Raw genomic sequence first — 43,211 nt, forward strand, 5'->3', positions numbered from 1 at the left:
AATTTCACCCACTTAAAAAGAAACCGACTATTTACTTCAAAAAAACAATATTACTATCACGTTAAGGCAAGTTTTTAATGGCTTCACATTGCCAAATGTAAAAATAAGGTTATGTTTAAACATAAATATCTATAGATGTATTAAGAAGTTAGTGTCGTAAATGTATTATCCGGTCCAACAAGTCAAAGAGGGTTCCAATGAAACTGAAGCTTATTGTCAAAAGTCTGGCGCTTGCCGGGCTGATGTCAACGGTCATTCTGCCGGCTTATGCTGATATCACCCCCAAAGAGGCAACCGACACCACCAAAAAAGCCAACGACGCGCTGTATAACCAATTACCATTCTCTGACAATACCGATTTTACTAATGCGCATAAGGGATTTATTGCCGCTCTGCCTGCTGACGTTATCAAGGGCGAACAGGGTAACGTCATCTGGGATCCCCAGCAGTATGCGTTTATCAAAGAAGGTGAAAAGGCCCCCGATACCGTCAACCCAAGTCTGTGGCGCCAGTCTCAGCTGATCAACATCAGCGGCCTGTTTGAAGTCACCGACGGCGTCTACCAGATCCGTAACCTCGACCTCTCCAATATGACCATCATTGAAGGTAAAGAAGGCGTTACGGTCGTTGACCCGCTGGTTTCTGCCGAAACCGCCAAAGTCGGGATGGACCTGTACTACAAAAATCGCGGTAAAAAACCGGTTGTCGCGATTATTTATACCCACAGCCACGTTGACCACTATGGTGGCGTACGCGGCGTGGTGGATGAAGCCGATGTGAAATCCGGTAAAGTGAAGGTGTATGCGCCGGCAGGCTTTATGGAAGCCGCGGTGGCGGAAAATATCATGGCCGGTAACGTTATGAGTCGTCGTGCCAGCTACATGTACGGCAACCTGCTGAAGCCTGATGCGAAGGGCCAGGTTGGCGCGGGTCTTGGTACCACGACCTCAGCGGGTACGGTTACCCTGATTGCCCCCACCAATATCATCGACAAAGACGGCCAGAAAGAAGTGATTGATGGCCTGACATACGACTTCATGCTGGCGCCGGGTTCTGAAGCTCCGTCTGAAATGTTGTGGTATATCGAAGAGAAAAAACTCATCGAGTCTGCGGAAGACGTAACTCACACCCTGCACAACACTTACTCTCTGCGCGGCGCGAAAATTCGTGAGCCGTTGCCGTGGTCTAAGTACATCAACGAAGCGATTGTTCGCTGGGGCGACAAAGCTGAAATCATTATGGCCCAACACCACTGGCCGACCTGGGGCAACGAAAATGTGGTTAACCTGCTGAAGAGCCAGCGAGACCTCTATCGTTATATCAACGACCAGACGTTACGCATGGCTAACCAGGGCCTGACCCGTGATGAAATTGCCGCCAACTTCAAGCTGCCGGATAGCCTGGCACACACCTGGGCAAACCGTGGTTACTATGGCTCCGTGAGTCATGACGTGAAGGCGACCTATGTGCTGTACCTTGGCTGGTTCGATGGCAACCCGGCCACCCTCGATGAACTGCCACCTGAAGAAGCGGCGAAGAAGTTCGTTGATTATATGGGCGGTGCAGACGCCATCATGAAGAAGGCCAAAGAGGACTACGATCAGGGCAACTACCGTTGGGTGGCTCAGGTTGTCAGCAAAATTGTGTTTGCCGACCCGAATAACCAAGACGCGCGTAATCTTGAAGCGGATGCGCTGGAACAGCTGGGTTATCAGGCAGAATCTGGCCCGTGGCGTAACTTCTATCTGACCGGCGCGCAGGAATTGCGTAACGGCGTGGTGAAAGGACCTACGCCAAATACGGCCAGTCCGGACACCGTGCGCGCGATGACACCAGAGATGTTCTTCGACTATCTGGCGGTCCATATTAACGGCGAGAAAGCCGGCACAGCGAAGTCGGTGTTTAACATTGACCTTGGCAGCGATGGCGGTAAATACAAGCTGGAGCTGGAAAACGGCGTGCTGAACCACACGGCGAACGCAGAAGCGAAAGATGCCGATGCGACCATCGCGCTCGACCGCGCGACGCTAAATAAGATCATCCTGAAAGAAGAAACGCTCAAGCAGGCTGAAGAGAAAGGTGAAGTTAAGGTCACCGGCAACGGTGCTAAGCTTGATGAGATGCTGGGCTACATGGACAAATTTGAATTCTGGTTCAATATCGTCACGCCGTAATCCCCGCTGTGTAAAAAGCTGCCTACAGGCAGCTTTTTATTAGCTCATTTAAAACGCAATCCGTATTAACCTCGCCCCCAATGTTCTGTTTCCATTCAGGAAGGCACTTATGAGTGTATGCTCGTACGGTGAGATCAGCCCGACATCGAACAAAAAGGGGTAAAATAGATACACGCCGGAAGCCATTTCCGGTGCATTGTTTTCTCGAAGGATTTTCTCAGTGGGATTTCAGTCACTGAAATGAAACGACGTAAGTGCTTGAATAGTGGCGGAGAGAGGGGGATTTGAACCCCCGGTAGAGTTGCCCCTACTCCGGTTTTCGAGACCGGTCCGTTCAGCCGCTCCGGCATCTCTCCGTTTTGATGGTTGCCATCATGCCAGGAATTTTGGCATTTTAACAGACCCAGTCTCTTCAATTACGTTCAAGTGACGAGTTTACGAGCAGAATGATGATTAAATGGCCCTGGAAAGCGAGTGACACTGCCGATAAAGCTGATTTGCCGTGGGCGCAGGCCCTGGCGATCCCGCTGTTAGCCAATCTGTCTACGGACGAGCAGGTGAAGCTGGTCCAGCTTGCCGATCGATTCCTCCAGCAAAAGCGGATGGTGTTTTTACAGGGGCTAACCGTTGACCCGATCACCGAAGCGCGTATTGCGCTGCTGTTCTGCCTGCCGGTCATGGAGCTTGGCTTAGAGTGGCTCGACGGTTTCCATGAAATTCTTATTTACCCCGCCCCGTTTATTGTCGACGACGAATGGGAGGATGATATTGGGCTGGTGCACAACCAGCGGATAGTTCAGTCCGGGCAAAGCTGGCAACAGGGGCCGATCGTACTCAACTGGCTCGATATTCAGGATTCCTTCGATGCCTCCGGTTTTAACCTGATTATTCATGAAGTCGCGCATAAGCTCGATACGCGCAACGGTGACCGCGCCAGCGGCGTGCCGTTTATTCCGCTGCGTGAAGTGGCGGGTTGGGAACACGACCTGCATGCCGCCATGAATAATATCCAGGATGAGATTGATTTAGTTGGCGAAAACGCCGCCAGCATCGATGCCTACGCAGCGACCGACCCGGCAGAATGTTTTGCGGTGCTTTCGGAGTACTTTTTCAGCGCGCCTGAACTTTTCGCTCCACGCTTCCCGGCGCTGTGGCAACGTTTTTGCGGTTTCTATGGACAGGACCCATTACAGCGGTTGCGAGATAATAGCCAGCAGGATGAAAATCCCCCGGCAGTACACTAAAACAACACCTTGTGCTAAATTCAGCCAATTGAATCAGCAAGTTAAATTTAGTGTTGACACAAATATTCGTGCCCAGTACTATGCGCCTCGTTCACACGATTCCTCTGTAGTTCAGTCGGTAGAACGGCGGACTGTTAATCCGTATGTCACTGGTTCGAGTCCAGTCAGAGGAGCCAAATTTAGAAAAGCCTGCTCAGGAAACTCAGCAGGCTTTTTGCTTTTTGATTCAACGGGTTTGTCTGGAAAACGACTTCCTGGCGTGTGGATTTGAGAGGGAAAGTGTATAGAAGCCCCCCTCTATCGCCGTTACCGACATCCGAATCCGAAGTACAACGCCTCTCCATCCCCTCTCTAAGCTTACTGATACTCCCGACAACAACCGCATTATAGCCCTAAGCGAAAAACTCAACGGCAACCTACTACTCTCTTTATACGATGGTTTTATATATTCATGGACATATTTTGCCAATCATTCCTGTTTCCCATTTCATCAAGTAGTCGCATTAACTCGTAATCGCTGCGCAAATTAAATTTCCGCATAGCGCGATATTTATGCGTGAATACTGTTTTATCGCTAATCACTAACTCGCCTGCAATTTGCATAACCGACATCCCCTTGTATAAACCGATCATGATACGAAGTTGCTGAGCGGTTAGGGTTTGCTGCCGACAGTCAAAACATGAGACCGATGACTGGCGATAGCCTTCATGCTGTACTCTCCGCCAGGCCGTATTGAATGCTGTGCGTACCTGCGTCACGGGCGCCCGGCGAGGAATAAAGATAATATCCTGAAAACAGGAACGCTGAGCTGAAACTCGTGTTTCATCATCAATAAAGCCAATCACAATCCCCTTTTTGCGTAGCTGTAATTCAGGTAGACAAATAAAACACTCTCCGGGACACAAGGAAAGGACAATGATGTCAGCCACTTTAACACTTTCGGACGTGAGGCTATAATTGAATTCAATTTTCATCTGCTCATTGGAAAAGAAATCACTGAAAAACCAGGTCAGCCCACGCTGAAATAACACATCTGAATCTTTGATAACAATATTAATCATTACTTATGCCAAAACTTAATTAAACCCATCCTCAGCAGAGTTGACTCAACCCGCGAGCGTCTTTTTTATATCGCCGGGTCGAATGAATATTCGACGACAATAGAGTATTCAATCTTCATCAGGACATGATTACTCTGTATCCAATCAGAGTGGCCACAGTCGATTCTTTAACAACGCGTAAAAAACCTGGAGATATGCGATACAACAAAAGCATCTCTCATAGGGAGTCATTCCTCTCTACACGATTCCCATCATCATTTATCAGTAGAAAATGGATTCTTTTTGGCAAGGCGATCAGATTCCCATTGAGCAGCAGCGTTTTACTGGCAAAGGGCGCCAACATACCAATATTTACCTGCTGTGATTTGGTGTCATCTGTCACCTCGGCGCGGTCAAAAGTGGCGTAATACGGCGTAGGATTTATCACTTTCAGCGCCAGCGAGCCGGGTTGTCGGATAATGCTGAACTGCTGTTTCGCCGCCACATCATCGACGGACAATTCGAGATGAGCGGGACGGCAGAACAGTTTCAACTGTAAGCGTACCGCAACTTTTACCAACATCGCCTCTTTCGGCAGGTGGGCGTCCGCTGGCGGAATTTCATAGATATTAAGCCAGTACAACACCTCACGGTCGGTAGGTAACGGCATCTGTGTCGCCAGTAATCGTAGACTTTTCCTCTCTCCAGGCTCGAGACGAAAAATACCGGGCAGCGGCATAACCGGTGAGTTGACCGCTTTTTCTGGCGTACCGTCTGGTGAGCCATCATCAACCCAGCTCTGGACGATAACCGGGTATGCATTACTATTGAATAGCATCAGCGAACGCTCAGGGTCAGCGGCGGAAAAGACCACCCGAGACGATTCCACCATCACGCCGGCTAACGCCAGCTGACTCAGTAATAGCAGCAACACCCCCGCAACCGTTATACTTATTTTGTTCATTACTGCACCTGAATAATTACTTGCGCGGTTGCGCTCACTTTACCTGCGGTAACCGTCTTTCCAGGTAACGCTTTTAGGGTCGCATTTAACGTTTTGGAATAGGTCGTCACTCCGCTCACCACACTCCCGCCTACGGCATCATCCAGAAGCGGATACCAGCCCGCCGCGTTTCCACCCAATACCGAACCACTTAACGAACTGAGTAAATTAAGCGGCGTTCCGTTGGTTCTGCTTATCTGAATCCCTACCCCGGTAGCGACCGAAGGATCCGTACCGTAGTTATCTGAAACCAAATAAGTGACGCCAGAGCCTGTTGTCAGGCCTAATGACGTTGCCGTCGCGGCATTACCCGGATTAACCAGAATACCCATTGCGGTCTGATTTACCGCGACACCACTCGTGAATGATGTCACCCCGCTGTTAGCCGGGCTCCCTGTCTGGCAATTAAATGAAATATTAATGGGCTGTCGTACTGTTGCCCCCGCCTGCAGTTGGGAAACAGAAATCGTCGGGAAGAGGACTAATGGCGTCACATTATTGACAACACAGGTCGCAGAGCGGCGGATATACAGACGGTTATAGAGGTTAACGCCCCCCGGCCAGTAGCCATACCAGCCATCATATTGCGAGTTAGAATCAGCGCCTACGCTCAAACCGTTAGAAAATCCCGGCCCCTTAAAAGCGATATAAGTAGCCGGTTGCGATTGGGGATAAATGCCGGTACTGGTGGCTCCCCACCCGCCAGCGCTGGTGCTGAGGCGAAACAGCTCCACTTTGGTATTACTGAAATTTTTCGCTTTCACTAAAAGCCAGCCCTGCGAATCTGTGTCAAGATTGGTAAGCTGCCGAGCCTTCCAGTAACGGCTGTAATACTCCCCCGTCAGCATATTGGTTGCGCGCAGCGCCATTCCGGGGACATAAGTCTGGTAGCTTTGCGGTAAACCCGCAGCCGTCCCTACCTCCACGTGACCCGCATAAGTTGAATCACCGTTGGTCGCGTAATATTCATAAAGATTATTAATATCAGCAGCCTGGCAGCGAAACAGGATCTGCTCCGGGTTATAAACCTGATTCCCGACCATCGGAACAATCCCCGTGGCTAACAGCGTGCCGTCTGGCTGAAAAGCGCTGTTATTGATATTCACCACGGTAGGCAGCGTCCCTATAGAGCCAGCGCCATCCGGCATCCCATCCCAGGAGGCCGCCGTCCCTTTCCCCGGCTCGGTATAATAGTTTGAGGCCGAGTTTGTATTCGTCCCGGTAATACGGTAGCACATTGCCCAGGAGAGCTGCGGCAAGCCAATCCCAACGACCAGCAGTATTGGTATAGAGAGATACTTTTTCATTCGCTGTTACTCACATTAATTCCGGCGACACGGCAGCGTCAGGTGATACATTGACTTATTCATTTCCTGGCCACGAAGGTCGTAGTTCAAAAGGCACTGCCCGCCAGCGGCATCTCCCAATTTGATCTTTAACGTGCCTTGTCGGCTGGATGCTCGCGCATAAATTTGATTACCCTGCCCCACAAGGCCAATAACCCGATTTTTGCTATCGTAAACCTCTGCACCAAGCGGTAACGGCTCCCCTCCTCCCGGCGCAAGTTTGATTAAAAGGGCATAGCCTTCAAGCGTTCTGAAGTGCACTTTCACCATTGCTCCAGAATAAGGCGCTACACGTTGCTGGTTGTCGACCAGTTCGGCGTTGGGATTACTGATCCCTTTGGCATCCAGGGTAATATCGTTAAAGGTGTAGGGAATCACCGAAGGAACAAGCGCATAACCGGAATCGTTAATCGTCGCTCCCATTCCTCCACCCACCAGGGCACCGCTGGCCCCCTTCGCTTCAACTAATGCAAAGGTATCGGATAAATATGGCCCCGGCGTTACGCCGCCCGCGTGAGCCACCACCGCGCCACGCGCGCTCGCGCCATACTGGGTGTAATCTTTGCCGTGCGAGAGACTCCCTCCGATGGTTGCAAAAGGCAGTTGCTGAGTGAGACTGGCGCCCGCGCTGCTACCGCTACCGCCGTTATCGTAAGCGGCATTAAGGCTATAAGCGGTGTTTTGCGACTCCCCAAGGGTACCCGTCAGCGACGATTGATAGCTATCGTGGCCGCCATTGTCTGACTGATGGCTATATCCTGACGTCAGAATCGGTGAACGCGATCCCGCCCCCAACGGGAGAGAGACAGAAAACATGTAGACATTCTCAGTGCGACTGTTACTGACACCACCGCCATCATTAACGTCTGTACTTTGTACACCATACCGCGTACGTCCTGTCTGCTGCCGACTCAACGAAAGGTTGTAACTGAGCGAGTTATAATGATTGGAATAACCCACCTGATACTGCGTATCGCGACCACGCCCGCCATGGTAGGTAGTGGTTGAACCTGAAATATAGGTCTGCCCTAGCTGACCAAGCCCCTGACTTAATGTCACAACGAACTGGTTTCTCTGTTCGTAGGTGCTTGACGTCCAGGTACTGTCGCTATTCGCCGCACTACGAACCCCCAATACGTCGGTTAAGTCGCGATATCCTTCAGTTGAATATCGATAACCCGCCAGGGCCAGCGTTGTGGATGTCGGTACAAACGTACGGCTATAGTTGGCACCAAATCGCCAACCTGTCAGGTAGTTGCCAAACATATTGGCCCGGGAATAAACGGCGTTGACACCAAACGCCCCGAGTTCACTCGCAAAGACAGCGCCGCCCAGTAAAGCCTGATAGCCATCGGAAATACGCACCCCCGAGTTAGCGGTGATGGCGTTAGTCAGGCCGGTCTGCCAGGTGGCATCGGCGAACATATCGTCGCTATCGCCAATATCTCGCACCTGGCCTGCCGACAGACTGATGTGCGAACGACCAGGCCGCATTGAGCCGGGTACGGCCGCAAAGGGAACGGTAAATGACGACACGCGGCCATCCGCTTCCTGAACTTCGACCACCAAATCACCTTCGTAGCTGGTCGGATAAAGATCGTCGATGACAAAGGCACCAGGTGCGACAGTTGTCTGATAGATTTGCGTGCCCGACTGGCTAACCGTGACCTTAGCCGTTGTCGAGGCAATACCACGAATTGTCGGCGCATAGCCACGTTGAGATTCCGGAATCATGCGATCGTCGGTTTCCAGTTGGATACCAAGAAAGCCAAGACTGCTGAAAAAGTTGCCGGAGGTGTAGCTGTCACCCAACGTCAATTCACTATTGATTGCCGGGATGGGATGCTGAACATAGGTTCTGACCGATTTCCAATGACTGCTGTCCGGGCCGTTGTTCGTGGAATAGCGAGTATAATTTGATAGCTGGCGAAGTTGCCATAACCCCATATTTATCCCGGAATTAAGCCCAAGATAAGTCGAATCACTGTTGTAATTACCGCTTGCCTGGGTGCGATAAAAGTTGGTGTCATAGTTGGTAAAAAATACGCTATCACCGGCAGTAAGACTCTCCAGAGGCACCGCCCCGCGCGCCGTATGCATCATCTGCGCCTGCGGAATAAGTATATTCAGGCGCAGTTGGGAAAAATCAAATTGAGCGCTGGTCCCCTGAACCTGTTCAGTCACCCGCAAGCAGGTATCATGATCATCTTTGGCCTGAATGCTCCCTGGCATAATGCCAATAGCAATAAGCTGCTCGCGTGAAAAACAGGGAGAAACCTTGTTTTGTTTATCTGCAGAAAACAATACCGCCTGACGATTATAAAAATTTCCGTTGATGAAAATATCTACCTGATACTCTCCAGGCGCAACCGAATCCGCTTTATCAAAACGAGCAAGAATATTCTGGTTTTTAGCCGCACCGATCAACATACTGTTATCAAACTCAAATGGTTCTGTTTCCGCAGGAGCAGGCATATTCGACGCTGAAACCATAAGTGGTGTCATCATCCACAACAGCAATACCAAAGGTTTAAGCCGGGTCTTACACTCTAAAGGCAGTCCAAAATTAACGATATTTTTGTTTTCAATAAAAAATTTCTGAGGGGGTATTTTATTAATCATATTCATCCCTATCCCCTGCATATAAAAATCCTAAGCAATATTTTTATCAGGGTAAATCTTATCTGCCGAGTTCCGCCTGCGCGTGAGTCTGGCCGCCATAATCATTTATTAATATAAACTTCACTTTGCTAGCCGCTGATATTGACTGTCCTTTCTTGTTCATTGGCCAGGTTACCGTTGTCTTTGGCGGGATCATGCTGGTCTGAAACGGTATGATTTGCGTGCCGGATACGAGAGAAGCGCTAATGACAGAGGCATAATATCCAGATGTATTTTCTGCAACCAGTCCCCAATGCCCATTATTTTCTTTTAAAGAGAAATGGATCTGTTGGGCAACACCATCCGGGTTACCAACAATATCTTTAGGTCGATAAAATATTTTTAAGCGATTACGCAGAATGACAGACATTTGATTCTGATTTCCCTTAATCGCATTTTTTGGAGGGATCTGCACTGAGTTAAGATAAAATAAGGACTCCCGATCCTTTGGTAAATCTTTACCCGTAAAGATCAGTCTGACAGACTGTCCGGTATGTGGCTCAATACGGAACAGTGCCGGAACCGACATAAAGGGCGCATCGGTAGTATCTGGCGTTGAAGCGGGATTGTTCACATCTGACCATACCTGCATTACATATGGAATATTGTCATTATTAGAAAACTGAAGTGTTTGAGATTGAGTATCTGCCGGATAAATAACCCTGGTATTCAGCATCACCACGCTAGCCATCACCGGTGAACAGAGCATCAGGATGCAAACCGGGATAAAAATAATAAGTCGGCAAAATGCTCTTGTAGTCATTTTAAATTACTCTTCGTAAAACCCCCTTCCGAGAGTTCGGAAGGGGTGACAGCATTACTGGTAAGAAATAGCGTACTGAACACTACCCAGTACAGAACCCGCCGTTGCAGTGCCTTCTGAGTAGTACTGCACGGCAAAATCGTGAGAGGCAGACGTGGCGTTTGCGACCAGATTTAAACCCGGTGCACCGGTCTGCCCTGTCAAATCAAGCGGAGTCGATGGCGTCGCCGGGTCGACCAGTTGTAAAGAGACATTTGTCGCGGACCCCGTATTTCCCATACGACCATTGCTGGTCAGGTTATTACCGACAAAAATAGTTTTAATCGCCGTATCGGAAGTTGAAGCCGTACATCCTGAAATATCAATTGTGAAATTAGTCGTGCCTGCCGTTGTTCCCGCTGTGGCTAAAGATGAGGCAGGAACCGTTGGCAATAAGACCAGAGGAGAAGACGCATTACCATTAACATTTACAGTACAGGTTTGATCGGCAACTTCACCCTGAAACTTAATAGTATTATCCGCATTTACGGTAGTAGACACAGTACCTAATACGGCGGCGGTGGTAAAAGCGACAGCTATCAATTTATTATTCATACTATTTATTCCTTAATAAAAAACTCAACGCTTATTTTAGCGAGTGACATCCGGGATGACTCATGTCATAAAACATTGGCCGTACGCTGCTCTTATACAAATATCACTAACCTGTAGAAGCATTACTATGAGTATACTTTTATCGCGTTTTCCTGAGTCTTACTGTTTCCCTGGTAAAATAACACACTTGCTAAACGGCAATTTATAGAAACAATTTTAATGTGGCAATTCTTATATTTGTTTTTCCTGGATTCTGTTATTAACACTAAATTAACACAATAAGATCGCCTTTCCGTCAATCATCATATCTTCTCGTAGAACTTCATCAAAAGAAATGATTCTCAATTAAATTTATTAAAAATATGTTACTCATTGAGTCCAAATAGAACATCTTTTTATATTCTAAATATATAAAAGCAATCTCATACTAAGTTTTACTAAGATTTTTCCAATTACTCTTAGCAGAGATAAGAAATTGACTTCAAATGATATTAAAGGCCTGCCTTTGGACTATTTAAATTCTACGCTGGCTAAAAAACCACTGGAACACATTAAAACCCTAATGGATTCAATTGCTCCATATGGTGAAAAAATCACGCCAGTAAAAGGCGAGGTTTTACGCTACCAGGTCAATGGAAAGCGCTACTGTTATCTATTGGAGAGCGGCAGCATTAGCTTAAACAGAAGGGGCGACGGTATGGTTTTGAACAGTGAAAAGTCCCCTTTTATCATGGGCGTCAGCAACCAGTCTGCTTACGGCGATCGACTTTACGTTCGGGCCCTGGAGAAATCAGAATTAACCCGCTTACCGCTGGAAAGATTTAATCTGTTAGTGCAAAAATATGCTCTTTGGGAAAGTACCTGTGCTTTACTTATTTACACATCATCACGCATTTTTGAACATTGCACAATGATTGCGAAAATGTCTTCTTATGACATCGTGAAATTTCAGCTAAACCAATTAATGAATGAATCACCCAGCTTTCGTACCAACATTACTGCGGCTACTTATATAAAAGAGCGAACTTATCTTTCCAGAAGCAGTATCATGCGTATCATCAGTGACCTTAAAAGTGCAGGATTACTTTCTATGGAAAAAGGTGTACTGATTGAACTTAAGCAATTACCGCCAAGATATTGATTCATAACAATTTATTGTCAATAACCCATTGTAGGTTAGACTATTTATTCATACGCTATAATATAAGGACAAATCAACACAATTCTGGACAGGAACATGAGCGATAGTTTTTGGGCCACAAAATTAATGACACCGTCTCCTTTTACTGAGTGTATTATCGAAAAATTAGAACCATACTGTGAAATAAAAAATATATCCCCCCGTAAACGTCTTTATCCAAAGTCAGGGGGTAAATATTACTGTTATCTTCTGTTGAAAGGATATGTGACATACCACCGTGATAAAAATGACATTGCGGTTTTGACCGCCACCGCGCCTACCCTTTTTGGTCTAAACTATATCGCCAGCGAAAATATTATCACCTATATCAAGACGTTAACCCCTGCCACCATTGGCATCATGTCCCTGGACAAAGCCATTGAAATCATTGAAGAACATCACCTATGGAAAGCTGTAGCGCAGCATATGATGGTGTTGTCCAGTAAATTGTATATTATCAATGAGCAAATGAGCGCGCCCACCTCGTATGAATTAATTAAGTTCATCCTGTTGCAGCTGATGTCTGAAAATGAGAGCTACAGGAAATCCATCACAGTGGTAAATTATATTCAGGGAAAAACACACCTCTCACGGAGTGGCATCATGCGCATTCTCACCTATCTCAAAGCGGGAGGCTATATTGAAATCCATCGCGGATTCCTCATCAGTTTGAATAAACTCCCCGCTAAATTCTGATTGGATGCATACGACCCCCTGCAAATGGTGCTCCTGGTAATAATGTGAATCAGCGATCTTTCACAGTATGACTGCTGATTGTCGTGGTTAATCTGGCGAAGATGATACCCTGGAGTTCTTAATTGCGATTGCCTGTCAAACAGCTAATGGCTGAGCCACGCCAGGCAGAAAGCCTGCTGAAAAGCAGGCTTTCTGCGACACTCCATCATCGCAAAATCGACAAATGACACACCATCAAATCTGGTAATCCAGCACCGTCTCTTCCAGATCCATCGCCTGGCGTTTGATCTCTTCCAGCGACAATCCGGCATTGCACAGTTCGATAAAGCGCCACACGTAGTTCCGCTGTAGCTGACCACGTTTAAGCCCCAGCCAGACGGTATTGGCATCAAACAAATGATGGGTATCCAACCGCACCAGGCTACCGGACTCCTGCGCATCGCCCGACTGCTCGGCCACCAGCCCAATTCCCAGCCCCAGCTCGACGTAAGTTTTGATGACATCCGAATCCTGCGCGCTGAGTACGATATCCGGCGTCAGCCCCTTACGGTTAAACGCTTCATCAATGCGCGAGCGCCCGGTAATTCCCTGACGATAGGTAATCAGCGGCCAGCGGGCAATCGCTTCCAGCGTCAGCGGCGTGGTCTGAGTGAGCGGGTGATCGGTGGGGACAAGCAGGCTGTGATGCCAGCGGAACCATGGGAAAGCCACCAGCGTGGCATCGTTGCTCAGCCGTTCGCTGGCGATACCGATATCGGCGCCGCCGCTGTGCAACAACGCGTCGATTTCCTGCGGCGTGCCCTGAATCAACTCCAGGCGCACATCTTTGAAGATCTCACGAAAGGCTTTGATCACCGGCGGCAGGCTATAGCGCGCCTGAGTGTGTGTGGTGGCGATGGTCAGTACGCCGGAGGCATCGTTGGTAAAGAGGTCGGCCAGACGGCGAACGTTGCTGGCCTCATTCAGAATACGTTCGGCAATCACCAACAGGGCTTTGCCCGGCTCGGTCATACCTAATAAGCGCTTCCCGCGACGAATGAAGATCTCAATCCCTAACTCTTCCTCAAGCTCGCGAATATGTCGACTTACGCCAGACTGCGATGTGTAGAGCATATTGGCGACTTCGGTCAGGTTGTAATCCTGCCGTGCCGCTTCGCGAATAATTTTAAGTTGCTGGAAGTTCACGCGTCACCCCGATTCAGTCAGATATGACGCTATTGTTAAAGTTTGTCGACCTGACAAACAAATAATAAAAACCAGCAACATATTCCTGAATGGAATATAAGCTTAGCTCACAAGCAGCAATTCACGGTTATCCAGCATTGGCCGACTCACCAGCGACATCAAAATCTCTTTCACCGCCTGCGCCTGCGGCGATAACTGGCCTCGCGCCGAAACGTTAAGGGATAAAGGCAGGCTCATCGATGGCGTCGTAATGCGCGCCATCCAACCGTTCGCCGCGGCGCATAGCGATCGAGCCGCCGACTCCGGCAGAACAGTCACCCCCATACCGCTGGCGATGGCGGCGGTCAGCGTTGAGATTGACTCAATTTCACCGATAATCTTTGCCGTTAAGCGGCGCAGCGAAAAAGCTTCGTCAACGCGGGCGCGGACGGCGCTATAGTCGCGGGGTAAAAACAGGTTCATTTCAGCAACGGCGGTCAGATCCACGCTCTGCCCCGGGCAATCGCGGGTGCCCACCAGATAAAGATCTTCTTTCAGTAACGGCTGGCTCATAATCCCCGCCAGCGGCGCGCGATCGTACAGCACCGCCATATCCAGTTGGCCGTTGAGTAGCTTGTCATTCAGCACGGTGCCGCTGTTTTCATGCAGATACACCAGCACGTCCGGCAGTTCGTTACGCACCGCCTGCAGCAGCGGCATGGTAATTGACGAGGCCGCCGTTCCCGGCGCAAGCCCGATTGAAACGGTGCCACTGAGCGTTTGACCGACATTGTTCACCGCCAGTTGCGCCTGTTCACACTGACGCAGAATCGTGCGGGCATGCGTATACAGAACCTTTCCAGCCTCGGTTGGCGTCACGCCGCGCTTGGTGCGAATAAGCAGCTGTTGGTCAAGTTCACCTTCCAGCGTTGCGACCTGCTGGCTCAGTGCAGGCTGCGCGATATGCAACACTTCAGCCGCCTGAGTCAGGCTGCCGATATCGACGATTTTCACGAAGTATTTCAGCCGTCTTAAGTTCATTTTTGCCTCCGGTACGAGATCCACTGCCACGCTGGCGTTAAGTAATCGGAGGAGTTGCAAGATGCTTGCCAGTTTTAAAAATCGTGCTGAAACCGGGTAATCCTATCGCTGGCGCCCTTTTTTGCCCCGGTCAGAAGATTGCCCTATGCCCCATAAGGGGTAAATATGCACTTTCACGGTGCAATCTGCGGAGAAAATGAGCAATAAAACCCAAATTGCTGAAATTGTCAGCAAACGAACTTATTCGCGCTTTTCACCCTTTGACAAGCCGTAGGGACATCGATAATATGCGCCCCGTTCACACGATTCCTCTGTAGTTCAGTCGGTAGAACGGCGGACTGTTAATCCGTATGTCACTGGTTCGAGTCCAGTCAGAGGAGCCAAATTTAGAAAAGCCTGCTTTCGAGCAGGCTTTTTGCTTTTCTACTTTCCGCTACCGGCTCTGCTCATATTCAATCGCTGCGCGTACTGCCGCCAGCGCAACGCTAAGCTGCTCCATCGAAACCGAACCCAGCGCCACACGAATGGCCTGCGGAATATTAGGTGTCACGCAAAAGGGTTCGGCGGTTGAGACAGAAATATGTCGATCCATCAGTAATTTCGCCACCCGATCGGCCCGGCTCTCCTCAGCCAGAGGCAGCCAGAGAAACCACGAGTCCGGGTGGCTGATGCAGGGCAGCGGCCCCAGCATATCGCGGGCGAGACGCTGGCGCTGACGAGCATCACGCCTTTTTTGCGTCGCCAGCTTTGAGACGGTTCCGTCCACAATCCACTGGCAAACCAGCGCGCTCATCACCGAAGGGGTATTCCACGTAGTTGCCCGTATGGCACGTTCAAGCGCAGGACGCCAGGCATCGGGGCAGACCACCATCCCCACGCGGATTCCGGTGGCGACATCTTTTGAAAAACCGCTCACATAAACCGTTCTTTCCGGCGCATAACTGGCTACCGGTGACGGCGCACGTGCAGCCAGATAAGCGTAGGCTGCGTCTTCAATCACCAGCAGGTCGTACTGGCGGGCGATAGAAGCCAACCGCCGGCGCTGACGGCTACTCAGCACCCAGCCGAGAGGGTTGTGTAACGTTGGCATGGTATAGACAGCGCGCACGTGACGTATCTGACATAGACGGGCAAGTACGTCGAGATCGGGGCCTTCATCGCCAACCGGAATGGCGAGCAGTTCCAGTTGATACAGTGCGGCTAGCGCTTTGAAGCCCGGATAAGTTAAGGCATCGACGGCCACCACATCACCGGGACGCAGCAACCCCATGACCGAAACGGCCAGCCCATGCTGAGCACCGTTAACAATCAACACGTTCTCTGCCCGCGTGGCCAGCCCCTGAGCGCTGAGGTGATGGGCAATAATGTCCCTGTCTCCCAGCCTGCCGGCGTGGGGCTGATAACGGAGATGCGATTCAATATCGCCAACGTTAGCCAGTTGCCGCAACCCTTCACGTAACCGATCGCCCTGCCCCGGCAACGAAGGATAGTTGAAGTTAAGATCGAGCACATCTGCGGCGATCGCCTGTTGATCGATACCGTGCCCCACGGCGAGCGCGATTTCTCGCACAAAGGTGCCGCGCCCGGTCTCCCCACTCACTAACCCCATCGCCTCCAGCTCGGCATACACCCGGGTCGCCGTCGCCAGCGAAATATGATGCTCGGCGGCCAGCTGCCGATGCGTGGGTAAACGGCTACCCGCCATCAGTTTCCCGCTGCGAATAGCCTGAGCATAGGCGTCAACCAGCGTTTTGTATCGCGCCTTCATGCAATGTATCCATGACAATAATTTGATTGTACCGAATAGAAGAAACTACCATCGCCGCGACAATGACTCAACGACAAGGAGCAAGGGATGAATATCGTAGACGCAAAACAGCAGGCGCATTCCGGGTGGCTCAACGGTTTGCTGGGGGTCATTATTTTCAGCGGCTCGCTACCGGCAACGCGAATAGCGGTGCTGGAAATGGATCCGTTCTTTCTGACTTTTTTACGCGCCTCTATCGCAGGGTTGGTCGCCGTCACGCTGCTGAAGGTATTTCGTCAGCCCAGGCCACATCGCGGGCAAATCCTGCCGTTGCTCATTGTGTCTCTGGGGGTGATTATTGGCTTTCCGCTCCTGACCGCGCTTGCTCTGCGCTACGTCACCGCCGCCCATTCCATTGTATTTATCGGGCTACTTCCGCTGGCGACAGCGATTTTCGGCGTCCTGCGTGGCGGCGAACGGCCACGTATCGCCTTCTGGATCTTCTCACTGCTCGGCAGCCTGCTGGTGGCCGGGTTTGCGCTCTGGCAAAGCGCAACGCTATCTCTGACCGGTGATGTGCTGATGCTTGCCGCCGTTCTGGCCTGCGGCCTGGGTTATGCGGAAGGCGCAACGCTAACGCGTGAACTGGGCGGCTGGCAGGTCATCGGCTGGGCGCTGGTGATATCATTGCCAGCCATGTTGCTCGCCGCCTTTATCACCCGACCACCCGTGCTGGATGCATTTTCCCTTTCGACCTGGACAGCAGTGGGCTACGTCTCGTTATTCAGCATGCTGATTGGTTTTATTTTCTGGTACAAGGGGCTGGCGGCGGGCGGGATCGCCGCCGTGGGGCAGCTACAGCTATTACAGCCATTTTTAGGTTTGCTGCTCTCGGCCATCCTGCTTCACGAGGCGATAAGCCCGCAGATGATGATGGTGACACTCGGCGTGATTTTGTGTGTGATCGGGTCGCGGCGGTTCGCGCGATAACGCGACGCCGGGAACGCCCAGCGCCGCGAGAACGGGATTACAGCGCGGCGTGAATCATATCCAGCACTTGCATATTGCGGACGGTCTCATCCAGCGGAATCAGCCGCGAAGGCTGGTTGAGCACCGCGCTGGAGAAATGGCGAATTTCGGCCTGATAGCGGTCAGACTCGCTAACCGGCAGTTCACGCACGCCTTCAGCGGTATGCAGGTGCAGCGCGCCGGCATCGTCGAGAAACGGTTTATCAACAATCAGCATGCCTTTCGTGCCGATAATTTCCGCGTAATTGCGGCCATAAGCGTTAAAACCGCAGTGAATATTCGCAATCAGCCCATCTTCATACTGAAGCAATGCCGAGAGATTGGTATCAACGCCCTGGTCCGTTTCGCACAGCGCTTTGCAGCGTACCGGCAAGCGTCCGGTCACCATGCCGATAAAGTTCACCGGATAACAGCCCACGTCGTACAGCGCCCCGCCGCCCAGCGCAGGTTGCATTTTGATGGTATTTGGACGATCCAGCAAGAAACGGAACGAGACGTTAATATGTCGAAGTTCACCCAGCGCGCCGCTTTCCAGTACCTGTTTGATCACCCGTACGCGGTCGGTGTACTGATACATAAACGCCTCCATCAGCAGGCGGTTATGCTGTACCGCGGCCTGCTGCATCTCCTGCGCTTCGGCGGCCGTCAGGCCAATCGGTTTTTCACACAGCACGTGCTTACCCGCTTCGAGCGCGCGAAGTACCCACTCCTTATGCAGCGAGTTTGGCAACGGGATATAAACGGCCTGAATGGCCGGATCGGCAAGCAGCGCGGCATAATCGCCGTAGCTCTGTTCCCATTCACCGGTTGGCAGGTCGGCCTGGTTGCGTGATGCTACGCCGTACAGCCGCGCATTATCCGCGCGGGCAATGGCCGGAATAATCGAATTTTTGGCGATTCGGGCATAGCCCAGTACGCCCCAATTCACGACGGTGCTCATCTCATTCTCCCTGGAAATATCCAGCAAAAAGCCCGCACGAAGCGGGCCTGACGATATGTATTGATCGCTTAAAGGGTGTTATGTGAGACGCTAATATTCACTGGCATACCCGAGCGCCGCTCGAGTACCGATTTTGCGCGATTCACATCAACTCCCTGCCCTTCAGTAAAACTACGCAGGGCGGGCGTCATTGGCAACGGAACTTTGTTATCCGATTCATATTCTGTGCGGTTGCGCGACAGCGGCTCATGCACCTCTACCCAGCGACTACCGTCCGGCTCGGTGGTGTACTTCACCGGCTGGTCGATAATCTGTACCCGCGTGCCCACAGGCACGTTATCAAACAGGTACTTGATATCGTCGTTGCGCAAACGGATACAGCCCTGGCTGACGCGCAGGCCAATGCCGAAATTCGCATTGGTGCCATGAATGGCATAAAGCCGCCCAATATAGATGGCATACAGCCCCATCGGGTTATCCGGCCCGGCAGGCACAAAAGCGGGCAGACTTTCTCCGCGCTTTGCATACTCGCGACGGGTGTTCGCCGTCGGCGTCCAGGTTGGCCCCTCCTGTTTGCGTTCCACCGCCGTCACCCAGTTACGCGGCGTTTCGCGTCCGGCCTGACCTATGCCTATCGGCAGCACTTCAACGGTATTGCTGTCCGGCGGATAATAATAAAGGCGCATTTCTGCCACATTCACCACAATCCCCTGACGCACGGTGTCGGGCAAAATCAGCTGCTGCGGGATCACCAGCGAGGATCCCGATTTCGGCAAAAACACGTCAACGCCCGGATTCGCTTCCAGCATATTGCTCAGCCCTTGCCCGTACTGGGCCGCAAATGCCTCCAGCGGCAGCCGGTTATCCTGCGGCACCGTGATATTCAGCGTGCTGCCCACTAAACGGCTTCCCTCCGGGGGAAGCGGATAAGTTACGGCAAGGGCGCTATGGCTAGCCGTCGCCAGAATTAACGCACACCAGAGTTTTACACGAGGTCCCATTTCCCTTTCCTCATTCACGGCAGATATCGGTTAATTATAGCTTTTTTCACTCACCGCGCTGCTATTCCCGTTGCGTACGAAGAATATGGTTAAAGGTTAATCAGTTGTTATATGGGAACCGGCTAGCGCTTTTGTTTCATCATCCGCTGACATACTATCGGGAAAAGCTGCAGACCTGACACAAGGAGCGAACGATGAGTAATACGGGCGTGAGTCTGACCCCTGAGCAGGCGCTGGATCAACTCCAGGCGCTGTACGATCAATCGGTAAATGCATTACGTGACGCCATCCGTCTGTTTATTGACGATCGCTCACTGCCCAGCGCCGAAGCGCGGGCCAACGGATTATTTGTCTACCCACAGCTCTCGGTCTCCTGGAGCGGCTGCGCGCACAAGGCGCAGAAAACCCGCGCGTTTGGCCGCTTTACCCACTCCGGCTGCTACACCACCACCATCACCCACCCAACGCTATTTCGCAGCTATCTGCTGGAACAACTGTCGCTGCTGCATGAGGATTACGATGCGCATATTGAAGTTAGCCTGTCGCAGCACGAGATCCCTTATCCTTACGTGATAGACGGTCTCAATCTCGATCGCTCAATGAGCGCCGATCTCACCCGTTTTTTCCCGACAACCGAGCTGTCGCAGATTGGTGATGAAACGGCGGATGGCTTAACCCATGCCACCGAGTTCTATCCGTTGTCGCATTTTGATGCCCGCCGCGTCGACTTTTCGCTGGCCCGTCTGCGTCACTACACCGGTACGCCGGTCGAACACTTCCAGCCGTTTGTGCTGTTCACCAACTACACCCGCTACGTCGATGAGTTCGTGCGCTGGGGTTGCAGCCAGATCCTCGATCCTGACAGCCCGTACGTATCGCTTTCCTGCGCGGGCGGGATCTGGATCACCGCCGATACTGAAGCCCCGGAAGAAGCGATTTCCGATCTGGCATGGAAGAAGCACCAAATGCCCGCCTGGCATTTGCTCACTAAAGATGGTCAGGGAATTACGTTGATTAATATCGGCGTCGGCCCATCCAATGCCAAAAATATCTGCGATCACCTGGCGGTATTACGCCCGGATGTGTGGCTGATGATTGGTCACTGCGGCGGCCTGCGTGAAAGTCAGTCGATTGGCGACTATGTGCTGGCGCACGCCTATCTGCGCGATGACCACGTGCTCAACGCGGTGCTGCCGCCGGATATTCCAATTCCGAGCATCGCCGAGGTGCAGCGTGCACTGTACGACGCCACCAAGCAGGTTAGCGGTATGCCGGGAGAAGAAGTCAAACAGCGGTTGCGTACCGGCACGGTAGTCACCACCGACGACCGTAACTGGGAGCTGCGTTATTCGGCTTCCGCACTGCGCTTTAACCTGAGCCGCGCGGTAGCCATTGATATGGAAAGTGCGACCATTGCCGCGCAGGGGTATCGCTTCCGCGTCCCCTACGGCACGTTGCTGTGCGTGTCGGACAAGCCGCTGCACGGAGAGATAAAACTGCCCGGTCAGGCCAACCGCTTCTATGAAGGCGCGATTTCCGAGCACCTGCAGATTGGCATTCGGGCCATCGACCTTCTGCGTGCTGAAGGCGACCGCCTGCACTCACGTAAGTTACGCACCTTCAACGAACCGCCGTTCCGTTAACCCCTTTCCTCGGCTCGCCACGGCGATGTCGAGGAAGTGGCTGAACGCAGAAAAGCAAAAAGCCTGCTCGAAAGCAGGCTTTTCTAAATTTGGCTCCTCTGACTGGACTCGAACCAGTGACATACGGATTAACAGTCCGCCGTTCTACCGACTGAACTACAGAGGAATCGTGTGAACGAGGCGCATATTATCGGGGTACCCCGTGGTTGTCAAAGCCTGATTTGCAGAAAATAAATCGTTTGCTGATTTAATCTGCAATCAGGCTGAAAACTGACGATTTTTGCCGATTTTACCCGCAACTCGCCGTTATGCGGCATCTTCTTTTTTGGCTGGCGCATATTTCCACGCCCAGCGCCCGGTCACCAGACGGCGATAGAAAAGCGCGGCACGCGCTGCCCAGTCGAGGAACATCCCCATCCAGACGCCAACCACTCCCCAGCCGAGCAGGATACCCAGCACGTAACCGACCACCACGCGGCAGCCCCACATGCTCAGCATGGAAACCCACATGGCGAAGCGCACATCGCGCGCCCCTTTAAAGCCCGCCGGCAGCACCCAGGAAGCCGCCCAGATGGGCATAAAGGCAGCGTTCATCCACAGCAGGATTTTCACCACCTCTTTGACATCCTCTTCATGGGTATAAAACGACGCAAACAGCCCGGCAAACGGCGCCGTCCCCCACGCAATCACGGTAAGTACAATGGTCGACATCCAGAAGACGTGACGCAGTTGCCGTTCGGCCTGCGCGAGCTGACCGGTGCCAAGCCGTTTACCGGTAATAATGGTCGATGCCGATCCCAGCGCGTTACCAGGCAGGTTTATCAGCGCCGCCACCGAGAAGGCAATAAAATTACCGGCAATGACATCAGTCCCCATCCCGGCGACAAACATCTGGGTCAACAGTTTGCCGCCGTTAAACAGCACCGATTCGACGCTGGCCGGGATCCCAATCCCCATCACTTCCCAGATAATCGCGAAATTCAGTGGTTTAAAGTAGCTTTTAAGCGGAATGCGCAGGGCCGGATTGAAACCCACCATCAGCACAATGATGATCATCACCGCGCCGATGTAGCGCGAAATGGTCAACCCGAGCCCCGCCCCGGCAAAGCCAAGGCCGTCCCAGCCAAATGCGCCGTAAATCAGCACGCTACTAATCATAATATTGAGGATATTCATCCCGCCGTTAATCATCAGCGGAATCTTCGTATTCCCGGCGCCACGCAGCGCACCGCTGCCAATCAGCGCAATCGCGGCGGCGGGATAGCTCAGAACGGTCAACTCGAGATAGGTCAACGCCAGCGCCTTCACTTCTGGCGTCGCGTCGCCGGCAACGATATTAATAATCCCGGCGCCAAAATAGTGAATGACCGCCGCCAGAATCGCCGCAAACAGGGTCATGATCACCAGCGACTGTCGCGCCGCCGCACGTGCCTTGCGGCGATCCCGCTTGCCGAGACTAAACGCCACCACCACCGTTGTCCCAAGGTCAATGGCGGCGAAGAACGCCATAATCACCATATTGAAGCTATCGGCGAGACCGACACCTGCCATAGCCTCTTTTCCCAGCCAACTGACGAGGAAGGTACTCAGCACGCCCATCAGCAGAACGCAGGTATTTTCCAGAAAAATGGGTACAGCAAGGGGGGTGATTTCACGCCAGAAGAGAACTCGATAACTTTTGCGTTTTTTATACCAGGGCGTGCGCGAGACGGCCTGGCGAAGCACGGCGGTGACGTTCAAAATGGACCTTAGTTCTGAAAGTTGAAACTCCATTTCAAATGATGAGGGAGAATCACCGATCCTGCAAAACATTTTTCCTTAATTTTTGTCTGGAATGACGACAAATTGTTGATGGAATAGGCAACTGCACCACAAAGCGATAATTGGCGTTTGACAAAAGTTTTTTCGCCGCTAAGATACGACTCCACAACGATTCCTCTGTAGTTCAGTCGGTAGAACGGCGGACTGTTAATCCGTATGTCACTGGTTCGAGTCCAGTCAGAGGAGCCACATTTTAAAATCCCGCTTAAGGAAACTTAAGCGGGATTTTTGCTTTTAACGCCTTTCCTGTTCCGCAATTCGAACCAGCAATGCGCCAAGCAAGGCGAGATCGACAGGCAACGCAAGCGCAAAGACGTACCCCATCAAGCCTGGTGCTGCGCAAGCCTGAATCAGTAAGGCTGCCGCCAGCGCCACGGCGCAACTCATCATCGTGCCCATCCGTTTCTCGACAGCGTGCTGACCGTGGGCCAGCCCCAGCCCTACGCCAGCGATGAGAATGCCGGGCAACAGTGCCATCCCCGGATGCGCATTCAACGTGGTCAGCAATACCAACAGCCAGCCCATCGCGGCCAGTAGAAAGCCGTGACGCGCGATCCCCCGCTGACGCGCCAGCACAACGCCCAGAGCAGCACTTGCCACCAAAGCGGTCAACAGGATCACGCTGATGCCCACACCAACAATCGTCGCCATTTTCAGCAACAAGCCACCCGCAGCGATCCCGGAACCTAGCGCAATGGCGCGTAGCGCACCCGCTTCGCCCGGCAACGTAGCGTTATGTATCTCTGTACTCATTTTCGACTCCCGACATCATCATGAGAATAATTCATTTCTCGCTTTACATGCCGGGTAGCCTACGCCCTGTATAATGGCTTAAACAAACGCATAGTTTTCAGCTATAGATGAGAAAAACTCAGGTATGAAAAAAATACGCCTCCCGCCGCTTGGCGCGCTGCGGGCGTTTCACGCAGTCGCCGAAAGCCAGAGTTTTAAACGGGCTGCCGACACGCTGGGTGTGAGCGCTACGGCAGTCAGCCATCAAATCAAACTTCTGGAGTCAGTGCTTGGGTGCCGGGTCTGCGAGCGCAGCGCGCAGGGCATGAGTCTGACGGAAAGTGGCCGAGTGCTTTATGCAGGCACTCAGCGCGCCTTTGCCGCACTCGAAGAGGCCACAACACAGGTACTTCGCGCTCAGCAGCCGCCCTCGCTGACGGTCACCACCACGTCCAATTTTTTAACCCACTGGCTGGTGCCCAGGCTGGCCGACTTTAAAGCGGAATTCCCGGCCATAGACCTGCGTCTGCACACCAGCGTCGAGCGCGTCGATCTCAGCCAGCGAACCGTAGACGTGGCAATTCGCTACCGCGAGACGCCGGAAGCGGCGCTGCACTGCACGCTGCTGTATACCGATCGCTTTATCGTCGTCGCCAGCCCGACGCTGAAGATATGCAAACCCGAGGATTTGCAGGCGGTGACCTTATTCCATGTAGAGAATCGCCGCGTTCCAGCCGCGGAACCGAGTTGGGAAAACTGGCAAAAGCGCTATGGACCTGAAGGATTAAACATTCAGACTGGATTAACCTTTAGCGATGAAACGCATGCGCTACAGGCCGCGGTCGCGGGCCAGGGCGTGGTGATTGCCAGCGAACTGCTGGCGCGGGATCTGCTGGAACGCGGAGTGCTCACCGCACCGTTCAACATGACGTTGCCCGGCGCGAACTACTATCTGGTCGCAACCGAAGAAACCGCGCAGCGCCAGGATATTTTGGCGCTGCGAGAATGGCTGCTGCGACAGATGATAACCAAATAACCCGTTATACCGGCAGGACGATGTTGCTACCCGCCAGCGTCCCCATACGGTTATACATGGCGCAGGCCGACTCGACGATATGCATCGCCATCGCCGCGCCGCTGCCCTCGCCCAGGCGCATCTCCATGTGCAGATACGGCTCAAGCTCGAGATGCGCGAGCGCGATACGCGCCCCCTTCTCTGCGGAGAAATGGGAAGGAATCAGATACGGTTTCACCCCCGGCGCTATCCGGCAGGCGGCCAGCGCCGACGCATAGGACAAGAAACCATCCAGCACCACCGGCAGGCCACAGGACGCGGCGCCGAGCATCACGCCGGTCATCCCGAGCAGATCATAACCGCCCACTTTCGTCAGCACATCAAGACCATCTTCGGCGTTAGGCTGGTTCACAGCGATAGCGCGGCGAACAACCTCAACTTTATGCCCCAGCTGCGTCTGCGGCAGGTTTGCCCCTACGCCAACCACCGCTTCCGGCTCGCTGTCGGTGAGCACGCTCACCATCGCCGCCGCTGGGGTGGTATTTGCCATGCCCAACTCGCCCACGCCAAACAGCGTCACGCCCTGCTCCGCCAGTTGACGCGTATAGCGAATAGTTGCCATCAGAACCGACTGCGCTTGCTCTGCGCTCATCGCCGGCCCCTGCGCAATATTGCCGCTGCTGCGCGCGACCTTCATATCAATCAGGCCGGGAATCGGATCGGCATCAATACCGACATCTATCACGTGCACGTCGGCACCGGCCTGGGCGGCCATCACACAGACGCCGGTGTTATGGCGAGTCATATTTGCCGCCTGGATTGCCGTGACAATCTGCGGCGAAACCGCGACCCCTTCATGCCAGACCCCGTGGTCGGCGCACATTACGAGGATGGCTTTCTTCGCCACCTGCGGCGTACCGTGCAGCCCCGGCATACCGGCCAACTGCACCGCCAGCGTCTCCAGCCGCCCGAGGCTACCGGTGGGTTTCAGCAGCCCATCAATATGTTGCTGTGCTTGTGCCATCGCGGCGTTATCGACGTCAGGAATCGCCGCTAATAATGAAGCCAGTGTTTGCATATTTTATTATTTACCCCGTTAAACGCTGGCTTACAGTAGCGCCAGCAAGAAAATCACTTCGCCTAGCTCGATGGCCGCGCCCAGCGTATCGCCGGTTTGTCCACCGAGCGTGCGTTTCAGCAACAGGCCTAAAATAAAGACGCCAATAAACGCCACCAGCAACGCACGCAGGCCATGCATACCCAGCATGGCGGTAACCAGCGCGCCGCCGATAACCAGCGTAACCCAGGTCTGGCGGAAGCTGATTTTGCCGATAAACAGATTGCCCAGCCCCTCTTCCCGCGCATAGCGGTGGCGGTACATCATCAGCACCGACCCCGCGCGCCCGGCAATACAGGCGCCGGCAATGGCGGCGAGCATCGGCGTATCGCGTAGTGCCAGTTCGCTGACGGCCAGCACTTTCGCCAGCAGGACGAAGATCAGCGCCAGGCCGCCGTGCGTGCCCAGACGGCTGTCGCGCATAATTTCCAGCATCTTTTCACGGCGGCGAGCAGAGAAAATACCGTCGCAGGTATCCGCCAGCCCATCCAGATGGAAGCCCCCGGTCAGCAACGCCAGCGCCAGTACCGCAAAGAACGCCGCCAGCGGGATCCCGCACCAGGCCTGAACGATGATAAATACCAGGCCGCTCAGCGCCCCGAGCAGCAAGCCAATAAACGGAAAGGTGATCACGCCGCTGACGTAGCGGTCTAAATCCAGCCCCTGCGACCAGCGCTGCGGCACCGGCAGACGGCTCATAAACGAAAGGGTGGCGAAAAACAGTCGGCTCATTTTATTTTGACTCCAATCCCTGATACCACCAGCCAGACGTCATCCGCCGCCTGCGCCAGCTTTTGGTTCACACGCCCGGCAATATCGCGAAAATGCCGGGCCAGACGATTCTCGGGCACGATGCCCATCCCCACTTCGTTGGTCACCAGCACCACCGGTGACGGGCAGGCTTGACAAGACGCTATCAGCGCATCGATTTCAGCGTTAACTTCGCGTTCCAGCGCGTCGAAGTCCCATCGCTCAATCTCGTCCGGGTTGCCCGAGGCAAAGAGAATATTGGTCACCAGCGTCGTGATGCATTCCAGTAAGATGGCTTCGCTGGGATCGTTGTGGGGGGTAATGATGTCGGCAAGATGTTGCCAGCGTTCTTCGGTGCGCCAGTGCGCGGGGCGGCTGTCCCGATGATGTTGAATGCGCTCGGCCATCTCGGCGTCGAAAACTTGCGAGGTCGCGATATAGCAAACCCGGGAGTACTGGCTGAGTAACGATTCAGCGTGGCGGCTCTTGCCGCTGCGCGCGCCGCCGGTCACCAGCATCATGATTGCGCTTCCTGATGTTGCTGCATTGTTAGCGAGTTCCTTTGATATCAATATGTTCCCACATAACTGTGGCTAATATATCAAACACAGAGCTTTATACTCCGCATTGCTCGCGATGTCACTGAGGTTGTGGCGGTGGGATTAGGGGGAAGGAAAAACAATGGCCAGGTGACGGCAGCACCGTCACCCGCGAAGGACGGTTACTCGCCTTTCTGCTCGCCCATCACTTTCAGTTTCTTAGAGATGTCGCGGCGTTCTTTGGACAGTTCAGCATTTTTGATGATGTAGTCATCAACGCGATCTTCGTAGTCGCCTTTCATGCTGGCAATAATGCCCTGAATAGCTTCAACGCTCATGCCCGGTTTGATGTAGTCGCTGAGGTTGTCCAGCAGCAGGACACGCTTCTGGTTGTCACGGATCTTTTTCTCAACGTCCTGGATTTCGCGCTGCAGTTTGTTCTTACGACGGAACAAACGTACAAACTCCAGTACGTCCTGAAACGAAGGTTTCGTGGTTTCCATTTTTATACCCCTGATAGTTGAGAGTCGGATTCGTTAAAACAACGGCTACACGATAAGGTACACATTACTGATATCCCCTTCAACCAGTATGACTTCGCGTATCACCGTTGCGGCAAACAATCATTTTTGCTTTGAGTTCATCATAACCCTAAATCCAGCTGAATCGAAACAACCAGACGAAAAACCCTGCGCATCTGCCTTTTATTTACGCAATGCGCGGCACATCAGACTGGAGAGGAGCTCCAGTTGCCGCGCCAGTTCCATACTCAGCCAGACGTAACCATGAATCGGCGTTTCCGAAAGGTTATCGCCCTTGTAGTCATTCACCAGTTGGCGCAGTTCGGCGACAATATCGTTGAGCTTCTCGCTGTTGGCCTTAATAGGCCGCGGATTACCTTCGTACAGCGCGTGGGCGATGGAGAGCAGCGTTTGCTGCGTCATGGTCTGAGTTTCACGCAGCGTCTGGGCGTTGAGCATCAGCAGATGGCTCGGGCGGGTCGCCCAGTGGGCGTTAATTTGCAGCTCCAGCATACACACCAGATTGCGGCTCACGGTCTGAATGGCCTCAAAGATGCCTTTGTGAATATGCGTCTCTTTGCTGGCCGGGGTGATCAGACCGCGCATTTTCACCACGTCGTTAAGCACCGTTTGCAGGTGTTTTTCCAGCCTCGGCCGCTCAATCAGGTTAGGCGACAGGCCTGCCTGGTAGATGCGGTTAAACTGGGTGACGAAAGTCGCCATCTGGATACGCCAGTGGATAAACGCCCGCTGCGGCCAGATACCGGTAAACAGCATCGCCAGCAGACAGCCGAAAATCACGTCGCCGCTTCGCCACAGCGCGGTGGTCATATCCCCCGGCGGCGCGCCGACCACCACCCCCAACGTGATGCCAATCAACAGCGCCTGATACGGTTTCTTACCCAACGCCAGCCAGCCGCAGAGGAACATCGCCGCCGCGCACCAGATGATCATCAGCGGCAGTGAGATAAGCTCCAGCTTGAGGGCGACCAGGCCCAGCGCGGAGCCAAGCACCGTACCGCCAATCCGCTGGAAGGCGCGTGGAACCACGTTGCCCCAGAACGAAATCGGCCCCATAACCACCACCAGCGTGATCAACGGCCAGGAGCCGTCAGGAATGCCAAGCAGGCGGACGATAAGAAACGTCAGGACAAAAGCCAGCGCAATGCGTGCGCCGTGCACGGTACGATAGTGTCGATATAAGCGTATTTCAAACGGGCTGAGTGACTTATCCGGACGCACACCCACTCTCCACAAAAAACGAAAGGGCAAATTGTACCTGCTCCGTCAGGCAACGACCACCGGGAGCGCAAAAACGCCCCTGAAAAGGGGCGCTAATCGATTAAATAGAGTTTACATCAGGCTTTGTGATGCAGGTAATCGCTTAAGCGCGAGAACAGCCCACCTTTGCCAACGCTCTCCAGCGTCACCAGCGGCCACTGCGCCACCACTTTATCGCGGTCGAGCAGTTGGATTTCCCCCACCCGCTGATGAGCAGCCAGCGGCGCTTCCAGCTCTTTTTTATCCAGCACGTATTTGGCTTTAATATTCGGCACTTCGGCTTTCGGCAGCGCTAACCAGAAATCCTGATCGGTACCGAGAGCAATCTTCTCTTTATCGCCATACCAGATACGCTCGGTCCCGACCTTTTTACCGTTTTGCAGAACCTGCACGGTATCAAAGTTTTGCTGGCCCCAGCGCAGCAGCGTGCGTGCCTGGTCTTCACGACCTTTCGGGCTGTCGGCGCCCATCACGACGGCAATCAGACGACGCTGACCATCCACCGATGACGCGATCAGGTTAAACCCGGCACCGGAAGTATGCCCGGTTTTCAGGCCGTCGATGTGCATGGTTTTTTCCCACAGCAGGCCGTTACGGTTCTGTTGGGTGATACCGTTCCACGTCAGGCTCTTCTCGCTGTACATATGATAGAACTCTGGTTCGCCGTGAATAATCGCGCGCGAAAGCACTGCCAGATCGTAAGCCGAGCTGTGCTGGCCCGGTGCATCAAGGCCATGGACGGTTTCAAAATGCGTGTCGCGTAGATTCAGCTTCTGCACGTAGTCATTCATCATTTTGACAAACTGCGGTTGGCCGCCGGCCACGTAGTCCGCCAGCGCCACACAGGCGTCATTGCCGGAATCCACTATCAGGCCACGGCTCAGATCGCGAACCGAAACGCGGTCGCCCGCTTTCAGGAACATGAGCGACGAACCATTAAACACCGGGTTAGCCGCCGCCCAGGCATCGCGCCCGACGGTGACGATGTCGTCCGGCGTGATGCGATGGCTATCAATAGCCCGATCCACCACGTAGCCGGTCATGAGCTTAGTCAGACTGGCTGGATTACGCTGCTGATGTTCATTACCTGCGGTTAAAATCTGCCCGGTTGTATAATCCATAAGTACCCACGAACCTGCTTTAATCGCGGGCGGGGTGACAGCAGGCATTGCGATATTGTCGGCAAATGCACACGAAACGCTCGAAGCGAGCAAAGAAACGGCAACAAGAAAACGGGCTTTCAACGGAACATCCTCAACTTTTACAAATTCGCCGTCCTTTTTACGGAAGTTTGTGCCTCATGACAGGGCTAAATTGCAAGAAAATATGACATATCTCTATTTTCACACAAAAAAATCCCCTGCGTGACGGATTCCAGAAACGGTTCTGGCGCTTCTGATGCCAGGCTAAATCGTTTACCATGGACATTCAATGCCATACACGGACACAGTTAACGCCATGCAAGAGACCTCCAGCGCGCCGGGATTCCTGTTTCACGACTATGAAACGTTCGGAACCAGCCCTTCCCTCGACAGACCCGCGCAGTTCGCCGCAATTCGCACCGATAAAGACTTCAATATTATCGGCGAGCCAGAGGTCTTTTACTGCAAACCGGCGGACGACTACCTGCCGCAACCGGAAGCGGTGTTAATTACCGGCATCACCCCGCAGGAAGCGCGCGCTAAGGGCGAAAACGAAGCCGCATTTGCCAAACGTATTCACGATATTTTCACGGTGCCGGAAACCTGCGTGGTGGGCTACAACAACGTCCGCTTCGATGATGAAGTGACGCGCAATATTTTCTACCGTAACTTTTATGATCCTTACGCCTGGAGCTGGCAAAACCGCAATTCGCGCTGGGACCTGCTTGACGTGATGCGCGCCTGCTATGCCCTGCGCCCGGACGGCATCAACTGGCCGGAAAACGACGACGGCCTGCCGAGCTTTCGCCTCGAACATTTAACCAAAGCCAACGGAATTGAACACAGTAACGCCCATGATGCGATGGCCGACGTTTACGCGACCATCGCCATGGCGAAGCTGGTGAAGGCCCAGCAGCCGAAGCTTTTTGATTATCTGTATGCCTACCGGGGCAAAAACAAGCTGATGACGCTGATTGACGTCCCGCAGATGAAGCCACTGGTGCATGTCTCGGGAATGTTTGGCGCCTGGCGCGGAAACACCAGCTGGATTGCGCCGCTAGCCTGGCATCCGGATAACCGCAATGCGGTGATCATGGTCGACCTGGCGGGCGACATTGCCCCGCTGCTCGAGCTGGACGCCGATACGCTGCGCGAGCGTCTGTATACGCCGAAGGCCGAGCTCGGCGACACCTCGCCGGTGCCGATTAAGCTGGTGCATCTGAATAAGTGCCCGGTGCTGGCACAGGCCAATACCCTACGGCCAGAAGACGCCGACCGTCTGGGCATCAACCGTCAGCACTGTCTGGATAACCTGAAGCAGTTGCGCGATAACCCGCAGGTGCGCGAGAAGGTGGTGGCGATATTTGCTGAAGCCGAGCCGTTTGTCGCATCGGACAACGTCGACGCCCAGCTTTATAACGGTTTCTTTAGCGACGCCGACCGCGCGGCGATGAAAATCGTGCTGGAGACCGAGCCGCGCAATCTGCCGGCGCTGGACATTACCTTCGCCGACCCGCGTATTGAGAAGCTGCTGTTTAACTTCCGCGCGCGCAATTTCCCCGGCACGCTGGATGAAAACGAGCAACAGCGCTGGCTGGAACACCGTCGGCAGATCTTCACCCCGGAATTTTTACAGGCCTACGCCCAGCAACTGGAGATGTTGTACGGTCAGTATGAGGGGAATAACGAGAAGCTATCGCTTCTGAAGGCGCTGTATCAGTACGTGCAGGAGATTGTTTAACTCAACGCAGCGACGCCGGAAAATCTTCCCGGCGTCGCTTGATGCCTGGGGCATTATTTCTGTACGGTGATGGTCCACGCCGCATCGCCAGACTGCTGATAGTCCGTGACCGTAAAGCCCTCTTCCGCCGCCCACTGCGGGATGGCTTCCGTCGCCTGAGTACAGTCGAACTCAATCACCAGCTGGTCGCCGCTGGCCAGTTCCGCCATCGCCGCCTTCGCTTCAATTAACGGGAACGGGCAAACCTGCGTGACTACGTCCAGTTTCTTCACAACCATTTTTTCTACTCCTTAAGCCGTTGCGGTTTTCAGTTTTGCTTTCCGCTGCGGGCGAACATACAACATCCACGACGCGCACCACACGCCGAGAATCATAAATACCAGGCCAATCCAGCCCTGCCAGGTCATCATCGCCGTCATCACCAAACCGTTGCCGATCGAGCAGCCGCCGGCAATGCTGGCACCGAAGCCCATCAGCACGCCGCCACCCGCGCTACGCAGCGTGGTGCTGGCATCGGCAGCGCGGACGCGGAATTCACGGCTGGCTTTCGCGGCGATAAACGAGCCAATAAAGATCCCCAGCACCAGGAAGACGCCCCAGTTGAGGTACTTGCTGTCACCCCCCACCAGGAACTGCAGGATATTGGCGGTCGGCGAGGTAATACCAAGGCCAAACATACGTCCGGTGGCCTCACTCAGCGGCCAGGCCAGCAGGGCGATAAGGCCAATCAGCACCGCGGTTACAAACGGGTGCCAGCGCTTTTCAAACAGCAGATGGGCCAGGCCAGTGCGGCGCGGCGGCAAAGAGGCAATCTTGAGCTTTGGTTTGCGCAGCTCTTTGCGCACAAACCACAGCGTCACCACCACCAGCAGCGCAATAATCGGCCAGACGGAGATATTCAGGGTTTCGGCAATGCCGTTGTGGGCTGTCGTGTGTTGACCGAGGAATTGGTTGAGCCCAGCCGCGTGCGGTGAACGCATGATCGCGCTCATCACCATATAGGTGACCAGTGCAATCCAACTGCCAATCAGCCCTTCCCCGGCACGATACCAGGTGCCGGTGGCGCAGCCTCCCGCATAAACGATACCGATACCAAAAACAAATCCGCCCACCACGGTGCCTAGCCACGGGAACGCGCCTGCATCGTACTGCACCAGGCCAAGCTGGATCAGCGCGAACACGCCGATACTCTGGATACAGATAGCAATCAGCAGTGCGTAAAACATGCGGTTATTTTTGGTGATATACATATCGCGAAAGCCGCCCGTCAGGCAGAAACGGCCGCGCTGCATAACGAATCCCAGTAAAGCCCCGCAAATCATGCCACTTATTATCATGTGCAACATAAGAATCAATTAACTCAATATTATCAGTCTTAAAATTATTCCTGACCCCGCCGGACGGCTCCAATAACCAAAAGCTCTATATTATTCCCGACGGTTATTAATATTGATTTTTTAATCACCCCACAAACTTAAGACAAAAAAAACCGGAGGCCCAGACCTCCGGTTTTGCAACCATCGTTTTTAAATTCAGTTATGCAACATCTTCGTACTGCGGAACCGGGTTGCGGAAGCTTTTGGTCACACAGGCCAGGTAGATCAGACCGATACCGGCCCAGATCAGGCCCAGAACCATAGAGCTCTCTTCCAGGTTCACCCACAGTGCGCCAACGGTCAGCGCGCCGCAGATTGGCAGGAACAGGTACTGGAAGTGATCTTTCAGCGTCTTATTACGCTTCTCACGGATCCAGAACTGAGAGATAACGGACAGGTTCACGAAGGTGAACGCCACCAGCGCACCAAAGTTAATCAGCGCCGTTGCCATCACCAGGTCGAAGTTAATCGCCAGCAGCGCAATCGCGCCAACCAGGATGATGTTCATCGCCGGGGTACGCCAGGTTGGATGCACATAGCCGAAGAAGCTTTTCGGGAACACGCCATCACGACCCATCACGTACATCAGACGCGCCACACCCGCATGCGCCGCCATACCGGAAGCCAGCACGGTAATGGTGGAGAAGATCAGCGCGCCAACCTGGAAGGCTTTACCCGCCACGTACAGCATGATTTCAGGCTGTGAGGCGTCCGGATCTTTGAAGCGAGAGATATCCGGGAAGTAGAGCTGCAGGAAATAGGTGGAGAAGATAAAGATCAGGCCACCAATCAGCGCCGTCAGGAAGATAGCACGCGGAATCACACGCTCAGCGTCTTTGGTTTCTTCGGACAGGTTGCTGATACCGTCAAAGCCGGTAAAGGAGAAGCACAGAATCGTGGCCCCGGTAATCATAGGGATCACGTGCGCATCACCCGACCAGAACGGACGGTTGCTTGCCAGCGTACCGGCACCTTCGCCGTGCGCCACGCCATAAATCACCATACCCAGGATCACGGCAATCAGTACCACCTGGAACACCACGATCACGGTGTTAAAGTTGGCGACAGATTTGATGCTGCGCAGGTTAAAGGCGGTCATAAAGGCAACCAGTGCAATCACGAATACCCATGACGGTATCGACGGCACCAGCGCTTCGAAATAGATTTTTGCCAGCAGAATGTTGATCATCGGCGCGAACAGATAATCGAGCAGCGAAGACCAACCCACCATAAAGCCAACGGTCGGGCTGATGGATTTCTGGGCATAAGTGTAGGCAGAGCCCGCCGAAGGATAACGGCGCACCAGCTTACCGTAGCTCAGCGCGGTGAACAGAATCGCCACCAGAGCGAAGGCATAAGCTGTTGGCACGTGACCATCGGTCATGCCAGATACGATACCGAACGTATCAAACAGCGTCATCGGCTGCATATAGGCCAAGCCCATCATAACAACCGGAATAAGCGTAAGCGTTTTACGTAATTCCACGCGAGAGGTGTTTGGAGTAACGTTATGCGACACGGTCAGTCTCCATTACGGCGATGGCCGGCGCAAAATTGAAAAATTGCCCCATTTTTTTTCTGTTTCCTCAGCGACAACGACTGTCGTTTTTTAAGTAAGTATCTATCCGGTACGAAGCCCGGCCTCTTTAATTTGATGGTTGTTTTGATGTAAAAAAAATAACCGACGCGGCAAGCACGTCGGTTAATCTCAATTTTTTACATTCGACATATTTTGCCCCAAACGGTAGCAAAAAGACAAGCCGCTGAGAGCATAATCAGCACGCCTTCTCGTCTAAACGACTGATAATTCAGCAACTCCCGAATCATAAATCTCATCAATAGCACTATTTGCTAAAACAGAGGCGATTATTCCATCGGCATACGTAACGGGTCAGGATACTGATACTCAAAGCCGAGCTCGCGGCAAATGAGATTACCGTCGATGATTTTGCCTTTTCCATTACCGCTGTCGCTAAAGCTCGGAACCGCTAACCCCAGCTCGCGCGCCATTTGCGGATAGAAAATACCGCGGGCGGGATGCAACGGCGCACAAATGTTATAAATGTGTCCACCCTTCGGCGCCTGTAATAAAAGCGTAATAGCAGAAACAACATCTTCCAGATGGACGAGATTCACGCCGTGCTGACCATCCGGCGCGGATTTACCTGCGAAGAAACGTCCCGGATGCCGATCCGGCCCCACCAGCCCCGCCAGACGCAGAATATCCACCGACGTCCCCGGCAATTGATGAAGCCAGTCTTCCAGCTCTTTTAATACTCTACCGCTAGCGGTAACCGGTTCACGCGGCGTGCTCTCTTTTACCAGCCCTTCTTCTTTACCGTAGACCGAAGTGGAGCTGGTAAAGATAATGCGCGGAATCTGGTGCGCCAGCGCGGAGTCCACAATCTCCTGCACCGCCTGATGATAGAAATCTTCGCCCGGGCCGCTGCGGCGCGCGGGGAGCGTAATGACCAGCGCGTCAACATTCATTAAGGCATCAAGGTCATCAGCCTCACAGACCAGCTGCGGATCGAGCCGCAACGGATAGCTGTCAATCCCGCACATCCGTGCGGCTTCCACGCCATCCTCTGTCGTTTTACTGCCCGTTACCTGCCAGCCGCGCGCCATCAACGACAGCGCCAGCGGCATACCCAGCCACCCTAAACCGACAATTGCCACCTTCTTCATTGCGCTATCTCCTGGTTCATCCTGCACTCCTCTCATAAGGCTACGCCACAGCGAGAAAACTGACAATTTATAGTGGTAACATGAATTGATTTAATGAATGAAAAAAGCGCTTGCGCTCAACGACAAAAGTGGTTTAGGTTAAAAGACATCAAGTGAATAGTCATTCAACGAGAAATTTATGAGCCGCGTTCAATTTAAACACCACCATCATCACCATCATCCTGACTAGTCTTTCAGGCGATGTGTGCTGGGAGACATTCAGATCTTCCAGTGGTGCATGAACGCAAGAGAGCCCCCGGAAGATCATCTTCCGGGGGCTTTTTTTTGAACCAAATTCAGCAGGGTAATGAGGAATACAGAATGTTAGATAACAGCCGTTTACGCATAGCTATTCAGAAATCAGGCCGCCTGAGCGATGATTCACGCGAATTACTGGCCCGTTGTGGTATCAAAATCAATCTCCACACCCAGCGCCTGATCGCGATGGCGGAGAACATGCCGATCGATATCCTGCGCGTTCGCGATGACGATATTCCGGGGCTGATTATGGATGGCGTGGTCGATCTCGGCATTATCGGTGAAAACGTTCTGGAAGAAGAGCTGCTGAGCCGCCGCGCACAAGGCGAAGACCCGCGCTACTTTACCCTGCGTCGTCTGGACTTCGGCGGCTGCCGTCTGTCGCTGGCGACCCCGGCGGATGAAGCCTGGAACGGCCCGGCTGCGCTCGACGGCAAACGTATTGCCACCTCTTACCCGCACCTGCTCAAACGTTATCTCGACCAGAAAGGCATCAGCTTTAAATCCTGCCTGCTGAACGGCTCTGTTGAAGTGGCCCCGCGTGCCGGTCTGGCCGACGCCATCTGCGACCTGGTATCAACCGGCGCGACGCTGGAAGCCAACGGCCTGCGTGAAGTAGAAGTAATGTTCCGCTCTAAAGCCTGCCTGATTCAACGCGACGGCGAGATGAGCGACGCCAAGCAGCAGTTGATTGACCGTCTGTTAACCCGTATTCAGGGCGTGATTCAGGCGCGCGAATCGAAATACATCATGATGCACGCGCCAACCGAACGCCTGGAAGAAGTGATTGCCCTGCTGCCTGGCGCCGAGCGCCCAACCATTCTGCCGCTGGCGGGCGACCAGCAGCGCGTGGCGATGCACATGGTCAGCAGCGAAACCCTGTTCTGGGAAACCATGGAAAAACTGAAGTCCCTGGGTGCCAGCTCGATTCTGGTACTGCCGATTGAGAAGATGATGGAGTAAGCGCCATGAGCTTCAATACCCTGATTGACTGGAACCGCTGTAGCCCCGAAGAACAGCAGGCGCTGTTAATGCGCCCGGCCATTTCCGCTTCCGACAGCATCACCCGTACGGTGGCCGAAATTCTGGAAAACGTTAAAAACAACGGCGATAAAGCGCTGCGTGAATACAGCGCGAAGTTTGATAAAACCGAGGTTGGCGCGCTGCGCGTGACTGAGGAAGAAATTCAGCAGGCCGCAGGCCGTCTGAGCGACGAACTGAAGCAAGCGATGCAGGCTGCGGTGCGCAACATCGATACCTTCCACACCGCGCAGATTCTGCCGCCGGTGGATATCGAAACTCAACCGGGCGTACGCTGCCAGCAGGTCACCCGCCCTATCGCCTCCGTGGGGCTTTATATTCCGGGTGGTTCAGCGCCGCTGTTCTCCACCGTATTAATGCTGGCCACTCCGGCGCGCATCGCCGGCTGTAAAAAAGTGGTGCTGTGCTCGCCGCCGCCGATTGCCGATGAGATTCTGTATGCGGCGCAGCTGTGCGGCGTCAAAGAGGTATTTAACGTCGGCGGCGCACAGGCCATTGCCGCGCTGGCGCTGGGCACCGAGTCTATTCCGAAGGTGGATAAAATCTTCGGGCCAGGCAATGCGTACGTCACCGAAGCGAAACGTCAGGTCAGCCAGCGTCTCGACGGCGCGGCCATCGACATGCCAGCAGGCCCGTCTGAAGTACTGGTCATCGCCGATAGCGGCGCCACGCCGGACTTTGTCGCCTCCGACCTGCTCTCTCAGGCCGAGCACGGCCCGGACTCACAGGTGATTCTGCTGACGCCAGACGCGAAACTTGCCGAAGGTGTGGCCGAGGCCGTTGAACGCCAGCTTGCCGAGCTGTCCCGCGCCGATACCGCGCGTCAGGCCCTCTCTGCCAGCCGCCTGATTGTGGCTAACGATCTGGCGCAGTGCGTGGCGATCTCCAACGCCTACGGCCCGGAACACCTGATTATTCAGACCCGCAACGCGCGTGAACTGGTTGATGAGATCACCAGCGCCGGTTCGGTATTCCTCGGCGACTGGTCGCCGGAATCGGCTGGCGACTACGCCTCCGGTACCAACCACGTGCTGCCGACCTACGGTTACACATCCACCTGTTCCAGCCTGGGACTGGCGGATTTCCAGAAACGGATGACCGTTCAGGAATTATCCCGTGACGGATTCTCGGCCATTGCCGCCACCATTGAAACGCTGGCCGCCGCCGAGCGGCTGACCGCCCACAAAAATGCCGTTACCCTGCGCGTGAACGCCCTGAAGGAGCAAGCATGAGCATTGAACAGTTAGCCCGCGACAACGTTCGCGCCCTGACCCCGTATCAGTCGGCGCGCCGCCTTGGCGGTAAAGGCGACGTCTGGCTGAACGCCAACGAATATCCGACGGCGGTGCCGTTCGAACTCAGCCAGCAGACCCTGAACCGCTACCCGGAATGCCAGCCCAAAGCGGTGATTGAAAACTACGCTGCCTATGCGGGCGTCAAGCCGGAGCAGGTGCTGGTTAGCCGCGGCGCGGATGAAGGCATTGAACTGCTGGTACGCGCGTTTTGCGAACCGGGCCGCGATGCGGTGCTGTTCTGCCCGCCGACCTACGGCATGTACAGCGTCAGCGCTGAGACCATCGGCGTCGAATGCCGCACCGTGCCGACCAAAGCCGACTGGCAGCTGGATCTGCCGGCGATTGCTGACAGTCTGGCCAACGTGAAAGTGGTTTACGTATGCAGCCCGAACAACCCAACCGGGCAGATTATCAACCCGCAGGATTTCCGTACGCTGCTGGAGATGACCCGTGACAAAGCGCTGGTTGTCGCCGATGAGGCCTATATTGAGTTCTGCCCGCAGGCCACGCTGGCCGGCTGGCTGGCCGAGTACCCGCATCTGGTAATTCTGCGCACGCTGTCCAAAGCCTTTGCGCTAGCGGGGCTGCGCTGCGGCTTTACGCTGGCAAATGAAGAGGTGATCGCGCTATTAATGAAGGTGATTGCGCCGTACCCGCTCTCGACCCCGGTTGCCGATATTGCGGCCCAGGCGCTTAGCGCGCAAGGAATCGTCGCCATGCGCGAACGCGTCGCGCAAATCCTCAATGAACGTCAGTACCTGGTGGATGCGCTGCGCACCATCGACTGCGTCGAGCAGGTATTTGATTCCGAGACCAACTACGTACTGGCTCGTATTAAAGCCTCAAGCAGCGTATTTAAATCTTTATGGGATCAAGGCATTATCTTACGTGACCAGAATAAACAACCTTCTTTAAGCGGCTGTTTGCGCATCACTATCGGCACTCGTGCAGAGAGTCAGCGCGTGATTGACGCTTTGAAAGCGGAGACCGTATGACCCAGAAGTTTCTCTTTATCGATCGCGATGGCACCCTGATTTCCGAACCGCCGAGCGACTATCAGGTAGACCGTTTCGATAAACTGGCCTTCGAGCCGGACGCCATTCCCGAACTGCTGAAGCTGCAAAAAGCGGGCTATAAGCTGGTGATGATCACCAACCAGGACGGGCTGGGCACCGACAGCTTCCCGCAGGCGGATTTCGACGGCCCGCACAACCTGATGATGCAGGTCTTTACCTCGCAGGGCGTGGTGTTTGACGATGTGCTCATTTGCCCGCACCTGCCCGCCGACAACTGCGAATGCCGCAAGCCGAAAACGCAGATGGTCACCGCCTGGCTGGCAGACGGCGTGATGGACGCTGCCAACAGCTACGTGATTGGCGACCGCGCCACCGACGTCGAACTGGCCAACAATATGGGCATTACCGGCCTGCGCTACAACCGCGAAACGCTAAGCTGGGCGGCGATTGGCGAGCAGTTGACCCGCCGCGACCGCTACGCCCACATTGAGCGCAACACCCGCGAAACGCAGATTGATGTCGAAGTGTGGCTGGACCGCGAAGGCGGCAGCAAAATTAACACCGGCGTTGGTTTCTTCGACCACATGCTGGACCAGATCGCCACCCACGGCGGTTTCCGTATGAACATTACCGTGAAAGGCGACCTCTATATTGACGATCACCACACGGTGGAAGATACCGGCCTGGCGCTGGGCGAAGCGCTGAAAGTTGCGCTGGGCGATAAGCGCGGCATTAACCGTTTCGGCTTCGTGCTGCCGATGGACGAATGCCTGGCCCGCTGTGCGCTGGATATTTCCGGCCGTCCGCACCTCGAGTACAAAGCCGAGTTTACCTATCAGCGCGTAGGCGACCTGAGCACCGAGATGATCGAGCACTTCTTCCGCTCGCTCTCGTATGCCATGGGCGTCACCCTGCACCTGAAAACCAAAGGCAAAAACGATCACCACCGTGTGGAGAGCCTGTTTAAAGTCTTTGGCCGCACGCTGCGCCAGGCGATCCGCGTGGACGGCAATGCCCTTCCCTCCTCAAAAGGAGTGCTGTGATGAATGTGGTTGTCCTTGATACCGGCTGCGCCAACCTCAATTCGGTGAAAGCGGCGATCGCCCGTCACGGCTACGAGCCGGTGGTCAGCCGTGACCCGGATGTGGTGCTGCGCGCTGACAAACTGTTTCTGCCGGGCGTGGGCACCGCGCAGGCGGCGATGGATCAGATTCACGAACGCGATCTGGTCGAGCTGATTAAAGCCTGCACCCAGCCGGTGCTGGGCATCTGCCTCGGCATGCAGCTGCTGGGACGCCGCAGTGAAGAAACAAACGGCGTCGACCTGCTGGGGATTATTGACCAGGACGTGCCGAAAATGACCGACCACGGCTTGCCGCTGCCACACATGGGCTGGAACCGCGTTTATCCAAAGGCGGGCGACCGTCTGTTCCGCGGCATTGAGGACGGCGCGTATTTTTACTTCGTTCACAGCTACGCGATGCCGGTCAATGAATACACCATCGCGCAATGCCACTACGGTGAAGCGTTTACCGCCGCAGTACAGAAAGATAACTTTTACGGCGTGCAGTTTCACCCCGAACGCTCCGGCGCGGCGGGCGCACAGCTGCTGAAAAACTTCCTGGAGATGTAATGATCATTCCGGCTTTAGATTTGATTAACGGCACCGTGGTACGCCTGCATCAGGGTGATTACGGACAGCAGCGCGACTACGGCACCGATCCGCTTCCCCGTTTACAGGACTACGCGGCTCAGGGTGCCGAAGTGCTGCACCTGGTAGATTTAACCGGCGCGAAAGACCCGGCACAGCGCCAGATTCCGCTGCTGAAAACCCTGGTCGCCGGCGTGAACGTGCCGGTACAGGTTGGCGGCGGCGTGCGCACCGAAGATGACGTCGCGGCACTGCTGGACGCGGGTGTGGCGCGCGTGGTGGTCGGCTCAACGGCGGTGAAATCGCCGGAAGTGGTGAAAGGCTGGTTCCAGCGCTTTGGCGCTGAGCATCTGGTGCTAGCGCTGGACGTGCGCATCGATGATAACGGCGCCAAACAGGTGGCGGTGAGCGGCTGGCAGGAGAATTCCGGCGTCACGCTGGAAGAGCTGGTTGAAACCTATCTGCCCGTGGGGCTTCAGCACGTGCTGTGCACCGATATTTCCCGCGACGGCACGCTGGCAGGTTCCAACGTTTCGCTGTATGAAGAGGTCTGCGCCCGCTATCCGCAGGTGGCGTTCCAGTCCTCCGGCGGCATTGGCGATCTTAACGATATCGCCGCCCTACGCGGCACCGGCGTGCGCGGCGTGATTGTCGGCCGCGCGCTGCTGGAAGGTAAATTCAACGTAACGGAGGCCATCCAATGCTGGCAAAACGGATAATTCCTTGTCTTGATGTGCGCGATGGTCAGGTTGTTAAGGGCGTTCAGTTCCGCAATCACGAGATCATCGGCGACATCGTCCCGCTGGCCAAGCGCTACGCCGATGAAGGCGCGGATGAACTGGTGTTCTACGATATCACCGCCTCCAGCGATGGCCGCGTGGTCGATAAAAGCTGGGTTTCCCGTGTTGCCGAAGTGATTGATATTCCGTTCTGCGTGGCGGGCGGCATTAAGTCCATTGACGATGCGGCGCGCATTCTCTCCTTCGGTGCCGATAAAATTTCCATCAACTCCCCGGCGTTAGCCGACCCGGAGCTGATCACCCGTCTGGCGGACCGCTTCGGCGTGCAGTGCATCGTGGTGGGTATTGATACCTGGTATGACGCTGACACCGGCAAATATCACGTCAATCAATACACCGGCGATGAAAGCCGCACCCGCGTGACCCAATGGGAAACGCTGGACTGGGTGCAGGAAGTGCAGAAACGCGGCGCGGGCGAGATCGTCCTCAATATGATGAACCAGGACGGCGTGCGTAACGGCTACGACCTGGAGCAGTTGAAAAAAGTGCGCGACGTTTGCCGCGTACCGCTGATCGCCTCTGGTGGTGCGGGGACCATGGAACACTTCCTCGAAGCTTTCCGTGATGCCGATGTTGACGGCGCACTGGCAGCCTCGGTATTCCACAAACAGATTATTAATATTGGTGAACTAAAAGCGTACCTGGCAACGCAGGGCGTGGAGATTCGGGTATGTTAACTGAACAACTGGACTGGCAAAAAACCGACGGACTGATGCCCGCCATTATCCAACACGCGGTATCCGGTGAAGTGCTGATGCTGGGCTATATGAACGAGGAAGCGCTGGCCAAAACGCAGGAAACGGGCAAAGTGACCTTTTTCTCGCGCACCAAACAGCGCCTGTGGACCAAGGGTGAAACCTCCGGCCACTTCCTCAACGTGGTGAGCATTGCGCCTGACTGCGACAACGACACTCTGCTGGTGCTGGTTAACCCGATTGGCCCGACTTGCCATAAAGGCACCTCAAGCTGCTTCGGCGATACCAGCCATCAGTGGTTGTTCCTGTATCAGCTTGAGCAGCTGCTGGCCGAGCGTAAAAGCGCCGACCCGGCAAGCTCGTACACCGCTAAGCTGTACGCCAGCGGCACCAAGCGTATCGCGCAGAAAGTGGGCGAAGAAGGCG

General features: G+C 54.1%; 41 protein-coding genes, 5 tRNA genes and 1 other annotated feature. Of the genes, 20 read left to right on the forward strand and 26 right to left on the reverse strand.

Translation table 11 applies throughout. The features are described 5' to 3' along the window. Positions 1–197: 197 nt before the first annotated feature. Complete coding sequence (locus tag ACW14G_RS13010) at positions 198–2,174, forward strand: alkyl/aryl-sulfatase (protein WP_249023069.1); 1,977 nt, start codon at positions 198–200, stop codon at positions 2,172–2,174. Positions 2,175–2,440: 266 nt separating this feature from the next. Here the strand turns inward: ACW14G_RS13010 and ACW14G_RS13015 are convergent. After that, positions 2,441–2,530, reverse strand: a tRNA-Ser gene (locus tag ACW14G_RS13015). 90 nt (positions 2,531–2,620) lie between these two features. Here ACW14G_RS13015 and mtfA point away from each other — a divergent pair. Both mtfA and ACW14G_RS13025 read left to right on the forward strand, forming a co-directional pair. Further along, positions 2,621–3,418: a DgsA anti-repressor MtfA gene (gene mtfA / locus ACW14G_RS13020; protein ID WP_249023068.1), complete on the forward strand. Its 798-nt coding sequence runs from the start codon at positions 2,621–2,623 to the stop codon at positions 3,416–3,418. A 100-nt stretch (positions 3,419–3,518) separates the two neighbouring features. Beyond that, positions 3,519–3,594, forward strand: a tRNA-Asn gene (locus ACW14G_RS13025). Between the two features lie 265 nt (positions 3,595–3,859). On the opposite strand, the gene ACW14G_RS13030 is transcribed toward ACW14G_RS13025, so the two are convergent. The 6 genes from ACW14G_RS13030 to ACW14G_RS13055 all read right to left on the reverse strand — a co-directional run bounded on the left by ACW14G_RS13030 (position 3,860) and on the right by ACW14G_RS13055 (position 10,826). Continuing rightward, the gene (locus ACW14G_RS13030; RefSeq protein ID WP_249023067.1) at positions 3,860–4,480 is read right to left on the reverse strand and encodes a helix-turn-helix transcriptional regulator; all 621 of its coding nucleotides are present in this window, start codon (positions 4,478–4,480) and stop codon (positions 3,860–3,862) included. A gap of 217 nt (positions 4,481–4,697) precedes the next feature. Beyond that, complete coding sequence (locus ACW14G_RS13035) at positions 4,698–5,423, reverse strand: fimbrial biogenesis chaperone (RefSeq protein WP_249023066.1); 726 nt, start codon at positions 5,421–5,423, stop codon at positions 4,698–4,700. Then, the gene (locus tag ACW14G_RS13040) at positions 5,423–6,769 is read right to left on the reverse strand and encodes a fimbrial protein (protein WP_223802922.1); all 1,347 of its coding nucleotides are present in this window, start codon (positions 6,767–6,769) and stop codon (positions 5,423–5,425) included. The genes ACW14G_RS13035 and ACW14G_RS13040 overlap by 1 nt, the downstream gene beginning before the upstream one ends. A gap of 15 nt (positions 6,770–6,784) precedes the next feature. After that, positions 6,785–9,436: a fimbria/pilus outer membrane usher protein gene (locus ACW14G_RS13045; RefSeq protein WP_223802923.1), complete on the reverse strand. Its 2,652-nt coding sequence runs from the start codon at positions 9,434–9,436 to the stop codon at positions 6,785–6,787. Positions 9,437–9,488: 52 nt separating this feature from the next. After that, on the reverse strand, positions 9,489–10,232 hold the full coding sequence (locus ACW14G_RS13050; protein WP_223882153.1) for a fimbrial biogenesis chaperone: 744 nt from the start codon (positions 10,230–10,232) through the stop codon (positions 9,489–9,491). A 54-nt stretch (positions 10,233–10,286) separates the two neighbouring features. Continuing rightward, complete coding sequence (locus tag ACW14G_RS13055) at positions 10,287–10,826, reverse strand: fimbrial protein (RefSeq protein WP_163448865.1); 540 nt, start codon at positions 10,824–10,826, stop codon at positions 10,287–10,289. Between the two features lie 475 nt (positions 10,827–11,301). On the opposite strand from ACW14G_RS13055, the gene ACW14G_RS13060 reads away from it, so the two are divergent. Both ACW14G_RS13060 and ACW14G_RS13065 read left to right on the forward strand, forming a co-directional pair. Further along, positions 11,302–11,967: a helix-turn-helix domain-containing protein gene (locus ACW14G_RS13060; RefSeq protein ID WP_223802925.1), complete on the forward strand. Its 666-nt coding sequence runs from the start codon at positions 11,302–11,304 to the stop codon at positions 11,965–11,967. A gap of 96 nt (positions 11,968–12,063) precedes the next feature. After that, positions 12,064–12,702: a winged helix-turn-helix transcriptional regulator gene (locus tag ACW14G_RS13065; RefSeq protein ID WP_249023064.1), complete on the forward strand. Its 639-nt coding sequence runs from the start codon at positions 12,064–12,066 to the stop codon at positions 12,700–12,702. 234 nt (positions 12,703–12,936) lie between these two features. Here the strand turns inward: ACW14G_RS13065 and cbl are convergent, their stop codons facing one another. Both cbl and nac read right to left on the reverse strand, forming a co-directional pair. Beyond that, positions 12,937–13,887, reverse strand: a complete 951-nt coding sequence (gene cbl / locus ACW14G_RS13070; protein ID WP_065357644.1) for an HTH-type transcriptional regulator Cbl — start codon at positions 13,885–13,887, stop codon at positions 12,937–12,939. A gap of 102 nt (positions 13,888–13,989) precedes the next feature. After that, the gene (gene nac / locus ACW14G_RS13075; protein WP_223802926.1) at positions 13,990–14,907 is read right to left on the reverse strand and encodes a nitrogen assimilation transcriptional regulator NAC; all 918 of its coding nucleotides are present in this window, start codon (positions 14,905–14,907) and stop codon (positions 13,990–13,992) included. A gap of 307 nt (positions 14,908–15,214) precedes the next feature. Here nac and ACW14G_RS13080 point away from each other — a divergent pair. After that, positions 15,215–15,290 (forward strand) — tRNA-Asn (locus tag ACW14G_RS13080). A gap of 50 nt (positions 15,291–15,340) precedes the next feature. On the opposite strand, the gene ACW14G_RS13085 is transcribed toward ACW14G_RS13080, so the two are convergent. Further along, the gene (locus ACW14G_RS13085; RefSeq protein WP_249023063.1) at positions 15,341–16,675 is read right to left on the reverse strand and encodes an aminotransferase-like domain-containing protein; all 1,335 of its coding nucleotides are present in this window, start codon (positions 16,673–16,675) and stop codon (positions 15,341–15,343) included. A gap of 87 nt (positions 16,676–16,762) precedes the next feature. Here ACW14G_RS13085 and ACW14G_RS13090 point away from each other — a divergent pair, with 87 nt between their 5' ends. Further along, positions 16,763–17,644, forward strand: coding sequence for a DMT family transporter (locus tag ACW14G_RS13090; protein ID WP_167575501.1), 882 nt, complete (start codon positions 16,763–16,765; stop codon positions 17,642–17,644). A 37-nt stretch (positions 17,645–17,681) separates the two neighbouring features. Here the strand turns inward: ACW14G_RS13090 and ACW14G_RS13095 are convergent, their stop codons facing one another. Then, the gene (locus tag ACW14G_RS13095; protein WP_249023062.1) at positions 17,682–18,623 is read right to left on the reverse strand and encodes a Gfo/Idh/MocA family protein; all 942 of its coding nucleotides are present in this window, start codon (positions 18,621–18,623) and stop codon (positions 17,682–17,684) included. Positions 18,624–18,691: 68 nt separating this feature from the next. Beyond that, positions 18,692–19,624 carry a L,D-transpeptidase gene (gene ldtA / locus ACW14G_RS13100; RefSeq protein WP_163448872.1) on the reverse strand — a complete coding sequence of 311 codons (933 nt, stop codon included), beginning with the start codon at positions 19,622–19,624 and terminating at the stop codon, positions 18,692–18,694. 194 nt (positions 19,625–19,818) lie between these two features. On the opposite strand from ldtA, the gene ACW14G_RS13105 reads away from it, so the two are divergent. After that, positions 19,819–21,267, forward strand: a complete 1,449-nt coding sequence (locus ACW14G_RS13105) for an AMP nucleosidase (protein ID WP_167575499.1) — start codon at positions 19,819–19,821, stop codon at positions 21,265–21,267. Positions 21,268–21,357: 90 nt separating this feature from the next. Here the strand turns inward: ACW14G_RS13105 and ACW14G_RS13110 are convergent. The 3 genes from ACW14G_RS13110 to ACW14G_RS13120 all read right to left on the reverse strand — a co-directional run bounded on the left by ACW14G_RS13110 (position 21,358) and on the right by ACW14G_RS13120 (position 23,195). Next, positions 21,358–21,433 (reverse strand) — tRNA-Asn (locus ACW14G_RS13110). 140 nt (positions 21,434–21,573) lie between these two features. After that, on the reverse strand, positions 21,574–23,040 hold the full coding sequence (locus ACW14G_RS13115) for an EmmdR/YeeO family multidrug/toxin efflux MATE transporter (RefSeq protein ID WP_167575498.1): 1,467 nt from the start codon (positions 23,038–23,040) through the stop codon (positions 21,574–21,576). Continuing rightward, entirely contained in the window at positions 23,016–23,195 is a 180-nt protein-coding gene (locus tag ACW14G_RS13120; RefSeq protein WP_223802931.1) for a DUF5951 family protein, read from the reverse strand. Before ACW14G_RS13120 ends, ACW14G_RS13115 begins: the two co-directional genes overlap by 25 nt. Before the next feature lie 6 nt (positions 23,196–23,201). Between ACW14G_RS13120 and ACW14G_RS13125 the strand changes: the two genes are divergently transcribed. Beyond that, positions 23,202–23,277 (forward strand) — tRNA-Asn (locus tag ACW14G_RS13125). Between the two features lie 45 nt (positions 23,278–23,322). Here ACW14G_RS13125 and ACW14G_RS13130 read toward each other — a convergent pair. Next, positions 23,323–23,841 carry a hypothetical protein gene (locus ACW14G_RS13130; RefSeq protein WP_167575497.1) on the reverse strand — a complete coding sequence of 173 codons (519 nt, stop codon included), beginning with the start codon at positions 23,839–23,841 and terminating at the stop codon, positions 23,323–23,325. A gap of 124 nt (positions 23,842–23,965) precedes the next feature. Here ACW14G_RS13130 and ACW14G_RS13135 point away from each other — a divergent pair, with 124 nt between their 5' ends. After that, complete coding sequence (locus tag ACW14G_RS13135; RefSeq protein ID WP_167575496.1) at positions 23,966–24,856, forward strand: LysR substrate-binding domain-containing protein; 891 nt, start codon at positions 23,966–23,968, stop codon at positions 24,854–24,856. Positions 24,857–24,860: 4 nt separating this feature from the next. Here the strand turns inward: ACW14G_RS13135 and cobT are convergent, their stop codons facing one another. From cobT to dacD, 6 genes are all read right to left on the reverse strand, one after another. Next, positions 24,861–25,913 carry a nicotinate-nucleotide--dimethylbenzimidazole phosphoribosyltransferase gene (gene cobT / locus ACW14G_RS13140; protein ID WP_419057633.1) on the reverse strand — a complete coding sequence of 351 codons (1,053 nt, stop codon included), beginning with the start codon at positions 25,911–25,913 and terminating at the stop codon, positions 24,861–24,863. A gap of 30 nt (positions 25,914–25,943) precedes the next feature. Further along, positions 25,944–26,684 (reverse strand): adenosylcobinamide-GDP ribazoletransferase, encoded by a 741-nt coding sequence (gene cobS, locus ACW14G_RS13145; protein WP_064544398.1) that lies wholly within the window; start codon positions 26,682–26,684, stop codon positions 25,944–25,946. Next, the gene (cobU, locus tag ACW14G_RS13150; protein ID WP_163448886.1) at positions 26,681–27,226 is read right to left on the reverse strand and encodes a bifunctional adenosylcobinamide kinase/adenosylcobinamide-phosphate guanylyltransferase; all 546 of its coding nucleotides are present in this window, start codon (positions 27,224–27,226) and stop codon (positions 26,681–26,683) included. Before cobU ends, cobS begins: the two co-directional genes overlap by 4 nt. 197 nt (positions 27,227–27,423) lie before the next feature. Further along, on the reverse strand, positions 27,424–27,744 hold the full coding sequence (locus tag ACW14G_RS13155) for a DUF496 family protein (protein ID WP_035894853.1): 321 nt from the start codon (positions 27,742–27,744) through the stop codon (positions 27,424–27,426). 201 nt (positions 27,745–27,945) lie between these two features. Next, on the reverse strand, positions 27,946–29,004 hold the full coding sequence (locus tag ACW14G_RS13160; RefSeq protein ID WP_064544396.1) for an FUSC family protein: 1,059 nt from the start codon (positions 29,002–29,004) through the stop codon (positions 27,946–27,948). 116 nt (positions 29,005–29,120) lie between these two features. Beyond that, on the reverse strand, positions 29,121–30,287 hold the full coding sequence (gene dacD / locus ACW14G_RS13165) for a serine-type D-Ala-D-Ala carboxypeptidase DacD (protein WP_163448878.1): 1,167 nt from the start codon (positions 30,285–30,287) through the stop codon (positions 29,121–29,123). Positions 30,288–30,501: 214 nt separating this feature from the next. Here dacD and sbcB point away from each other — a divergent pair, with 214 nt between their 5' ends. After that, entirely contained in the window at positions 30,502–31,926 is a 1,425-nt protein-coding gene (sbcB, locus tag ACW14G_RS13170; RefSeq protein WP_223804208.1) for an exodeoxyribonuclease I, read from the forward strand. A 53-nt stretch (positions 31,927–31,979) separates the two neighbouring features. Here sbcB and tsuB read toward each other — a convergent pair whose 3' ends face one another. From tsuB to ACW14G_RS13190, 4 genes are all read right to left on the reverse strand, one after another. Then, positions 31,980–32,204, reverse strand: coding sequence for a thiosulfate utilization sulfurtransferase TsuB/YeeD (gene tsuB / locus ACW14G_RS13175; RefSeq protein ID WP_001575873.1), 225 nt, complete (start codon positions 32,202–32,204; stop codon positions 31,980–31,982). A 12-nt stretch (positions 32,205–32,216) separates the two neighbouring features. Further along, positions 32,217–33,272, reverse strand: a complete 1,056-nt coding sequence (tsuA, locus tag ACW14G_RS13180; protein ID WP_163448879.1) for a thiosulfate utilization transporter TsuA/YeeE — start codon at positions 33,270–33,272, stop codon at positions 32,217–32,219. A 190-nt stretch (positions 33,273–33,462) separates the two neighbouring features. Beyond that, on the reverse strand, positions 33,463–34,821 hold the full coding sequence (gene plaP, locus ACW14G_RS13185; protein WP_001575875.1) for a putrescine/proton symporter PlaP: 1,359 nt from the start codon (positions 34,819–34,821) through the stop codon (positions 33,463–33,465). A 347-nt stretch (positions 34,822–35,168) separates the two neighbouring features. After that, positions 35,169–35,990 (reverse strand): SDR family oxidoreductase, encoded by an 822-nt coding sequence (locus ACW14G_RS13190; protein ID WP_115203819.1) that lies wholly within the window; start codon positions 35,988–35,990, stop codon positions 35,169–35,171. 178 nt (positions 35,991–36,168) lie between these two features. Here ACW14G_RS13190 and hisL point away from each other — a divergent pair, with 178 nt between their 5' ends. The 9 genes from hisL to hisIE form a co-directional block, all read left to right on the forward strand. Continuing rightward, complete coding sequence (gene hisL, locus ACW14G_RS13195; RefSeq protein WP_071594744.1) at positions 36,169–36,219, forward strand: his operon leader peptide; 51 nt, start codon at positions 36,169–36,171, stop codon at positions 36,217–36,219. Beyond that, positions 36,195–36,316, forward strand: a sequence feature (His leader region). It overlaps the preceding gene by 25 nt. A gap of 34 nt (positions 36,317–36,350) precedes the next feature. After that, entirely contained in the window at positions 36,351–37,250 is a 900-nt protein-coding gene (gene hisG, locus ACW14G_RS13200; RefSeq protein WP_001575878.1) for an ATP phosphoribosyltransferase, read from the forward strand. A gap of 5 nt (positions 37,251–37,255) precedes the next feature. Beyond that, positions 37,256–38,560, forward strand: a complete 1,305-nt coding sequence (hisD, locus tag ACW14G_RS13205; RefSeq protein WP_163448880.1) for a histidinol dehydrogenase — start codon at positions 37,256–37,258, stop codon at positions 38,558–38,560. Further along, on the forward strand, positions 38,557–39,618 hold the full coding sequence (gene hisC / locus ACW14G_RS13210) for a histidinol-phosphate transaminase (RefSeq protein ID WP_163448881.1): 1,062 nt from the start codon (positions 38,557–38,559) through the stop codon (positions 39,616–39,618). Before hisD ends, hisC begins: the two co-directional genes overlap by 4 nt. After that, positions 39,615–40,682: a bifunctional histidinol-phosphatase/imidazoleglycerol-phosphate dehydratase HisB gene (gene hisB / locus ACW14G_RS13215; RefSeq protein ID WP_163448882.1), complete on the forward strand. Its 1,068-nt coding sequence runs from the start codon at positions 39,615–39,617 to the stop codon at positions 40,680–40,682. The genes hisC and hisB overlap by 4 nt, the downstream gene beginning before the upstream one ends. Next, positions 40,682–41,272: an imidazole glycerol phosphate synthase subunit HisH gene (hisH, locus tag ACW14G_RS13220; protein ID WP_001575883.1), complete on the forward strand. Its 591-nt coding sequence runs from the start codon at positions 40,682–40,684 to the stop codon at positions 41,270–41,272. The genes hisB and hisH overlap by 1 nt, the downstream gene beginning before the upstream one ends. Next, the gene (gene hisA, locus ACW14G_RS13225; protein WP_032281131.1) at positions 41,272–42,009 is read left to right on the forward strand and encodes a 1-(5-phosphoribosyl)-5-[(5-phosphoribosylamino)methylideneamino]imidazole-4-carboxamide isomerase; all 738 of its coding nucleotides are present in this window, start codon (positions 41,272–41,274) and stop codon (positions 42,007–42,009) included. The genes hisH and hisA overlap by 1 nt, the downstream gene beginning before the upstream one ends. Beyond that, a complete protein-coding gene (gene hisF, locus ACW14G_RS13230) occupies positions 41,991–42,767 on the forward strand; it encodes an imidazole glycerol phosphate synthase subunit HisF (RefSeq protein WP_001575887.1) in 777 nt (258 codons plus the stop codon). Before hisA ends, hisF begins: the two co-directional genes overlap by 19 nt. Next, a partial coding sequence (hisIE, locus tag ACW14G_RS13235) for a bifunctional phosphoribosyl-AMP cyclohydrolase/phosphoribosyl-ATP diphosphatase HisIE (protein WP_455648617.1) occupies positions 42,761–43,211 on the forward strand: 451 nt, incomplete at its 3' end. The genes hisF and hisIE, both read left to right, overlap by 7 nt.

It is taken from the genome of Kluyvera sp. (assembly GCF_965301105.1).

Coding starts and splice junctions, on each gene's coding strand:
- ACW14G_RS13010 (WP_249023069.1), top strand. CDS start 198: ATGAAACTGAAGCTTATTGTCAAAAGTCTGGCGCTTGCCGGGCTGATG.
- mtfA (WP_249023068.1), top strand. CDS start 2,621: ATGATGATTAAATGGCCCTGGAAAGCGAGTGACACTGCCGATAAAGCT.
- ACW14G_RS13030 (WP_249023067.1), bottom strand. CDS start 4,480: ATGATTAATATTGTTATCAAAGATTCAGATGTGTTATTTCAGCGTGGG.
- ACW14G_RS13035 (WP_249023066.1), bottom strand. CDS start 5,423: ATGAACAAAATAAGTATAACGGTTGCGGGGGTGTTGCTGCTATTACTG.
- ACW14G_RS13040 (WP_223802922.1), bottom strand. CDS start 6,769: ATGAAAAAGTATCTCTCTATACCAATACTGCTGGTCGTTGGGATTGGC.
- ACW14G_RS13045 (WP_223802923.1), bottom strand. CDS start 9,436: ATGAATATGATTAATAAAATACCCCCTCAGAAATTTTTTATTGAAAAC.
- ACW14G_RS13050 (WP_223882153.1), bottom strand. CDS start 10,232: ATGACTACAAGAGCATTTTGCCGACTTATTATTTTTATCCCGGTTTGC.
- ACW14G_RS13055 (WP_163448865.1), bottom strand. CDS start 10,826: ATGAATAATAAATTGATAGCTGTCGCTTTTACCACCGCCGCCGTATTA.
- ACW14G_RS13065 (WP_249023064.1), top strand. CDS start 12,064: ATGAGCGATAGTTTTTGGGCCACAAAATTAATGACACCGTCTCCTTTT.
- nac (WP_223802926.1), bottom strand. CDS start 14,907: ATGAACTTAAGACGGCTGAAATACTTCGTGAAAATCGTCGATATCGGC.
- ACW14G_RS13085 (WP_249023063.1), bottom strand. CDS start 16,675: ATGAAGGCGCGATACAAAACGCTGGTTGACGCCTATGCTCAGGCTATT.
- ACW14G_RS13090 (WP_167575501.1), top strand. CDS start 16,763: ATGAATATCGTAGACGCAAAACAGCAGGCGCATTCCGGGTGGCTCAAC.
- ACW14G_RS13095 (WP_249023062.1), bottom strand. CDS start 18,623: ATGAGCACCGTCGTGAATTGGGGCGTACTGGGCTATGCCCGAATCGCC.
- ldtA (WP_163448872.1), bottom strand. CDS start 19,624: ATGGGACCTCGTGTAAAACTCTGGTGTGCGTTAATTCTGGCGACGGCT.
- ACW14G_RS13105 (WP_167575499.1), top strand. CDS start 19,819: ATGAGTAATACGGGCGTGAGTCTGACCCCTGAGCAGGCGCTGGATCAA.
- ACW14G_RS13115 (WP_167575498.1), bottom strand. CDS start 23,040: ATGGAGTTTCAACTTTCAGAACTAAGGTCCATTTTGAACGTCACCGCC.
- ACW14G_RS13130 (WP_167575497.1), bottom strand. CDS start 23,841: ATGAGTACAGAGATACATAACGCTACGTTGCCGGGCGAAGCGGGTGCG.
- ACW14G_RS13135 (WP_167575496.1), top strand. CDS start 23,966: ATGAAAAAAATACGCCTCCCGCCGCTTGGCGCGCTGCGGGCGTTTCAC.
- cobT (WP_419057633.1), bottom strand. CDS start 25,913: ATGCAAACACTGGCTTCATTATTAGCGGCGATTCCTGACGTCGATAAC.
- cobS (WP_064544398.1), bottom strand. CDS start 26,684: ATGAGCCGACTGTTTTTCGCCACCCTTTCGTTTATGAGCCGTCTGCCG.
- ACW14G_RS13155 (WP_035894853.1), bottom strand. CDS start 27,744: ATGGAAACCACGAAACCTTCGTTTCAGGACGTACTGGAGTTTGTACGT.
- sbcB (WP_223804208.1), top strand. CDS start 30,502: ATGCAAGAGACCTCCAGCGCGCCGGGATTCCTGTTTCACGACTATGAA.
- tsuB (WP_001575873.1), bottom strand. CDS start 32,204: ATGGTTGTGAAGAAACTGGACGTAGTCACGCAGGTTTGCCCGTTCCCG.
- tsuA (WP_163448879.1), bottom strand. CDS start 33,272: ATGTTGCACATGATAATAAGTGGCATGATTTGCGGGGCTTTACTGGGA.
- ACW14G_RS13190 (WP_115203819.1), bottom strand. CDS start 35,990: ATGAAGAAGGTGGCAATTGTCGGTTTAGGGTGGCTGGGTATGCCGCTG.
- hisG (WP_001575878.1), top strand. CDS start 36,351: ATGTTAGATAACAGCCGTTTACGCATAGCTATTCAGAAATCAGGCCGC.
- hisD (WP_163448880.1), top strand. CDS start 37,256: ATGAGCTTCAATACCCTGATTGACTGGAACCGCTGTAGCCCCGAAGAA.
- hisC (WP_163448881.1), top strand. CDS start 38,557: ATGAGCATTGAACAGTTAGCCCGCGACAACGTTCGCGCCCTGACCCCG.
- hisB (WP_163448882.1), top strand. CDS start 39,615: ATGACCCAGAAGTTTCTCTTTATCGATCGCGATGGCACCCTGATTTCC.
- hisH (WP_001575883.1), top strand. CDS start 40,682: ATGAATGTGGTTGTCCTTGATACCGGCTGCGCCAACCTCAATTCGGTG.
- hisA (WP_032281131.1), top strand. CDS start 41,272: ATGATCATTCCGGCTTTAGATTTGATTAACGGCACCGTGGTACGCCTG.
- hisF (WP_001575887.1), top strand. CDS start 41,991: ATGCTGGCAAAACGGATAATTCCTTGTCTTGATGTGCGCGATGGTCAG.